The organism is Blastococcus sp. TML/C7B (assembly GCF_016612845.1).
Taxonomy (GTDB): Bacteria; Actinomycetota; Actinomycetes; order Mycobacteriales; family Geodermatophilaceae; genus Blastococcus.
Genome location: NZ_JAEOAA010000002.1, coordinates 57,672 through 113,750, shown reverse-complemented (window position 1 = coordinate 113,750; position 56,079 = coordinate 57,672). Strand labels below are relative to the sequence as shown.

The 56,079-nt window shown below is 74.8% G+C and carries 51 protein-coding genes, 6 pseudogenes and 3 riboswitches (1 of these 60 cut by a window edge); of the genes and pseudogenes, 27 read left to right on the top strand and 30 right to left on the bottom strand.

Annotated features, from left to right (window positions below; all coding sequences use genetic code 11):
- Window positions 1-613, bottom strand: partial view of a sigma-70 family RNA polymerase sigma factor gene (locus JKP76_RS13545; protein WP_309229737.1) — the 5' portion only. It extends 23 nt beyond the left edge of the window; 613 of the gene's 636 nt are visible here — the first part of the coding sequence; its start codon is at window positions 611-613; its stop codon lies off the left edge, out of view.
- A gap of 102 nt (window positions 614-715) precedes the next feature.
- Between JKP76_RS13545 and JKP76_RS22570 the strand changes: the two are divergent.
- Together JKP76_RS22570 and JKP76_RS23515 are read left to right on the top strand one after the other, a co-directional pair.
- Window positions 716-1,195: pseudogene (locus tag JKP76_RS22570) on the top strand (cation:proton antiporter); the annotation flags it as partial.
- Between the two features lie 91 nt (window positions 1,196-1,286).
- A pseudogene (locus JKP76_RS23515) lies at window positions 1,287-2,042 on the top strand (cation:proton antiporter); the annotation flags it as partial.
- 472 nt (window positions 2,043-2,514) lie between these two features.
- On the opposite strand, the gene JKP76_RS22565 reads toward JKP76_RS23515, so the two are convergent.
- The 3 genes and pseudogenes from JKP76_RS22565 to JKP76_RS13530 form a co-directional block, all read right to left on the bottom strand.
- Complete coding sequence (locus tag JKP76_RS22565) at window positions 2,515-2,709, bottom strand: flavin reductase family protein (RefSeq protein ID WP_309232986.1); 195 nt, start codon at window positions 2,707-2,709, stop codon at window positions 2,515-2,517.
- 118 nt (window positions 2,710-2,827) lie between these two features.
- Window positions 2,828-2,959 (bottom strand): annotated as a pseudogene (locus JKP76_RS22560) (flavin reductase); the annotation flags it as partial.
- Window positions 2,960-3,000: 41 nt separating this feature from the next.
- Window positions 3,001-4,935, bottom strand: a complete 1,935-nt coding sequence (locus JKP76_RS13530; protein ID WP_200491517.1) for an FAD/NAD(P)-binding domain-containing protein — start codon at window positions 4,933-4,935, stop codon at window positions 3,001-3,003.
- Window positions 4,936-5,176: 241 nt separating this feature from the next.
- A riboswitch (SAM riboswitch) is annotated at window positions 5,177-5,285 on the top strand.
- Window positions 5,286-5,321: 36 nt separating this feature from the next.
- Between JKP76_RS13530 and JKP76_RS24100 the strand changes: the two genes are divergently transcribed.
- From JKP76_RS24100 to JKP76_RS13500, 7 genes are all read left to right on the top strand, one after another.
- Window positions 5,322-5,423 (top strand): putative leader peptide, encoded by a 102-nt coding sequence (locus tag JKP76_RS24100; RefSeq protein WP_375335655.1) that lies wholly within the window; start codon window positions 5,322-5,324, stop codon window positions 5,421-5,423.
- Between the two features lie 164 nt (window positions 5,424-5,587).
- Window positions 5,588-6,121, top strand: coding sequence for a GNAT family N-acetyltransferase (locus JKP76_RS13525; protein WP_200491516.1), 534 nt, complete (start codon window positions 5,588-5,590; stop codon window positions 6,119-6,121).
- On the top strand, window positions 6,118-7,095 hold the full coding sequence (locus JKP76_RS13520) for an amino acid ABC transporter permease (RefSeq protein WP_200491515.1): 978 nt from the start codon (window positions 6,118-6,120) through the stop codon (window positions 7,093-7,095). Before JKP76_RS13525 ends, JKP76_RS13520 begins: the two co-directional genes overlap by 4 nt.
- Window positions 7,092-7,889 carry an amino acid ABC transporter ATP-binding protein gene (locus tag JKP76_RS13515; RefSeq protein WP_309229738.1) on the top strand — a complete coding sequence of 266 codons (798 nt, stop codon included), beginning with the start codon at window positions 7,092-7,094 and terminating at the stop codon, window positions 7,887-7,889. Before JKP76_RS13520 ends, JKP76_RS13515 begins: the two co-directional genes overlap by 4 nt.
- A gap of 90 nt (window positions 7,890-7,979) precedes the next feature.
- Window positions 7,980-8,954, top strand: coding sequence for an ABC transporter substrate-binding protein (locus JKP76_RS13510; RefSeq protein WP_200491514.1), 975 nt, complete (start codon window positions 7,980-7,982; stop codon window positions 8,952-8,954).
- Between the two features lie 52 nt (window positions 8,955-9,006).
- On the top strand, window positions 9,007-10,035 hold the full coding sequence (locus JKP76_RS13505) for an ABC transporter substrate-binding protein (protein ID WP_200491513.1): 1,029 nt from the start codon (window positions 9,007-9,009) through the stop codon (window positions 10,033-10,035).
- Window positions 10,032-11,171, top strand: coding sequence for an FAD-dependent oxidoreductase (locus JKP76_RS13500; RefSeq protein WP_200491512.1), 1,140 nt, complete (start codon window positions 10,032-10,034; stop codon window positions 11,169-11,171). The genes JKP76_RS13505 and JKP76_RS13500 overlap by 4 nt, the downstream gene beginning before the upstream one ends.
- A gap of 55 nt (window positions 11,172-11,226) precedes the next feature.
- On the opposite strand, the gene JKP76_RS13495 is transcribed toward JKP76_RS13500, so the two are convergent.
- Genes JKP76_RS13495 through JKP76_RS13475 form a run of 5 tightly spaced genes read right to left on the bottom strand, consistent with a single transcriptional unit; the run spans window position 11,227 to window position 16,723 of the window.
- Entirely contained in the window at window positions 11,227-11,874 is a 648-nt protein-coding gene (locus JKP76_RS13495) for a LysE family translocator (protein WP_200491511.1), read from the bottom strand.
- Between the two features lie 35 nt (window positions 11,875-11,909).
- Window positions 11,910-13,259 (bottom strand): NtaA/DmoA family FMN-dependent monooxygenase, encoded by a 1,350-nt coding sequence (locus tag JKP76_RS13490; protein WP_200491510.1) that lies wholly within the window; start codon window positions 13,257-13,259, stop codon window positions 11,910-11,912.
- Between the two features lie 32 nt (window positions 13,260-13,291).
- On the bottom strand, window positions 13,292-14,482 hold the full coding sequence (locus JKP76_RS13485) for an LLM class flavin-dependent oxidoreductase (RefSeq protein WP_200491509.1): 1,191 nt from the start codon (window positions 14,480-14,482) through the stop codon (window positions 13,292-13,294).
- A 4-nt stretch (window positions 14,483-14,486) separates the two neighbouring features.
- On the bottom strand, window positions 14,487-15,311 hold the full coding sequence (locus tag JKP76_RS13480; RefSeq protein ID WP_309229740.1) for a DUF1684 domain-containing protein: 825 nt from the start codon (window positions 15,309-15,311) through the stop codon (window positions 14,487-14,489).
- 29 nt (window positions 15,312-15,340) lie between these two features.
- A complete protein-coding gene (locus JKP76_RS13475; protein WP_200491507.1) occupies window positions 15,341-16,723 on the bottom strand; it encodes an aminotransferase class V-fold PLP-dependent enzyme in 1,383 nt (460 codons plus the stop codon).
- 35 nt (window positions 16,724-16,758) lie between these two features.
- Window positions 16,759-16,871, bottom strand: a riboswitch (SAM riboswitch).
- A gap of 89 nt (window positions 16,872-16,960) precedes the next feature.
- Between JKP76_RS13475 and JKP76_RS13470 the strand changes: the two genes are divergently transcribed.
- Window positions 16,961-17,473, top strand: coding sequence for an NADPH-dependent FMN reductase (locus JKP76_RS13470; RefSeq protein ID WP_200491506.1), 513 nt, complete (start codon window positions 16,961-16,963; stop codon window positions 17,471-17,473).
- Between the two features lie 159 nt (window positions 17,474-17,632).
- On the opposite strand, the gene JKP76_RS24095 is transcribed toward JKP76_RS13470, so the two are convergent.
- Entirely contained in the window at window positions 17,633-17,716 is an 84-nt protein-coding gene (locus tag JKP76_RS24095) for a hypothetical protein (protein ID WP_375335665.1), read from the bottom strand.
- Between the two features lie 187 nt (window positions 17,717-17,903).
- Here JKP76_RS24095 and JKP76_RS24090 point away from each other — a divergent pair, with 187 nt between their 5' ends.
- Both JKP76_RS24090 and JKP76_RS13455 read left to right on the top strand, forming a co-directional pair.
- On the top strand, window positions 17,904-18,233 hold the full coding sequence (locus JKP76_RS24090; RefSeq protein ID WP_200491504.1) for a cysteine dioxygenase family protein: 330 nt from the start codon (window positions 17,904-17,906) through the stop codon (window positions 18,231-18,233).
- A complete protein-coding gene (locus JKP76_RS13455; protein WP_200491503.1) occupies window positions 18,230-18,637 on the top strand; it encodes a rhodanese-like domain-containing protein in 408 nt (135 codons plus the stop codon). Before JKP76_RS24090 ends, JKP76_RS13455 begins: the two co-directional genes overlap by 4 nt.
- Here the strand turns inward: JKP76_RS13455 and JKP76_RS13450 are convergent.
- The 5 genes from JKP76_RS13450 to JKP76_RS13430 form a co-directional block, all read right to left on the bottom strand.
- Window positions 18,526-19,461 (bottom strand): formate/nitrite transporter family protein, encoded by a 936-nt coding sequence (locus JKP76_RS13450; protein ID WP_309232985.1) that lies wholly within the window; start codon window positions 19,459-19,461, stop codon window positions 18,526-18,528. The genes JKP76_RS13455 and JKP76_RS13450 overlap by 112 nt on opposite strands.
- A gap of 101 nt (window positions 19,462-19,562) precedes the next feature.
- On the bottom strand, window positions 19,563-20,426 hold the full coding sequence (locus tag JKP76_RS13445) for a dioxygenase (RefSeq protein WP_200491502.1): 864 nt from the start codon (window positions 20,424-20,426) through the stop codon (window positions 19,563-19,565).
- Between the two features lie 80 nt (window positions 20,427-20,506).
- Window positions 20,507-21,478 carry a zinc-binding dehydrogenase gene (locus JKP76_RS23510; RefSeq protein WP_200491501.1) on the bottom strand — a complete coding sequence of 324 codons (972 nt, stop codon included), beginning with the start codon at window positions 21,476-21,478 and terminating at the stop codon, window positions 20,507-20,509.
- A gap of 10 nt (window positions 21,479-21,488) precedes the next feature.
- On the bottom strand, window positions 21,489-22,232 hold the full coding sequence (locus JKP76_RS13435; protein ID WP_242472043.1) for a citryl-CoA lyase: 744 nt from the start codon (window positions 22,230-22,232) through the stop codon (window positions 21,489-21,491).
- Between the two features lie 99 nt (window positions 22,233-22,331).
- On the bottom strand, window positions 22,332-23,528 hold the full coding sequence (locus tag JKP76_RS13430; RefSeq protein WP_200491500.1) for a CaiB/BaiF CoA-transferase family protein: 1,197 nt from the start codon (window positions 23,526-23,528) through the stop codon (window positions 22,332-22,334).
- 231 nt (window positions 23,529-23,759) lie between these two features.
- On the opposite strand from JKP76_RS13430, the gene JKP76_RS13425 reads away from it, so the two are divergent.
- Genes JKP76_RS13425 through pdxY form a run of 3 tightly spaced genes read left to right on the top strand, consistent with a single transcriptional unit; the run spans window position 23,760 to window position 26,991 of the window.
- Window positions 23,760-25,250 (top strand): amidohydrolase family protein, encoded by a 1,491-nt coding sequence (locus JKP76_RS13425; RefSeq protein WP_200491499.1) that lies wholly within the window; start codon window positions 23,760-23,762, stop codon window positions 25,248-25,250.
- Window positions 25,251-25,272: 22 nt separating this feature from the next.
- Complete coding sequence (locus JKP76_RS13420; RefSeq protein WP_200491498.1) at window positions 25,273-26,118, top strand: IclR family transcriptional regulator C-terminal domain-containing protein; 846 nt, start codon at window positions 25,273-25,275, stop codon at window positions 26,116-26,118.
- 21 nt (window positions 26,119-26,139) lie between these two features.
- On the top strand, window positions 26,140-26,991 hold the full coding sequence (gene pdxY / locus JKP76_RS13415) for a pyridoxal kinase PdxY (RefSeq protein WP_200491497.1): 852 nt from the start codon (window positions 26,140-26,142) through the stop codon (window positions 26,989-26,991).
- 10 nt (window positions 26,992-27,001) lie between these two features.
- On the opposite strand, the gene JKP76_RS13410 is transcribed toward pdxY, so the two are convergent.
- On the bottom strand, window positions 27,002-27,655 hold the full coding sequence (locus JKP76_RS13410) for a class I SAM-dependent methyltransferase (RefSeq protein ID WP_242471940.1): 654 nt from the start codon (window positions 27,653-27,655) through the stop codon (window positions 27,002-27,004).
- Between the two features lie 285 nt (window positions 27,656-27,940).
- Between JKP76_RS13410 and JKP76_RS13405 the strand changes: the two genes are divergently transcribed.
- Complete coding sequence (locus tag JKP76_RS13405; RefSeq protein ID WP_200491496.1) at window positions 27,941-28,627, top strand: ATP-binding cassette domain-containing protein; 687 nt, start codon at window positions 27,941-27,943, stop codon at window positions 28,625-28,627.
- A gap of 220 nt (window positions 28,628-28,847) precedes the next feature.
- Complete coding sequence (locus JKP76_RS13400; protein WP_200491495.1) at window positions 28,848-30,467, top strand: peptide chain release factor 3; 1,620 nt, start codon at window positions 28,848-28,850, stop codon at window positions 30,465-30,467.
- A gap of 36 nt (window positions 30,468-30,503) precedes the next feature.
- On the opposite strand, the gene JKP76_RS13395 is transcribed toward JKP76_RS13400, so the two are convergent.
- The 4 genes from JKP76_RS13395 to JKP76_RS13380 form a co-directional block, all read right to left on the bottom strand.
- Window positions 30,504-31,355, bottom strand: coding sequence for a class I SAM-dependent methyltransferase (locus tag JKP76_RS13395; protein ID WP_200491494.1), 852 nt, complete (start codon window positions 31,353-31,355; stop codon window positions 30,504-30,506).
- 114 nt (window positions 31,356-31,469) lie between these two features.
- Window positions 31,470-32,303: a hypothetical protein gene (locus JKP76_RS13390; protein WP_200491493.1), complete on the bottom strand. Its 834-nt coding sequence runs from the start codon at window positions 32,301-32,303 to the stop codon at window positions 31,470-31,472.
- A gap of 27 nt (window positions 32,304-32,330) precedes the next feature.
- Window positions 32,331-33,761, bottom strand: a complete 1,431-nt coding sequence (locus tag JKP76_RS13385) for an ATP-binding protein (RefSeq protein WP_200491492.1) — start codon at window positions 33,759-33,761, stop codon at window positions 32,331-32,333.
- Entirely contained in the window at window positions 33,758-35,416 is a 1,659-nt protein-coding gene (locus JKP76_RS13380; protein ID WP_200491491.1) for an FAD-dependent oxidoreductase, read from the bottom strand. Before JKP76_RS13380 ends, JKP76_RS13385 begins: the two co-directional genes overlap by 4 nt.
- Before the next feature lie 181 nt (window positions 35,417-35,597).
- Here JKP76_RS13380 and JKP76_RS13375 point away from each other — a divergent pair, with 181 nt between their 5' ends.
- Window positions 35,598-35,942: a UBP-type zinc finger domain-containing protein gene (locus JKP76_RS13375; RefSeq protein ID WP_200491490.1), complete on the top strand. Its 345-nt coding sequence runs from the start codon at window positions 35,598-35,600 to the stop codon at window positions 35,940-35,942.
- A gap of 23 nt (window positions 35,943-35,965) precedes the next feature.
- Here the strand turns inward: JKP76_RS13375 and JKP76_RS22555 are convergent, their stop codons facing one another.
- Both JKP76_RS22555 and JKP76_RS22550 read right to left on the bottom strand, forming a co-directional pair.
- Entirely contained in the window at window positions 35,966-36,706 is a 741-nt protein-coding gene (locus JKP76_RS22555; protein WP_309232984.1) for an aldehyde dehydrogenase family protein, read from the bottom strand.
- Between the two features lie 109 nt (window positions 36,707-36,815).
- Window positions 36,816-37,391, bottom strand: a pseudogene (locus JKP76_RS22550) (aldehyde dehydrogenase family protein); the annotation flags it as partial.
- Between the two features lie 103 nt (window positions 37,392-37,494).
- On the opposite strand from JKP76_RS22550, the gene JKP76_RS13365 reads away from it, so the two are divergent.
- Window positions 37,495-38,985: an amino acid permease gene (locus tag JKP76_RS13365; RefSeq protein WP_200491489.1), complete on the top strand. Its 1,491-nt coding sequence runs from the start codon at window positions 37,495-37,497 to the stop codon at window positions 38,983-38,985.
- A 92-nt stretch (window positions 38,986-39,077) separates the two neighbouring features.
- Here JKP76_RS13365 and JKP76_RS22545 read toward each other — a convergent pair whose 3' ends face one another.
- Together JKP76_RS22545 and JKP76_RS22540 are read right to left on the bottom strand one after the other, a co-directional pair.
- On the bottom strand, window positions 39,078-39,710 hold the full coding sequence (locus JKP76_RS22545) for a hypothetical protein (RefSeq protein ID WP_309232983.1): 633 nt from the start codon (window positions 39,708-39,710) through the stop codon (window positions 39,078-39,080).
- A complete protein-coding gene (locus JKP76_RS22540) occupies window positions 39,674-40,558 on the bottom strand; it encodes a mannitol dehydrogenase family protein (protein ID WP_309232982.1) in 885 nt (294 codons plus the stop codon). Before JKP76_RS22540 ends, JKP76_RS22545 begins: the two co-directional genes overlap by 37 nt.
- A 125-nt stretch (window positions 40,559-40,683) precedes the next feature.
- On the opposite strand from JKP76_RS22540, the gene JKP76_RS13355 reads away from it, so the two are divergent.
- The gene (locus JKP76_RS13355; RefSeq protein WP_200491488.1) at window positions 40,684-41,859 is read left to right on the top strand and encodes an acyl-CoA dehydrogenase family protein; all 1,176 of its coding nucleotides are present in this window, start codon (window positions 40,684-40,686) and stop codon (window positions 41,857-41,859) included.
- Window positions 41,860-41,866: 7 nt separating this feature from the next.
- Window positions 41,867-43,030, top strand: coding sequence for an acyl-CoA dehydrogenase family protein (locus JKP76_RS13350; RefSeq protein WP_242471939.1), 1,164 nt, complete (start codon window positions 41,867-41,869; stop codon window positions 43,028-43,030).
- 209 nt (window positions 43,031-43,239) lie between these two features.
- Here JKP76_RS13350 and JKP76_RS13345 read toward each other — a convergent pair whose 3' ends face one another.
- The 4 genes from JKP76_RS13345 to JKP76_RS23505 form a co-directional block, all read right to left on the bottom strand.
- Window positions 43,240-44,562: a DUF222 domain-containing protein gene (locus tag JKP76_RS13345; protein WP_309232981.1), complete on the bottom strand. Its 1,323-nt coding sequence runs from the start codon at window positions 44,560-44,562 to the stop codon at window positions 43,240-43,242.
- Between the two features lie 124 nt (window positions 44,563-44,686).
- Window positions 44,687-44,962 carry a hypothetical protein gene (locus JKP76_RS21130; protein ID WP_242471938.1) on the bottom strand — a complete coding sequence of 92 codons (276 nt, stop codon included), beginning with the start codon at window positions 44,960-44,962 and terminating at the stop codon, window positions 44,687-44,689.
- A gap of 33 nt (window positions 44,963-44,995) precedes the next feature.
- Window positions 44,996-45,841 (bottom strand): HDOD domain-containing protein, encoded by an 846-nt coding sequence (locus JKP76_RS13340; RefSeq protein WP_309229744.1) that lies wholly within the window; start codon window positions 45,839-45,841, stop codon window positions 44,996-44,998.
- Window positions 45,838-47,910 (bottom strand): bifunctional diguanylate cyclase/phosphodiesterase, encoded by a 2,073-nt coding sequence (locus tag JKP76_RS23505; RefSeq protein WP_200491487.1) that lies wholly within the window; start codon window positions 47,908-47,910, stop codon window positions 45,838-45,840. The genes JKP76_RS13340 and JKP76_RS23505 overlap by 4 nt, the downstream gene beginning before the upstream one ends.
- Window positions 47,911-48,150: 240 nt before the next feature.
- Here JKP76_RS23505 and JKP76_RS13330 point away from each other — a divergent pair, with 240 nt between their 5' ends.
- From JKP76_RS13330 to JKP76_RS13310, 5 genes and pseudogenes are all read left to right on the top strand, one after another.
- The gene (locus JKP76_RS13330) at window positions 48,151-48,990 is read left to right on the top strand and encodes a leucine-rich repeat domain-containing protein (protein ID WP_200491486.1); all 840 of its coding nucleotides are present in this window, start codon (window positions 48,151-48,153) and stop codon (window positions 48,988-48,990) included.
- A 163-nt stretch (window positions 48,991-49,153) separates the two neighbouring features.
- Window positions 49,154-50,704 carry a Re/Si-specific NAD(P)(+) transhydrogenase subunit alpha gene (locus tag JKP76_RS13325; protein WP_309229745.1) on the top strand — a complete coding sequence of 517 codons (1,551 nt, stop codon included), beginning with the start codon at window positions 49,154-49,156 and terminating at the stop codon, window positions 50,702-50,704.
- Window positions 50,701-52,113 (top strand): Re/Si-specific NAD(P)(+) transhydrogenase subunit beta, encoded by a 1,413-nt coding sequence (pntB, locus tag JKP76_RS13320; RefSeq protein ID WP_200491484.1) that lies wholly within the window; start codon window positions 50,701-50,703, stop codon window positions 52,111-52,113. Before JKP76_RS13325 ends, pntB begins: the two co-directional genes overlap by 4 nt.
- Window positions 52,114-52,240: 127 nt before the next feature.
- A pseudogene (locus JKP76_RS24085) lies at window positions 52,241-52,384 on the top strand (MEDS domain-containing protein); the annotation flags it as partial.
- Between the two features lie 16 nt (window positions 52,385-52,400).
- Window positions 52,401-53,192 (top strand): annotated as a pseudogene (locus tag JKP76_RS13310) (anti-sigma factor RsbA family regulatory protein); the annotation flags it as partial.
- An 18-nt stretch (window positions 53,193-53,210) separates the two neighbouring features.
- On the opposite strand, the gene JKP76_RS13305 reads toward JKP76_RS13310, so the two are convergent.
- Complete coding sequence (locus JKP76_RS13305; protein WP_200491482.1) at window positions 53,211-53,627, bottom strand: hypothetical protein; 417 nt, start codon at window positions 53,625-53,627, stop codon at window positions 53,211-53,213.
- 118 nt (window positions 53,628-53,745) lie between these two features.
- On the opposite strand from JKP76_RS13305, the gene JKP76_RS13300 reads away from it, so the two are divergent.
- A complete protein-coding gene (locus JKP76_RS13300) occupies window positions 53,746-54,948 on the top strand; it encodes a glycoside hydrolase family 3 protein (RefSeq protein ID WP_200491481.1) in 1,203 nt (400 codons plus the stop codon).
- Between the two features lie 87 nt (window positions 54,949-55,035).
- On the opposite strand, the gene JKP76_RS13295 is transcribed toward JKP76_RS13300, so the two are convergent.
- Window positions 55,036-55,833, bottom strand: coding sequence for a lytic transglycosylase domain-containing protein (locus tag JKP76_RS13295; RefSeq protein ID WP_242471937.1), 798 nt, complete (start codon window positions 55,831-55,833; stop codon window positions 55,036-55,038).
- A 79-nt stretch (window positions 55,834-55,912) separates the two neighbouring features.
- A riboswitch (cyclic di-AMP (ydaO/yuaA leader) is annotated at window positions 55,913-56,065 on the bottom strand.
- Window positions 56,066-56,079 lie beyond the last annotated feature (14 nt).

The following is a 56,079-nucleotide window of genomic DNA, read 5'->3' as shown; positions in this document are numbered from 1 at the left end:
GCGTGGCGGCCGCGCGGCCCTCGGTCGCCGGGCCGGCGCTGCGGCCGAGGTCGGTGCGCAGCTTGCGCATCCCGGCCAGCATGCGGGTCTTCACGGTGCCCAGCGGGACGCCGGTCAGGGCCGCGACCTCCCGCTGGGTGTAGCCGCCGTAGTAGGCCAGCCCCAGCGCCTCGCGCTGCGCGGCGGGCAGCTCGCCCAGCGCCGCGCGAACCTGCTGGGAGACCACCCGGTCGACGGCCTGCTCCTCGGCGTCGCGGGTGGCCGTCGGCGCGTCCAGTGCCATGTCGTCCTCCGCCCGGCGGCCGCGCCGCCGGTGCCCCTCCTCGCGGCGCACCGCGTCGACCGCCTTGTGGTGGACCATCGCCAGCAGCCAGGACGAGACGGCGGCCCGCTGCTCGTCGAAGGCGCCGGGGCTCCGCCACACCGACAGGAACACCTCCTGGACGACGTCCTCGGCGAGCCCGTCGTCGACCAGGATCCGGCGGGCCAGCGCGAACGCCTGCCGGCCGAACATCGCGTACAGCTCGTCGACGGCGTTCCGGTCGCCGGCCCGGATCCGGGCGAGCAGGGCGACGGCGGCGGCGTTCTCCGGCCTGCATGCCGGTTCGTCCACGCCCGCAACGGTAACCGGCCGCGGGGCGCGCACGGCGGCAGCACCGCGGTCGGCGGCCGGCCGCGTTCCGGTCAGCGGTCGCACGCGCTCCTCCTCCGGTCGGTGGCACGTCGTCGGGCAGCGTTCGTGCCCTGCGCCGGATCGGTTCACCCCCGGCCGTCTCTTCCCGCGCGGCGGCGCCGACGCACCGCGCAGGAGCCGGACCGGGCCCGGGGACCGGACGTCCGGAAGACTGGGCGGGTGCATGCCGAGAACCTGTTGCTGCTGGTCCTCGGCGCGGTCGCCGTCATCGTCGCGGTCCACTGGGTGGCCGCGCGCACCGGGCTCCCCGAGGCGGCGCTGCTCACCCTGTGCGGGATCGGCTACGCGGTGCTGCCCGGGCCGAACATCGTGCTCGACCCCGACCTCGTGCTGCTGCTGGTGCTGCCGCCGCTGCTCTACAGCGCCGCGCTGGACGCCTCGCTCACCGCGATCCGGCGCAACCTGCGCACGGTCGTCAGCCTCTCGGTGCTGCTCGTGCTGGCCACGGCGCTGCTGATCGGCGTCGGGTTCGCCCTGTTCGTCGCCGGCGCCACGCTCGCGGCGGGCATCGCGCTGGGCGCCGCGGTCGCCCCGCCCGACCCGGTGGCCGCGCTGGCCGTCGGCGCGCAAGGTCGGCCTGCCGCCCCGCCTGGTGACCCTCATCCAGGGCGAGGGTCTGCTCAACGACGCGACCGCGCTGACCATCCTGGGCGTCGCGATCGCCGCCGCCCAGGGCGACGGCTTCTCCGCGCCGGGCGCCGTCGGGCAGTTCCTCGTCGCGGCGGTCGGCGGTGTCGCGATGGGCCTGGCGGTCGCCGTCGCCATCCGGCCGCTGCGCCGGCTGCGCACCGATCCGCTGTCGTCGAACGCGATCTCGCTGGCCACCCCGTTCGTCGCCTACCTGCTCGGCGAGGCGGTAGACGTCTCCGGCGTGCTGGCGGTCGTCATCGCCGGGCTGGTCATCGGGCACAACAACCCGAGCTGGGCCTCGGGCGCCAGCCGGCTGCAGACCAACGCGGTCTGGCGGCTGGTCGACTTCCTGCTCGAGGGCATCGTCTTCCTGCTCATCGGCCAGCAGCTGCCCAGCATCATCGACGGGCTGGGCGCCTACGAGGCCTCCACCATCTGGACCGCCTCGCTGATCACCGTCGGGGTGGTGCTGCTGCTGCGCCCGCTGTGGCTGTGGCTCACCGAGCACATGCCCCAGTCGCTGCACATGCGGCTCAGCGAGGACGTCGACGACGACCCCGGTGCGCACGCGCACGGCCGGCTCACCGGGCGGGAGATCGTCGCGCTGAGCTGGGCCGGCACCCGCGGCGTCATCAGCCTGGCCGCGATCTTCTCGCTGCCCCGGTTCACCGAGTCCGGCGCGCCGTTCCCCGACCGAGACCTGCTGCTGTTCTGCGCGCTGCTGGCGGTCCTCGTGACCCTGGTGGGCCAGGGGCTCACCTTCGCGCCGATGGTGCGGCTGCTGGGGATCCGGGCCGACCAGGCCGACGAGGCGCGGCTGCGCAACGAGGCGCGCGCAGCGTCGGTGGAGGCGGGCCTGGCCCGGCTCACCGAGCTGGAGGTGGCCCGCCACGACCACGTCGACGACGAGGCGATCGCCGCCATCCGCGTGCAAGCTGTCCACCCGTCTGGCGCGCTACCGGCAGCGGCTGGACCTGCTGCAGACGGCCGAGGCCGGCGCGATCCCGATGTCGCCGCAGTACGAGGCGGCGCTGCGGGTGCGCCGCTCGGTGCTCGACGCGCAGCGCGCCGCGCTGCTGGACTGGCGGGACACCGGCCGGCTGCCCGACGAGAGCCTGCGCATCCTCGAGCGCGAGCTGGACCACGAGGAGCGGCTGCTCCCGGCCCGCCCGGAGCGCTGAGTCCGGTCCTCAGCCCGCGGCGACGTGGGTGCCGAAGGTCCGCGCGTGGTAGGTCAGCGGCGCGCCGGTCCCGGGATCGGCGCGCCGCACCTGCCCCAGCACGATGACGTGGTCGCCGCCGGGCACCAGGCTGGTCACGGTGCACCCCAGCCAGCCGCCGGCGCTGCGCAGCCGCGGAGCGCCGGCGTCGAGCTCCCACGGCACGCCGGCGAACTTGTCCTCGCCCTTGCGCGCGAACGCGTGCGCCAGGGCCCGACTCCCCGACCGCCAGCACCGACAGGCCCAAGGGGCTGCCGACGGCGAGCCGCCGCAGCAGGTCCGAGCGCTCGTCGAGCGCCACCATGACCATGGGCGGGGCCAGCGAGAGCGAGGCGAAGGCGCTCACGGTCGTGCCGTGCGGCACTCCCCCGGTCAGCGTGGAGACGACGGCGACCGGGGTGGCCACGCCGGCCATGACCGCGCGGAAGTCGTCGGCCAGGGCGACCGCAGGGGCGCTCACGCCGCACCCGCGACCGGGAGGGCGGCGGCCGGCTCGGTGACCGCGGACCACAGGGTGCGGGCGAGCGCGTCGTTCTGCCGGAAGAAGGGCGCGTTGGTGCGCGGCCGGGCGAAGGCGGCGACCTGCGCCCCCGCCGTCCAGAAGCCGACGGCGAACAGCCGAGGCCGCACCCCGCCGGTCGCCGTCCGGACGCGCAGCGACGGGTCGACGTCCAGCCGGCCGGTGCGCCGGTGCCCCGCCGGCGCGGCCGGGTCGGCCAGCACGCGCTCGGCGGCCGCACCGCGGGCCAGCAGGGCGGTGACCAGCGCGTCGGGGGTGGCGCTCACGTCGGGTTCGGGGATGCGGGCCTCCACCAGGGCGCGGGCCTCGACCGCACCGGGCGCGCTGGGCGAGACGGCCCGGAAGACGCCGGCCCGCTCGTCGAGCACCACCTCGACGTCGGCGCCGAGGAACCGGAGCACGCCGGCCTCGGACAGCGCCAGCAGCTCCTCGAGCCGGGGACCCGGCGGGCCGCTGGCCAGGTAGCTGAACAGGTTCATCCACCACCCGGAGAGGTCCTCGCACTCCGAGCGGGGGGTGAGCCGGCGCCCGGTGACCAGCGCGGCGAGGGTGCCGTGGCACTGCAGCAGCGCGAGGAAGACCGCCGAGTCGGCGCTGTGCCGGGGGTCGGCGGCGCGGTCCAGGCTCTGCCGCACGTGCCCGCGGACCCACTCCTGGAGCTCGTGGGAGTCGTCGAAGCGCACCCCCGCCAGCGGCCGGTCCAGCGCGGCGAGGTCGAACCGGTCGGCCGGATCGGGCACCGCCTCGGCGGCCAGCCGGGCCAGCTCCGCAGGGCCGGCCGCGACGTACCGTTCGGCGAACTCCGCCCAGGGCAGCGCGGTGCGTTCGGGGAAGGCGCGGAACAGCTCGGTGTAGTGCGCCCAGCCCAGCTCGCGGGTGATCAGCGGGGCGAGGTCGGCCCGCAGGTCCAGCTGCCGCGCCGGCCCGAAGGCGGCGTCCACGGCGGCCGGGGTGAAGAAGCGCAGCGGCACCGGCGGGCCGGCCCACGGGTAGCCGAGCTTCGGCCGGTAGGGCACCCCGCGGCGCGAGCCGACGTGCAGCACCGGCTCGCGACCGCTGGGCAGGTAGCGCAGCCGCCCCTCGCCGGTGCGCTCGAAGGCGCCCCCGCGGCCGCTGGTGAGCAGCACCACGAGGTCGACGAACGCCAGCCCCGCGCCGCGCACGAGCACGTCCTCCCCCGGCGCCAGCACCGACAGGTCGACGTCGGCGGTGTAGGCGGTGGGCAGGTAGGTGAGGCCGGCGGCCGCCGCCCGCGCGGCGGTGCGCCGCTCGGCGGGGGTCGGTGCGGCGTCCAGGTGGCCCTGCGCGAGCAGGACGGCGTCCACGTCGAGCACGACCCCGTCGGCGAGGTGCACCGTCGCGCCGTCGGGGCGGTCGTCGACGTCCACCGCGCGGGTGCGGTGCACCAGGACGTCGGCCCACGGCGCGGCGTCGGCGACCACCCGGTCCAGCGCCCAGGCGAGGTAGGCGCTGACCAGCGGCCGGGACGGGAAGGACGCCGGCCCCAGCCGCCGCGCCTCGCGACCGACGGCGGAGTCGGCGGGCAGCCCTCGGCCGACGTCCTGCACCCACTGCCAGAGGGTGCTGCCGTCGGTCACCGGTCCCTCGACGACGACGGACCGGTCGGGCAGCACGGTGACGTCGCCGACCAGCGAGTTCGCCCACAGCAGGTCGGGCTGCGCGGCGCGCCAGACCCGGCCACCACCGGCGGGGTGCGGATCGACGAGGTGCACGGTCAGCCGGGCGCCGCCGGAGAGGGCGGGGGCGTTGGCGACCAGGCGCTCGAGCACGCCGATCGCCGTCGGGCCGGCGCCGACGACGCACAAGGACGGGCCGGGCAGGAAGCGGGAGTGCGGGGCGGGTGCGGACATGCGGGGTCGTCTCCAGTACCGGTGCGGACGCGCGAGGACGGGGTGGTCAGCGCGTCGGACAGAGGGCACTGCAGGTGCGCAGGAGGTCGACGTGCCGGCGGGAGCGCAGCGGGGTCGCGACCACGGGCCGGCCTCCTCCCTGGCGCACGGACGTCTGCTCCCGGGCGGGGCGACTGGACTATGTCTACCAAACCGATCGGGTTTGACGGTCATCCGTTCCGTGCCCTACAGTCCCGGCTCAGGTCCTGAGCGCCAGCACCAAGCCCCGGCTCGCTGGCCGGCAACCCTCCGCTGTGACGGGGTGCCCCGGGTGACGACCAGGCGGGCACGTCCGTGCCCGCAAGCCAGCCGGCCCCTGCACGGGGTCGAGAGCGAGGAGCCACGACGTGGGACAGGTGAGCGCGCGCACCCGGCGCATCCCGTCGCTCGACCTCGTCGGCCGCCCTGCGGTCGACCTGCTGCGCACCAGCAGCGCGCTCTGTCGCTGACCCGTTCCTGACCGGTCCACCGGTCCCCGCGGCCCGGCCGCTCCCCCTCCCCTGCGCTGCTCCACCGCGCCGTCGTCCCGGCGGCACCGGTGGCCTGCCCGCGCGTCCCCGCCCAGGAGTTCCCGCATGCCCAGCTCCCCTCCCCCGCGTCCCCGGACCGCCCGGTGACCGCCGCTCCGCGGCTCGAGGCAGTTCGCGTCCACCCGGACGACGCGCTGGCCCGCCCGCTGTTCGCCGAGCTCGCCGTCGAGTACGACACCCGCTACCGCGGGCTGTTCGGCGACACCAGCGCCGAGTTCGCCCGCCACCCCGCCGAGGAGTTCCTGCCGCCGCACGGCGAGCTGGTGCTGCTCCTCGAGGACGGCGTCCCCGTCGCCGGCGGTGCGTTCCGCCGCCACCGCGACCCCGGGACGGCGGAGGTCAAGCGGATGTGGACGGCGTCGGCCCACCGCCGGCGCGGCCTGGCCCGCCGGATCCTCGCCGAGCTCGAGCAGCGGGCCGCCGCGCGCGGCTACACCCGCCTATACCTCACCACCGGCCCGCTGCAGCCCGAGGCGAGGGCGCTCTACCTCGCCGCCGGCTGGACCCCGCTGTTCGACCCGGCCGCCCCGCGCCCGACCGAGCTCGAGGCGATGCGCGGGCTGCCGCCGGCCGACCTCCTCTACGCCTTCGAGACCTCCCTGGGAGGGACCCCGTGACCACACTCGACGAGCGCCCGCCCGCGGCGACCGCCGTCCCGCCGCCGACCGGCACGCCCTACGACGAGCTGCGCGTCGTCCCCGCCCGCCACCCCGGCCGCTGGGTCGCCACCGCCGGCGTCGCCGTCCTGCTCGCCATGGCGGTCAACAGCCTGGTGACCAACCCGCGGTGGGAGTGGGACGTCGTCGGCGCCTACCTCACCGAGGAGTCGATCGTCCGCGGCGTCTGGACCACCGTCCAGCTCACCCTGATCACCGCGGTGCTGGGCTTCGCGCTCGGCACGGTGCTGGCGCTCATGCGGCTGAGCAGGTCGCCGCTGCTGCAGGCGGTGAGCTGGGGCTACACGTGGGTGTTCCGCTCCGTGCCGCTGATCCTGCAGTTGCTGCTCTGGTACAACCTCGCCTACCTGTACCAGCGGCTGGAGTTCGGCATCCCGTTCGGGCCGGCGTTCGCCGGGGTCGAGACGCTCTCGCTGATCGACAAGTTCGGCGCCGCGGTGCTGGGCCTCGGCCTGCACCAGGCCGCCTACTCGGCGGAGATCGTCCGGGCCGGGATCCTCTCGGTCGACCAGGGCCAGCTCGAGGCCGCCGCGTCGCTGGGCATCCCGCGGCGGCGGCAGAGCACCCGCATCGTGCTGCCCCAGGCGATGCGCTCGATCGTGCCGACGGCGGTGAACGAGATCATCGGCCTGTTCAAGGGCACCTCGATCGTCTACGTGCTGGCGCTGGGCGAGCTCTTCTACACCGTCAGCGTCATCTACGGCCGGACCCAGCGGGTGCTGCCGATGCTCCTGGTCGCGGCGGTCTGGTACGTCGTGCTGACCACGGTCATCACGGTGGTCCAGTACTACGTCGAGCGGTACTACGCCCGCGGCGCCGTGCGCACGCTGCCACCGACACCCCTGCAACGGCTGCGCGGCAACCTCACCGCCGGCCTGGCCCGCGTGCGCACCGCCCGCGAGGTGGCCCGGTGACCGCCGTGGCGGACCCCCGTCCGGGGCGGGTGGAGGTGCACGGCGTGCACAAGTCCTTCGGTGCCCTCGAGGTGCTGCACGGCGTCGACCTCGTCGTGGAGCCCGGCAGCGTCACCGTCGTCCTCGGCCCGTCGGGCTCGGGCAAGTCGACGCTGCTGCGCAGCATCAACCACCTGGAGAAGGTCGACCGCGGCTTCGTCGCGCTCGACGGCGAGCTGGTCGGGTACCGGCGCAAGGCGCACCGCGGCGGCACCGACCGGCTGCACGAGCTGCCCGAGCGGGACCTGCTCCGGCAGCGCACCCGGTTCGGCTTCGTCTTCCAGTCGTTCAACCTCTTCCCGCACCTGACCGCGCTGGAGAACGTCGTCGAGGCACCGGTGTCGGCCCAGGGCCGGCCCCGGGCCGAGGTGGAGGGCGAGGCGCGCGAGCTGCTGGACCGCGTCGGGTTGGCCGACAAGGCCGACGCCTACCCCCGGCAGCTCTCCGGCGGGCAGCAGCAACGCGTCGCGATCGCCCGCGCCCTGGCCATGCGGCCCGCGGTGCTGCTCTTCGACGAGCCGACGTCCGCGCTCGACCCGGAGCTGGTCGGCGAGGTGCTCGGCGTCATCGAGGACCTCGCCCGCACCGGCACCACGATGATCGTCGTCACCCACGAGATCGGCTTCGCCCGCAAGGCCGCCGACCGGGTCGTCTTCATGGACGCCGGCCGGATCGTCGAGCAGGGCCCGCCCGAGCAGGTGCTCGACGACCCGCAGCACGAACGGACCCGCGCCTTCCTCGCCCGCGTCCTCTGACCAGCCCCTCCCGTCCCACCCCACGGACGGCGCACCCCGCGCCGCCCGCCGACGGCACGCGCCCGCGTGCCCCGCCCGAGGAGAGACCCCGTGACCGCCCGTACCCGACGAGCCCGCCTCGTCCCCCTCCTGGCCGCCGTGACCGCCCTGGCCCTCGGGGCGTGCACCAGCGCGGACGACATCGAGGAGCAGGCCGCCACCGGCGAGGACCGCACCGCGCTGACCGTGGACACCAGCCCCGACCAGGAGCCGGTCCGCAGCACCCCCAGCGACGAGGCCATCGCCCTGCTCCCCCCGGGGCTCCTGGACGACGGCACGCTCACCGTCGCCGTGGGGGCGTTCACCCCGCCGCTGAGCTTCCTGGCCGACGACAACACGACGGTGATCGGCAACGAGCCGGGCATCGCGCAGCTGGTCGCCGACGGGCTGGGCCTGGACCTGGAACTGGTGACCACCGACTGGTCGAACTGGCCGCTGGCCACGCAGTCCGGCGCGGTGGACGTGACGATCGCCAACGTCACGGTCACCGAGGAGCGCAAGGACCTCTTCGACTTCTCCTCCTACCGCGTGGACACCCTCGGCTTCCTCGCCCGGGCCGGCTCCGGGCTGTCGGTCGACGCGGCCGAGGACGTCGCGGGACGCACCGTCGCGGTGGGCTCGGGCACCAACCAGGAGAAGATCCTGCTGGCCTGGGACGCGGAGAACCGCGCGGCCGGTCTCGACCCGGTGGACGTCCAGTACTACGAGAACGACGGCGACTCGATCCTCGCGCTCCAGTCCGGCCGGCTCGACCTGTACTTCGGCCCCAACCCCACCGGCGCGTACAAAGCCGGGGTGGCCCCGCAGGACTTCGAGGTCGTCGGCACGGTGAGCGGCGGGTGGCCGGAGACCGCGCAGATCGCCGTCGCCACCGCGAAGGGCAACGGCCTGGCCGCCGCGATCACCGCCGCGCTGGACCACGCCATCGCCAACGGCAGCTACGCCGAGCTGCTCGAGCGCTGGGGCCTGACCAGCGAGGCGATCGATTCCTCCGAGACCAACCCGCCCGGGTTGCCCCGGCCGTGACCGCCGACCCGTTCCCGCCCGCACGCGTCCCCGGACCCCCAGGAGCCCCCGCATGACCCGCCCCTTGCTGTCGCGCCGACCCCTGCTGCCCCGCCGCCGGCGACCGATCCCGGCGGCCGCCGCGGTCGGCCTCCGCACCGGCCTGGTGCTCGGCACCGTCGTCCTCCTCGGCGCCTGCACCAGCTCCGCCGACATCGAGGCCGAGCAGCGCGCCGAGACCGCCGGCACCGCCACCGAGGCGTTCGCCGTCGACACCAGCCCCGAGCAGGCCGACCGCGTCCCGACCGACGAGGACCCGGCGGCCGCGCGCCTCGTGCCGGCGTCCGTCGCCGCGGACGGGAAGCTCACCGTCGGCGTGGCCGGCGCCGGGGAGCCCCCGCTGGCCTTCCTCGCCGACGACAACGCCACCGTCGTCGGCAGCGAGGTCGACATCGCCGCGCTCGTCGCCGACTCCCTCGGCCTCGAGCTCGAAGTGGTCAACGTCGCCTGGGAGCAGTGGCCGCTGGGGCTGCAGAGCGGCGACCTCGAGGCGGTGTTCAGCAACGTCGGCGTCAACGCCGCACGGCTGGAGCTGTTCGACTTCGCCACCTACCGCGAGGGCGTCATGGCGTTCACCACCGCGCCGGACAGCGGGCTGTCGATCGACGGCGCCGAGGACATCTCCGGGCTCACCGTCGCCGTCGCGTCCGGCACCAACCAGGAGCGCATCCTGCTGGACTGGAACGCGCAGAACGAGGCGGCGGGGCGCGCCCCGGCCGGCCTCGAGTACTTCGCCAACACCGGCGACGTCCTGCTGGCGATCCAGTCCGGCCGGATCGACACCTACCTGGGCCCCAACCCGAACGCGGTCTACCAGGAGTCGGTCGGTCAGGTGGAGATCGTCGGCACCGTGAACGCGGGCTGGCCCAACACCACCTACGTCGCGGCCACCACGCTGAAGGGCACCGGGCTGGTCGACGCCGTCCGGGCGGCGCTGCAGCACGCCTTCGACGACGGCAGCTACGCCCGGACCCTGGAGCGCTGGGGGCTGACCGACGAGGCCGTCGAGGCGCCCGAGATCAACCCCGCGGTGGCCTCGTGAGCGCCCCCGGCACGCCGCGGCGGACCGACGTCGTCGTCGTCGGTGGCGGGGTGATGGGCTCGTCGGCCGCCTGGGCGCTGGCCCGCCGCGGCGTCGACGTCGTGCTGCTCGAGCGGTTCGCACCGGGGCACGACCTCGGCGCCTCGCACGGCAGCTCGCGCATCTACCGCAGCACCTACGCCCAGCCGCACCACCAGGCGCTGGTCGCCGAGGCGCGCCGGCTGTGGACCGAACTCGAGGCGGAGACCGGGACCACCCTGCTGCACCCGGCCCCCGGCGTCAGCACCGCGGGACCCTCCGGGGAGCCGCGGCTGCGCGAGGTCGCCGCCGCCATGGCGAGCGCCGGGGTGCCGCACGAGTGGCTGACCGCGGCGCAGGCGGAGGAGCGCTGGCCGGGGATGCGCTTCCCCGGCCCGGTCCTGCACGAACCGCACACCGCCGGCCGGCTGGACGCCGACGCCGCGGTCACCGCCCTGCAGACCGCCGCCGAGCGGCACGGCGCCGTCGTCCGGCACCACCGGCGGGTCACCGCCGTCGAGGCCGCGGGCGACGGGGTGGTCGTGCGCTCGGCCGCGGGTGGGGCGGTGCGCGCGCGCACGGCGATCGTCGCCGCGGGCGCCTGGACGGCCGACGTGCTCGGGGACCTCGTGCCGCTGCCCGCGCTGCGGGTCACCCAGGAGCAGCCGGCCCACTTCGCGCCGGTGACCGACGGCCTGGAGTGGCCGGCGTTCACCGCGGACCCGGAGCCGGCCGGGGGCCGGCCGAGCGGCGTCTACGGGCTGCTCAGCCCGGACGGCGTCAAGGTCGGCTTCCACGGCACCGGGCCGGAAGTGCACCCGGACCGGCGCAGCCGCACCGCCGAGCCGGGGCAGCTGGCCCAGCTGCAGGAGTACGTGCGCCGGTGGCTGCCCGGCCTGGACGCCGGCAGCCCCGAGCCGATCTCGTGCACCTACACGAGCACCGCCACCGGGGAGTTCGTGCTCGACCGCGTCGGGCCGGTCGTGGTGGCCGCGGGCTTCAGCGGGCACGGGTTCAAGGGGGCGACGGCGATCGGCCGGGTGCTGGCCGACCTCGCCACCGGCACCGAACCGGGCGCCGACCGCTTCCGCCTGGCGGCGCACGCCGTCGCCGGCTGACACCTCCGGCACGCACTCCGGCCGGGCCACCGCACGGGGCCCGGCCGGATCCGGTTCAGCGGCCGGCGGCCGCGACGCGCAGCCCGAGGGCGACCAGCACCGAACCGCTGACCGCCTCCAGGCCGACCCTGACGCGCGGCCGGCGGAACCAGGCGCCCGCCCGTGCCACGCCCGCCGCCAGGGCCAGGTACAGCCCGGTCTCCACCGTGACCTGCAGCAGGCCGAGCACCGCCGTCGTCGCGAAGACCGGCCCGTCGGCAGGCACGAACTGCGGGTAGAACGCCAGCATGAAGACGGCGGCCTTCGGGTTCGCCAGCTGCACGAGCGCGCCCTCGCCGAACGCCGTCCACCAGTGCCGGGAGCCGGCCGGGAGCACCGCCTCGGGCTGGGGTGCCGCCCGGCCGCCCCTGCCCCGCCACGCGGCGCGGAGCGCCCGGACCCCGAGCCCGATCAGCACGGCCGCGCCGACGACCCGGAGCACCAGGTAGGCGACCTCGGAGGCGGCCACCAGCGCGGCGAACCCGACACCCGCGGCCAGCGCCCAGACGAAGAGCCCGAGCTCGAGGCCGAGCACCGTGGGCACCGCGCCGCGGAAGCCGCGGAGCGCGGCCCGCCGGAGGATCAGCGCCATCGCCGGGCCGGGCGTGGCGGAGATCAGGAGCACCGCGAGCACGAAGGCGGGCAGCGAGGCCAGGACGTCCACGAGCAGATCGTGGCACGCGGCCCGCTCCCCCCTGTTCAGCTGCGGCGCGCCGGCTCGGCCAGCCCGAGGTGGTCGCGCAGCGTCGTCCCCGCGTAGTCGGCGCGGAAGACGCCGCGCTCCTGGAGCAGCGGCACGACCCGGTCGACGAACGGGTCCAGCCCGCCGGGGGTGATGTGCGGGACGAGCACGAACCCGTCGGCGGCATCGGACTGCACGTGGTCGTCGATCGTGGCGGCCACCGTCTCCGGGCTGCCCACGAACGCCTGCCGCGCGGTCACCTCCACCATCAGCTCGCGGATGGACAGGTTCTTGGCCTCGGCGATGGAGCGCCACTTCGCGGCCACGGCCAGCGGGTCCTTGTTCATGCGGACGCTGGCCCGGCCCTGGGCGACGGTGTTCTCCCCGGCCACCGGGTCGAACTCCGGCAGCGGGCCGTCCGGGTCGAGGTCGGAGAGGTCGCGGTTCCAGACCTGCTCCAGCGAGCGGATCGCCGTCTGCCCCGACACCTGCTGCCGCCGGACCTCGTGGGCCAGCTCGGCGGCCTCGGCGTCGGTGTCACCGATGACGAAGGTGGCCGCCGGCATGATCAGCAGTTGCTCGGGCGTGCGGCCGTACTTCGGCAGCCGGCCCTTGACGTCGGCGAAGAACGCCTGGCCGGCCTCGCGGGTGCTGTGCCGGCTGAAGATGACGTCGGCGGCGGAGGCGGCGAACTCGCGACCCTCGTCGGAGTCGCCGGCCTGGAAGATCACCGGCCGCCCCTGCGGGCTGCGGGGCACGGCGAACCGGCCCTCGACGTCGAAGTGCTCGTCGACGTGCCGGAAGGAGCCCGCCGCCGGATCGGTGAGGAACCGGCCGCCGTCCTTGTCGGCCACGATCTCGTCGCCCCGCCAGGAGTCGAACAGCTCGAACGTCGTCTGCAGGAAGGTGCGGGCGCGCTCGTACCGCTGCTCCTGGGCCAGGAAGCCGCCGCGGCGGAAGTTCTCGCCGGTGAACGCGTCCCACGAGGTGACGACGTTCCACGCCGCCCGCCCCGCGGTGAGGTGGTCCAGGCTGGCGAACTGCCGGGCCACCTCGTAGGGCTCGTTGAACGTGGAGTTGATCGTGCCGGTGAGGCCGAGCCGCTCGGTGACCGCCGCCAGGGCCGACAGCACGGTGAACGTGTCCGGCCGGCCGACGACGTCGAGGTCGTAGATCCTCCCGTTCTGCTCGCGCAGCCGGAGCCCCTCGGCGAGGAACAGGAAGTCGAACTTCCCGCGCTCGGCGGCCTGGGCGAACCGGGCGAACGAGCGGAACTCGATGTGGCTGCCGGCGGCCGGGTCGCTCCACACGGTGGTGTTGTTGACGCCGGGGAAGTGCGCCGCGAGGTGGATCTGCTTCGGGGACATGGGGGTGTCGATCTCCAGCTGGTCGGGCGGCGTCAGGCGACGGCGTAGCGGTTGGCGGGGCGCGGCAGGCCGAGCAGCCCGCGCAGCGTGTCCGCCTCGTAGGCGGTGCGGAACAGGCCCCGGGCCTGCAGCTCGGGCACCAGCCCCCGGGTGATGGCGGTCAGGTCGTGCGGCAGCGCGGCGGGGCGCAGCCGCGCCCCGCTCAGGCCCGCCTGCTGCCACTCGGCGATCAGGTCGGCGAGCCCGGCGGGGGTGCCGGTGAACACCGTCGCGTCGCTGCGCAGCTCCTCACCGGCCAGGTCGTCCAGCCGGGCCTTCCGGTCGCGGGCGGTCGCGTCGTCCTCGTCGAGGAAGACGACGACGTCGCCGAGGACGTGCAGGGTCTCCTCCTCGCGCCCGGCCGCCGTCTGCGCGCAGCGGATCTCGGCGAGGATCTCCGCGGCGTGCGCGGCGTCCCGCGGGGTGACGAAGCCGAGGTCGGCCGAGGAGCCGACCACCTCGAACGGCACCGCCTGGTGGGCCAGCGCGGCCACGACCGGCTGCCCCTGCGGCGGGCGCGGGGTGATCGAGGGGCCGCGGACGGAGAAGTGCCGGCCCTCGAAGTCGATGTAGTGCAGCTTCTCCCGGTCGACGAACCGGCCGGTCGCGACGTCGCGGATCTCGGCGTCGTCCTCCCAGCTGTCCCAGAGCCGGCGCAGCACCTCGACGTAGTCGGCCGCCTCGGCGAAGCCCTCCTCGATCAGTGCCGCCGCGGACGGGTCCGACGGCGTCAGCGGCGGAAAGCTGCGCCGGCCGAACAGCCGCGCCTCGTGCTCCTTGAGCGACACCCGGACCTGGACCCCGGCGCGGCCGGTGCTCACGTAGTCCAGCGTCGCGATCGCCTTGGACAGGTGGAACGGCTCGGTGTGGGTGACGACGGCGGTCGGCACCAGGCCGATGCGCTCGGTCAGCGGCGCCACCCGGGAGGCGATGAGGACCGCGTCGAGCCGGCCGCGCACCTGGTCGGTGCGCTCGTCGGGCCGGTAGGCGTCGGCGGACTGGATCGCCAGCCCGTCCTCGATGGTGACCAGGTCGAGCAGTCCGCGCTCGGCCTCCTGCACCAGGTCCAGCCAGTACTGCGCGGTGAGCAGGTCGAGCGGTCGGGCGTCGGGCTCGCGCCAGGCGGCGGGGTGCCAGCCGGCGCCGTCGAGAGCCACGGCCAGGTGGAGCGGGGATGCGGACACGGGTTCAGCGCCTCTCGGTCGGGATCTGCTCGCCGGCCTCGACCGCGACCGGCAGCCGGTTCTCGGCGGGCGGCAGGGGGCAGGTGGCGAAGTCGGTGTAGGCGCACGGCAGGTTCGTGGCCCGGTTGAAGTCCAGCGTCACGGTGCCGTCGGCCGCCGGGGCGTCGACGGCGAGCGACCGGTTGGCCGCGTAGGTGGTGACGCCGGACGTCACGTCGGTGAAGAGGAGGAACAGGCTGCCCGGGGCGGCGCCGGCGAAGGCGGTGAGGGCGAGCTCCTGCCCGTCGACGGCGAAGACCACCCGGCCCGGCGCGTCGTAGACGTGCTCCAGCCCCTCGACCGCCGCGCCGACCGTCGTCGGCCGCGGCGCGGGGAACGGCTGGTAGCGGGCGGGGACGACCCAGCGCGGGTCCGGCGCGAACGTGGGCGTTCCGCGGTGCTGCGTGCGCAGCGGGTGCGCGGGGTCGCGCGGCCGGACGATGTCGTGCCCGCCGCGGCGGGCCACCTCGATCTCGACCTCGCCCGCGCGGGCCGTGCGGCCGTCCCGCTCGGCGATCGGGCCGAAGGCGTGCCGGTCGCGGACGACGTGCCCGTCGACGACGAGCTCCTCGCCCGGGCCGAGGGTGACCAGCGGGCCGTCGGCGCCGGTCGACCACTCCCCGGGGACGCCGGGCAGGCGCTGCGGCTGCCCGGTCAGCCAGTGCAGGCCGGTGACGGCCAGGAAGCCGTGCGGATCGGCGCGGCGGAGCTCGTGCTCCCGGTGCCAGCGCGCCCAGTCCTCGGCGAAGGACGCGTCCGGACCGGCGGTCGGGGCGAGGGGAACGGTCACGGTCTCTGCTCCTCGGGGATCGCGAGTGGTCATCGGGTGGCCGGGCCGCAGCCGGCGCCCCGGGCCACGACGGCGGGGTCGGCCCCGCCGAGGCCGGCCAGCGGGCGCGGGTCGTCGACGGGCTGCCAGCGGCCGGCGACCAGCTCGTAGCGGTTGCGCGGGCCGTCGGCGAGGTACCGCGCGAGGGCGTCGACCAGCCGGTCGACGTCGTCGAGCGTGCTGCCCACGCCGACGCTGGCCCGCAGCGCGCCCTCGGGCACGCCCAGCCGGGCGAGCAGCGGGTGGGCGCAGAACCGCCCGTCGCGCACGCCGATGCCGTGCTCGGCGGAGAGGTAGGCCGCGACAAGGCCGGGGTCGGCGCCCTCGACGGTGAACCCCACGACGCCGGTGGGCTCGGCGGAGTCCGCCCAGATGCGCAGCAGCCGGACGCCGGGCAGCGCGCCCAGGCCCGCCGTCAGCCGCTCGCGCAGCGCCCGCTCGTGCCCCTCCAGCGCACCGGCGGGCAGCGCGGCCAGCGCCTCGCAGGCCGCGGCCAGGGCCACCGCGCCGAGCACGTTGGGCGAGCCACCCTCGTGCCGGTGCGGCGCGGGTGCCCACGCGGTCTCGGCGACCGACACCTCGTGCACCGCACCCCCGCCGGCCAGGTAGGCGGGGCCGGCGTCGAGCCAGTCGCGGCGGCCGACCAGCGCCCCGGCGCCGAAGGGGGCGTAGGTCTTGTGCCCGGAGAGGACGACGTAGTCCGCGCCCGTGGCGGCCAGGGAGAAGGCGCGGTGCGGCACGAGCTGGGCGCCGTCGACCAGCACCCGCGCGCCGGCCGCCCGGGCCAGGGCCACGACCTCCTCCAGGGGCAGCGACTCGCCGGTCACGTTGGACGCGCCGGTGACGGCGAGCAGCGCGTACGGGGTGCGGGCCAGCTCGGCGGCCAGCGCGCGGAGCGTGCCGACGACGGTCGGCGCGGTCGGCAGCACGGTCACCGGGCCGCGGCGCTGCCAGGGCAGCAGGTCGGCGTGGTGCTCGCAGTCGAGCACCAGCACCGCCGCGCCCTCGGCCACGCAGCCGGCGAGCAGGTTGAGGGCGTCGGTGGTGTGCCGGGTGAGGACGCAGACGTCGTCGTCGCGCGCGCCGACGAACCGCGCGACGGTCTCCCGCGCCGACTCGTACAGGGCGGTGGAGACCTGCGAGAGGTAGCCCGCACCCCGGTGCACGCTGGCGTACAGCTGGAGCGCGGCGGCCACCTGGTCGGCGACGCTCACCAGCGCCCGGGAGCTCGCCGCGGAGTCCAGGTCGGTGTACCGGGTGCGGCCGCCCGGGACGAGCGGGACCTCGGTGTCGGCGCCGACGACGGGCAGCAGCGGCCGGAGGCCGGGCCGGGACACGGCCGGGGCGGGCGGGCAGTCGAGCAGTGCGGGCATGGGAGTGCTCCTGGCGGGTCGGGGACCCGGGCACGGGTCCGCGCTTGCGGCTGCGGGACCGCAGCCGCCCGGTCGTCACCCGGGGCACCCCATCGCGGAGGAGGGTTGCCGGCCAGCAAGCCGGGGCTTCGCGCTGGCACTCGTGACCTGCTGCCACCTTGGCACGGGAGCACTCAATACGTCAAACCCGATCGGTATAGTGCGCTTTGCCGGTCCCGACCCCCGAGGAGCTCCCGCGTGACCACCGTCGCCGTCGTCGGCAACCCCAAGCCGCTCTCCCGCACGCGGGCGGCCGCCGAGCTGGTCGTCGAGCGCCTCACCGGCGCTCCGGCCGACGTCGTCATCGACGTGGTCGACCTCGGCGCCGGGCTGCTCGGCTGGGGCGACCCCGCGGTCGAGCAGGCGGTGGCGACCGTGCGCGGCGCCGAGCTGGCCGTCGTCGCCAGCCCGACCTTCAAGGCCACCTACACCGGCCTGCTCAAGCTCTTCCTCGACCAGATCGGCACCGGCGACCTCGCCGGCGTCACCGCGGTGCCGCTCATGCTCGGCGGCGGCCCGACGCACGCGCTCGCCCCCGAGCTGCTGCTCAAGCCGGTGCTGGTCGAGCTCGGTGCCATCACGCCCACCCGCGGGCTGTACCTGGTGGACAAGGCGTGGGACGCCCCCGGCGCGCTGGACGGCTGGCTGGAGCTCGCCACCGTGCAGGTCGCCGCCGCACGAGCCGGGCACCGCGGCGGTGCGCCGCGATGACCACCCGCCGGCGGCTCCTCGCCAACCGCTTCACCCGCCGCTGCGCGGTCGACCTGCTGCGGACGGCCAGCGCGCTCTGTCCGGGCTGCTGACGCACGCCCCGACCCCCCGACTCCTGCGCTCCCCCGGCACCGCCGGGGTCATCGAGCGCGCCCTCGATCAAGGAAACCCCATGCCGCACAGCACCCTCCTGCGCTCTGCCCCTGACAGCACCGCCCCTGACAGCACCGCCCCTGACAGCACCGCCCCCGACAGCACCGCCCGCCGCACCGGGGCCGCCGGCCTGGCCGCCGCGCTCGCCGCGGCCTCGGCGCACTGGATCGACCTGGTCGAGTACCGGTCCGGCAGCCGCTGGACCCACCTGCTCGACCCGGCGGCCGCCGCCGACGTCCTCGATCCCTCGCTGCACCCCGAGCTGCGCGCGGCCCAGGTGTGGCTGCTCTCCTGGCTGCCCGAGCAGGGCACGCCACTGCACGACCACGGCACCTCCTCCGGCGCGTTCGCCGTCGTCCGCGGCACGCTCACCGAGCGGGTCGTGGCCGCCGGGCGGACCGGCGTCACCGACTCCGCGCACGACCTGGACGCCGGCCGGGTGCGGCACTTCGGCCCGCACTACGTGCACCAGGTGACCAACACCGGCCTGCAGGCCGCGGTGAGCGTGCACGTCTACACCCCGGGCCTGGCGTGGATGAACCGCTACGAGATCGCCGACGGCGCGCTGCGGCGCACCGGCACCGAGCGCGCGGGGGTGGACTGGTGAGCGCCCCGACCACCACCCGACCCGCGGGTGCCCGCTCGATCGACGAGCTGCTGGCCGAGGCCCGCTCCCGGCTGGACCGGGTGACGCCGGAGCAGGCCGCCGAGCGCGTCGCCCGCGGCGCGCTGCTGGTCGACATCCGGCCCGCCGCGCAGCGCGCGCAGGAGGGCGAGGTGCCCGGCGCGCTCGTCGTCGAGCGCAACGTCCTGGAGTGGCGGTTCGACCCGGCCGGAGACGCCCGGCTGCCCGAGGCGACCGGGTACGACGTCGACGTCGTCGTCCTGTGCTCGGAGGGCTACACCTCGAGCCTGGCCGCCGACGCGCTGCGGTCGCTCGGCCTGTCCCGCGCGACCGACGTCGTCGGCGGGTTCCGGGCGTGGCAGGCCGCGGGGCTGCCCACCCGCTGAGCGTTCAGGCCCGCCCGGCGCTCTCCGCGCCGGCCGGGTCGGGCTCCTCGTCGGGCTGGTCCTTGAGGAAGAGGTACCAGTAGGAGGTGGCCACGAAGACCACCGCGCCGACGAGGCTTGCCCGCCCCGGCCAGCAGCCAGTTGAGCAGCGTCTCGCCCCAGCCGACGTCCGGGACGCCGGCGAAGATGGCCGCCGGCAGGAAGAACATGTTGGCGACGACGTGGTCGAAGCCCATCGCCACGAACGCCATGATCGGGAAGAAGATCGCGAGGATCTTGCCCGAGACGGTGGTCGCCGCCAGGGACATCCACACGGCCAGGCAGACCAGCCAGTTGCAGCCGACCGCGCGCAGGAACGTCTGCCACGCCGACTCCCCCAGCGCCTTGCCCTCGGCGATGGACGCGAGCCGCTCGTAGGTGAGGGCGGCGTTCCCGCTCGCGTCGGCGTCGTCGATCACCCCGGTCTGCACGGCGAGGAAGTACGCCACGACCAGGGCGCCGACGAGGTTGCCCAGAAGCACGAGCGAGAGGTTCTTGGCGACGTCGCCGAGGCCCAGCTTCCCGCGCATGGCGGAGAGCGGCACCAGCGCCATGTTGCCGGTGGCGAGGTCGGAGCCGGCGATGAGCACCAGCACGAGCCCGAGCGTGAAGGTCGCGCCGGTGAACAGGGTGGGCAGCGTCCCCCACGTCTCCGGGTCCAGGCCCGAGGAGACGCTGATGGCGACCAGCCCACCGAAGGCGATGTAGGCGCCGGCGAGGAAGGCGCTCACCAGCACCTTGTCCCACGTCCGGTGCGCCTTCTTCGCGCCGGCCGCGGCCGCCACCCGCGCGATCTCCTGCGGTTCTCGTGCCGTCCATCGCTGCCTCCGCCGAGCCGGTGTCCGCCGGCTCCCGGAGCTACCCCGCCGCCGGCGACCGATGCCCGTCAGCCCTCGCGCTGCAGCACGAAGTCGTACCGCGCCTCGATCCACGGCACCTCGCTGCGGCCGCCGTCCGGGGTCGGGCCGGGCTCGCGCTCCTCGAAGCGGACGACGAGCTCCTGCTTGGTCCCGAACACCACGTCGGTGTCGAGGTATTCGGCGCCCTCCTGGAACAGGTGGGTGATCAGCGGCGCGTACCCGGGAACGGCGAGCAGGAAGTGGATGTGCGCCGGGCGGAAGTGGCTGATGGCGGTGCGGGAGATCAGCTCGCCGACCGGGCCGTCCATCGGGATCGTGTAGCCCTTGGGCGCGATGGAGCGCACGCAGTAGCCGCCGTCCTCACGGGTCGTGTACTTGCCGCGCAGCCGCGCCTCGTCGACCTCGCCCAGCTGCGCCTCGTAGACGCCCTCGTCGTCGGCCTGCCACACGTCGAAGGTCGCGCCGGCCACCGGCGCGCCGTCGAGGTCGCGGACGGTGCCGTGCACGTACAGCGGGACGCCGTCCAGCCCGTCGGACATGTCGCCGCCGTAGGGCAGCTGCGGGGAGCCCTCGATGAAGAACGGGCCCAGCACGGTCGCCGGCGTCGCCCGCGGGTCGAGCCGGTGGTTCATCTGCACGACGAGCATGGACAGCCCGACGACGTCGGAGGCGAGGATGAACTCCTCCCGCTTCTCGTCGCTGATCTGCCCGGTGCGGGTCAGCCACTGCATCGCGGTCATCCACTCGGCCTCGGTGAGCCGCACCTCGCGGGCGAAGGCGTGCAGGTGCCGCACCAGCGCGGTCATGAGCTCGGCCAGGCGGGGGTCGCCCGCGGTCGCCCAGCGCTCGACGGCCAGGTCGGTGATGTTGTCCTCGGTGACCAGCTGCACGGTGTCCTCCTGCTGTCCTCGCGGCCGCGTGCCGGTCGCGCTCCGTCGCACCCCGCGGCTCCCGCGGGGGTCCTGCCGTCCTAGGGGGTGAGCACCAGCCGCACGCCCGGGTCACCGGTGGCCTGGCGGCGCCAGGCGTCGGCGACGTCGGTCAGCGGCACCGCCTCGTGCGCCACGCCGAGCCGCCCGGCGGCCGCGTGCCCGGCGACGGCGGTGAGCGCGTCGCGCCGCTGCCCGGGGGTGAGCGCGTTGTTCGTGTAGCCGAGCACCGACGCCGACCGCGAGCGCAGCGCCGCCGAGGAGAACTCGGCGGTGTCCCCGGAGGCGCCGCCGAGGTTGACCAGCCGCCCGCCGTCGGAGAGCACCCGGGAGGCCGCCGTCGCCGCGGCGCCGAACACCGGGTCGACGACGACGTCGAGCCGGCCGCCCAGCGCGTCGCGGAACCGCCCGGTCAGCGCGTCGGCGTCACCGTCGAGCGCGACCACGTCGTCGGCACCCGCCGCCAGCGCCCGGTCCCGGGCCCGCTGCGAGCGGGCCACCGCGACGACCCGCCGGGCGCCGAGCACCCGGGCCGCCCCGACGGCGACCTGCCCCACGGCGCCGCCGGCGCCGAGCACCAGCACGTGCTCGCCGGGCTGCAGGCCGCCGCGCCAGGTGAGCGCCATCCACGCGGCCACGCCGGACAGGCCGAGGGCGGCCAGCGCGGCGTCCGGGAGATCGGCGTCCACCGGCACCACGTCGACCGGCGGCACCAGGCAGCGCTCGGCCAGGCTGCCGTCGCCGGGCGCCATGCCGGCGCTGGTGGCGAACCAGACCCGGGTGCCGGGCGCGAGCTCGGCGGAGCTCTCCACGACCCCGACGCCCTGCACGCCGGGCACGTACGGCACCGCCGGCCGGCCGAAGTACGAGGTGCCCGAGGCGCAGAGCAGGTCCAGCGGCACCAGCGGTGCCGCCGTCACGCGGACGACGGTGTCCCCGTCGGCCGGTGCCGGGTCCGGGTGCTCCGCGAGCGCCGGCACCTCGCCCGGCGTCCGCACGACGGCGGCCCGCACGGCCCGGCCCTCAGCCGTCCCGGCCGGCCGCGGGCAGCGGCGGCGCGACGTAGGGGTCGGGGTCGACGGGCCGGTTGTTGAGGTCCACCGAGAGGAAGATGTCGTTGGCGACCGGGTGCCGCAGCTCCTCGGCGAGCTGGCCGATGAGCCCGGCGGTGCGGGCGAGCAGCGCGAAGCCGCGCAGCAGCTCCAGCGGCAGGCCGAGGTCGGCCAGCGCGGCGCCGCAGACGCCGGCGCCGTTGAGCGGCAGCCGCTTGCCGAGCACCTGCTCGTGCACCCGCCCGATCGCGGCGAACAGCGCCAGGTGCGGGCCGGAGACGCCCTCCTCGGCGGCGATCTCCATGAGCCGGGGGGTGCGCGGGTCGCCCTGCTTGTGCACGTGGTGGCCCAGGCCCGGCACGAAGCGGCCGAGCGCCCGCTGCGCGGTGACGGTCTCCAGCGCGAGGGCGTCCCACCCGGCGTCGTCGGTGGGCAGCTCGCCCTCGACCCCGGCGAGCACGTCGTGCAGGAAGCGGCCGCAGTCCTCGGTGACGCCGAGGAAGCGCGAGCCGCCGCCGAGCAGGCCGGCGGCGAGCGCGCCCTGGATGGAGTCCGGAGCGCTCAGGTAGGTCAGCCGGGTGACGATCGCCGTCGGCGTGTAGCCGTGGTCGGCCAGCGCCGCGAGCACCGCCTCGAACACCCTGGTCTCGCCCGGGGTGGGCCGGCGCTGCGTGGCCAGCCAGAACGACAGCTCACCGAAGCCGACCGTGCCCATCACGTCGCGCGCGAGGTCGGTGGCCCAGCAGCGTGATCGACTCCAGGCTCGAGGCGCCCAGGGCCGTGCGGTACTCGGGTCGATCGTCCATGTGTGCGCTCACTGGGTCTTCTCCTCGGCGCTCAGCCAGCGCCGGATCTCGGCGCCGTGCTCGTCCAGCGCCGGCGGGGGCAGCCGGTAGGTGGCCTCGGTGGCCGAGAAGGTGATCGGGTTGCGCACCGACGGGATGGCGGCCGCGCCCTCGCCGACGCTGACCACGGGGTCCAGGCCGATCTCCTCGGCGAACGCGACGCCCTGGTCGATGGTGTTGATCGGCCCGCAGGGCACGCCGGCGCCGATGATGTCGCGGAACCACTCCATCTTCGTGCGGGTGCGCAGCCGGGCGACCAGCAGCGGGCGGAGCGCGTCGCGGTTGGCGGTGCGGTCCTCGTTGCGGCCGAACCGGGGGTCGTCGGCCAGCTCGGGGACGCCGAGCACCTGGCACAACTTGCGGAACTGCCCGTCGTTGCCGGCGGTGACGATCAGGTCGCCGTCGGCGCAGGGCAGCGGCTCGTAGGGGAACAGGCTCGGGTGGCTGTTGCCCATCCGGTAGGGCACCACGCCGCCGGCGACGTAGGCGCTGGTCTGGTTCACCAGGCCGGAGAGCGCCGAGGAGAGCAGGTTGACCTCGACGTGCTGGCCGGCGCCGGTCTCGTGCCGGTGGTTGACCGCCGACAGGATGCCGATGGTGGCGTGCAGGCCGGCCATGACGTCGAACAGCGCGACCCCGCCCCGGAACGGTTGGCCGTCCGGGTCGCCGGTGAGGCTCATGAAGCCCGAGATCGCCTGCACGATGAGGTCGTAGCCGGGTAGCGCCGCCCCGCCGGGGCCGCTGCCGAAGCCGCTGATCGAGGCGTAGACGACCCGCGGGTTGACCGCGGCGACGGCCTCGTAGTCCAGGCCGAAGCGGGCCAGGCCGCCGGGTTTGAAGTTCTCGACGAACACGTCGGCGCGGCGGGCCAGCTCGCGGGCGACCTCGACGTCGGCCGGGTCCTTGAGGTCCAGCGCGATCGACCGCTTGTTCCGGTTCGCGCCCAGGTAGTAGGTCGCGACGCCCTCACGCACCGGCGGCTGCCAGGTGCGGGTGTCGTCCCCGCCGGGGCCCTCCACCTTGACCACCTCGGCGCCGAGGTCGGCCAGCAGCATCGTGCTGTACGGCCCGGCCAGGATCCGGGAGAAGTCGGCCACGAGGAGCCCGGAGAGCGGCCCCCGTGCGGCCGGGGCGGGCGTGCCCGGTCCTGTCGTGTCGGCGCTCATGAGCGGTCGGTGCCTCCTCGGGACGGCGATCTGCGGACGGTTGTCCGCCGGAACCGCGAGGAGTGTCGACCGGGCTCGGTCACGCTGTCAACCGGAGCGCGCGACCGCCTGCGCCCAGCACGCGAACCGGTTGACACGGCGGCCGCAGCGGGCCAGGGTGACCCGCATCGCACCGCATGTCCGCACACCGGACGCCCGTCCGTGTCGTGCGTCCAAGGTTAGGAGGGAACGATGAGCAACCCCGAGCCCACTCCGGGAGCCGGTCGCCCGGTGGTCCTGCGCGGCGGCACCGTCCTGACGATGGACGACGCCGGCACCGTGCTCGAGGGCGCCGACGTGCTGGTCGTCGGCGACCGCATCGCCGCCGTCGGGCAGGCGCTGGAGGTGCCCGAGGGCACCGAGGAGATCGACGCCCGCGGCGGCATCGTCATGCCCGGCATGATCGACACCCACCGGCACATGTGGCAGACCGCGATGCGCGGCTACGGCGCCGACTGGACGCTCACCCAGTACTTCGTCTGGTACTACCTCGAGCACGGCCGCACCTTCCGCCCCGAGGACGTCGCCGCCGGCAACCGGCTGGCCGCTCTGGAGGCCCTCGAGGCCGGCGTCACCACCACCGTCGACTGGTCGCACGGGCTGCAGAGCGTCGACCACGCCGAGGCCGCCGTCGAGGCGCTGCGCTCGGTGCCCGGCCGGTTCGTCCTGGCCTACGGCAACATCCAGGCCGGCCCGTGGGAGTGGACCGCCGACCCGGCCGTCCGCGCCTTCCTCGAGCGCACCCGGGACGCCGCGGACGACCTGCTCGGCCTGCAACTCGCCTTCGACGTCACCGGCGACCCCGCCTTCCCGGAGAAGGCGGCGTTCGAGGTGGCCCGCGACCTGGGCCTGCCGGTGACCACCCACGCCGGCGTCTGGGGCGCGACCAACGACGACGGCATCCGGCTCATGCACGACAACGGCTTCATGACCCCCGAGACCGTGTACGTGCACGCCGCCACGCTGACGCCGGACTCCTACCACCGGATCGCGGCCACCGGCGGCTCGATCTCGGTCTCCACCGAGTCCGAGCAGAGCGCCGGGCAGGGCTACCCGCCCACCTGGCAGGTCCGCAAGCACGGCATCCCGGTCTCGCTGTCGATGGACACCAGCGTCTGGTGGAGCGCCGACCTGTTCTCGGCGATGCGCACCACCCTGGGCGCCGACCGCTCCCGCGAGCACTTCGAGGCGCACCTGACCGGCGAGACGGTGACCCACGTGGCGCTCCGGGCGCGCGACGTCGTCCGCTGGGCGACCCGGGGCGGGGCGACGGCGCTGGGTCGCGACGACCTCGGCTCCCTGCAGCCGGGCCAGAAGGCCGACGTCGTCCTGCTGCGCAACGACGACTCCCCGGTCTCCTTCCCGGTGCTCAACCCCTACGGCCACGTCGCCTTCCAGGCCCAGCGCGGCGACGTGCACACCGTGCTGGTCGACGGCAAGGTCGTGAAGCACGCGCACAAGCTGGTCGGCGTGGACCTGGCCGCCGTGCGCCGCGAGGTGGAGGCCAGCGTCGAGCACCTGCGCTCCACCCTGGGCGAGGAGGTCTGGGCGCAGGGCATGAACCCCGACCTGCCCGACAACCAGCTGCTCGACAACCCGTACCAGTACACCGACTACAAGTCCGACAGCACGCGCACCGCCCGCGAGGAGGTCTTCGAGGACCACCTGGCGAACGAGCGCTGACAGCCGGACCGGAGGACAGCTCATGGCAGGACGCGGCACCGGCCCCGACTTCGTCGAGGCGCTCGCCCGGGGGCTCGACGTCCTGGCCTGCTTCGACCGGGACTCCCCCACGATGACGCTGTCGGAGGTGGCGGCGGCGGCCGGGCTCGCCCGGCCGACCGCCCGCCGCCTCCTGCTCACCCTGGAGGAGCTCGGCTTCGTGCGGGTCACCGGCGGGGCGTTCGCGCTCACGCCCAAGGTGCTCACGCTGGGCATGGCCTACGTGGGTGCCCTCGGCCTGTGGGACATCGCCCGCCCGCACCTGGAGGCGCTGGTCGCGCGCACCGGCGAGTCGTCGTCGATGGCGCAGCTGGACGGCTCGGACATCGTCTACGTCGCCCGGGTGTCGGTCCCGAAGATCATCACGCTGCGGGTGGAGGTCGGGACGCGCTTCCCCGCCGTCCAGACCTCGCAGGGCAAGGTGCTGCTCGCGGCGCTGACCGCCGACGAGCTGGCCGCGGCGCTGGCCGAGGACAGCCGCGCCGGGCTGCCGCCGTTCATCGGGCCGTCCTCCCCCGCACGCAGCCCCGAGCGGCTGCGCGACGAGCTCACCGAGGTGCGCGCCCGCGGGTGGGCGCTCGCCGACGAGGAGCTCGCCCCCGGCGTCCGCTCGGTCGCCGTCCCGGTTCGGGACGGCACCGGGACGGTGCGCGCGGCCATGAACGTGACCGTGCACGCCGCCGAGACCAGCACCGAGCGGCTGCTGGAGGAGCACCTGCCGCTGCTCCAGCGCACCGCCGGCGAGGTCAGCGCCGAGTGGGCGCTGTGGCAGACCCGCCCGCACGTCGAGCTGCACCGGCCCGCCGACGGCGGATCGGCCACCGCCTGAGCCCCCGCTAGGTTCTCCCCCGTGCTGAACGTCCTCTCGATCCAGTCCCACGTCGCCTACGGGCACGTCGGCAACGCCGCCGCCGTCTTCCCGCTCCAGCGGCTGGGGGTCGAGGTGTGGCCGGTGCACACCGTGCAGTTCTCCAACCACACCGGCTACGGCGCCTGGACCGGGCGCGTCTTCGACGGGCAGGCCGTGGAGGAGGTCGTCGACGGCATCGCCGACCGCCAGGTGCTCGCGCACTGCGACGCCGTCCTCTCCGGCTACCTGGGCTCGGCCGACATCGGGCACGCGGTGCTGCAGACGGTCTCCCGGGTGCGGGCCGCCAACCCCGATGCGCTGTACCTGTGCGACCCGGTGATCGGCGACGTCGGCCGCGGCGTCTTCGTCCGTCCCGGCATCGAGGAGCTGATGCGCGAGGTGACCGTCCCGGCCGCCGACGTCGTCACCCCCAACCACTTCGAGCTCGACCTGCTCTCCGGGATGACCACCCGCTCGCTGGAGTCGGTGAAGGACGCCGTCGCCGCCGTGCAGGCGCTCGGCCCGCGGGTCGTGCTCACCACGTCGCTGGACACCGAGGACACCCCGGCCGACGCGGTGGACCTGCTGGCCTCGGCCGAGGGGCGGCACTTCCGCGTCCGGACGCCGAAGCTGGGCGTCTCGGTCAACGGTGCCGGTGACGCGATCGCCGCGCTGTTCCTGGCCCACCTGCTCAAGACCGGCTCGCCGGCCGACGCCCTGGCCGCGGCCGCCGCGTCGGTGTTCGGCCTGCTGGCGCGCACCGAGGCCGAGGGTTCGCGGGAGATCCTGCTGGTCGCCGCCCAGGACGAGTTCGTGCAGCCCAGCCGCACGTTCCCCGTCGAGGAGGTCTGACCGCCGCGGCTCAGCCGCGCACCGCGACCCCGAGGACCTGCGGGGCGGTCGGCGCCGGGAGCCGCACGTCGGGGAAGCGGAAGCGCTCCACCCGCTCGACGGCGAACCCGGCGTCGGTGATCGCGTCGAGCGTCTGCCGGGAGCAGTGGCAGCCGCCGCCGACGGCGGGCCAGACGGTGCGGTCGAGCAGGCGCTGCACCCGCGCGGCGCCGGGACGCCCGGACCGCACGTGCTCCCAGAACAGCAGCCGGCCGCCGGGCCGCAGCACCCGCCGCAGCTCCGCGAGGGCGGTGGCCTGGTCGGGGACGCTGCACAGCACGAGCGAGGCGACGGCGGTGTCGACGGACGCGTCCGCGGCGGGCAGGGCGTCGGCGGTGCCGTCGACGACGGTGACGGGGACGCCGGCCCGCTCCCCGGCCTGCTCGGCGAGCGTGCGCAGGTGCGGCTCGGGCTCCACCGCGAGCACTTCGTCGACGCCGGGCGGGTAGTGCGCGAAGTTCGCGCCGGTGCCCGCACCGAGCTCGAGCACCCGCCCCCGCGCTTCCGCGAGCAGCCGCGCGCGGTGCTCCGCCGCGCCGTGCTCCTCCGCCGCCGCGGCGATCCGCACCCACATCCGCGCGAACCAGGGGTGGTGCACCGTCGTCCCGCCCGCGCTCCGGGTCATGGCCTCACCCTGGCCCGCGCCCGCCCGGCGCGGCAAGGGGCGCCTGTCCCTCCCGGTCGCGCGTGCCGGCCGACTCCCGCGTGATCAACGCGCACTGGTGGTCGCCTCAGCCGTCGTCAAGACGACCCTCAGCGCGCGTTGATCATGGTTCGGCGGCCCGCGGCGGAGCGGCACGAGGGACGTTCCTGCCACTGGGTCCCACCCCGCCCGACTGAACGCGCCGGCCCGCGCGAGGATGCCACCGTGGACGATCGTCCGATCCGACGCTTCCGGCCGGACCCCGGCATGGCCGCACCGACCGACGAGCAGCGTGCCCGCTGGCCGCTGACGGTCCCCGCTGTGGCCCAGCTCCTCGCCGAGGGGCTCGAGATGCCGTCAGGCGCTCTGGTGCTGGTCGGCGAGAACGGCTCGGGCAAGTCAACGGTGATGGAGCTGCTCGCCGTGACGCTCGGCCTCAACCCCGAGGGCGGGTCGGTGAACACCCGGCATCGCACCCGGGCCAGCGAGCCGGGATCGATGGGGCTGGTGGTAGAGCGCAGTCCCGGAGCTTCTCGGTGGGGGTACTTCCTGCGTGACGAGACGCTGCACGGGCTCTACTCCTACCTGGAGGCCAACCCGAGCTCGCGCTCCTCGGAACCCCGATTCCACGAGCTGTCACACGGCGAGGCGTTCCTGCAGGTGCTCGGCGATCGCGCCCGAGGGGCCGGCACCTACCTGCTCGACGAGCCCGACGCGGCGCTCTCCTTCGGCGGCAGCCTGGCGCTGGTCGCCGCACTGCTGGACCTGGTGGCGGCTGGTGCGCAGGTCGTCGTCGCCAGTCACTCTCCGGTCATCGCGGCGCTGCCTGGCGCGCAGTTGCTGGAGGTCGGCAGTTGGGGCATGCGGCCGGCCCGGTGGGAGGAGTTGGAGCTGACCCGCAGCTGGCGGCAGTTCCTGGCCGCACCGGCGTCCTACCTACGCCACCTCTCCTGAGCCGGCGCCCTGCGCTTCTGCTCGGTCCCCCCGTTCCCACGCCGATCCGCCTGCGCGTCGCCTCGCGCCGTCCCGAGGCGACGCTCGTCCGCATCCGGGCGGCATCGGGACGTGCGCGGGTGACCGACGACGCAGCGGGGAGGGCACCGGAGCGCGGATACTGTCCAGTCGTGCCCCTCGTGAACCCGACCGTGTCCCGCGCTGCCCGGACGGAGCTCCGATGAGCGTCGTCGAGGAGCGCGCCGGCGGATCGCGCCCGGCACAGGAGGCCGTCGGCGAGGCCCGGCGCCGCCGCACGTTCGCCGTCATCAGCCACCCGGACGCCGGCAAGTCCACGCTCACCGAGGCGCTCGCCCTGCACGCCCGCGTCATCGGCTCGGCCGGCGCGGTGCACGGCAAGGCCGGCCGGCGCGGCACCGTGTCGGACTGGATGGACATCGAGAAGGCCCGCGGCATCTCGATCACGTCGGCCGCGCTGCAGTTCGAGTACCGCGACGCGGTCATCAACCTGCTCGACACCCCCGGCCACGCCGACTTCTCCGAGGACACCTACCGCGTGCTGACCGCGGTCGACGCCGCGGTCATGCTGGTCGACGCCGCGAAGGGCCTCGAGGCGCAGACGATGAAGCTGTTCGCCGTCTGCCGGCACCGCGGCATCCCGGTGCTCACCGTGATCAACAAGTGGGACCGCCCGGGCAAGGACGCGCTCGAGCTCATGGACGAGATCAGCGAGCGCACCGGCCTCACGCCGACGCCGCTGACCTGGCCGGTCGGCATCGCCGGCGACTTCCGGGGCGTCCTCGACCGCGCCGACGGGACCTACCGCCGGTTCACCCGCACCGCCGGCGGCGCCACCATCGCGCCGGAGGAGACGCTGCCCGCGGCCGCCGCGCTGGCCCGCGAGGGCGACGCCTGGCAGCAGGCCGTCGAGGAGGTCGAGCTGCTGGAGGCCAGCGGCCAGGACCACGACCAGTCGTTGTTCCTCGACGGCGTGACGACGCCGGTGCTCTTCGCCTCGGCGGTGTCGAACTTCGGCGTCGGCGCGCTGCTGGACACCCTCGTCGACCTCGCGCCCGCCCCCACCGGCATGCCCACCGCCGACGGCGCGGTGCGCGAGCTCACCGATCCGTTCAGCGCCTTCGTGTTCAAGGTGCAGGCCGGCATGGACACCGCGCACCGCGACCGGCTCGCGTTCATCCGGATCTGCTCGGGCGTCTTCGAGCGCGGCATGGTCGTGACCCACGCCCGCACCGGCCGCCCGTTCGCCACCAAGTACGCCCAGCACGTCTTCGGTCGCGACCGCGAGAGCATCGACACCGCCTACCCCGGCGACGTCGTCGGCCTGGTCAACGCCAACGCCCTCGGCGTCGGCGACACGCTGTACGCCGACCGCCCGGTGCAGTTCCCGCCGCTGACCACCTTCGCGCCCGAGCACTTCGCCGTCTGCCACAGCAAGGACGCCGCCAAGCACAAGCAGTTCCGCAAGGGCATCCAGCAGCTGGACAGCGAGGGCGTCGTCCAGGTGCTCACGTCCGACCGCCGCGGCGACGGCACCCCGGTGCTCGCCGTCGTCGGGCCGATGCAGTTCGAGGTCGCGCAGCACCGCATGGCGCACGAGTTCGGCGCCCCGGTCGAGCTGGACCGGCTGCCGTACAGCCTGGCGCTGCGCACCGACGAGGCGTCGGCGCCGGGCATCCTGGCCGCGGCCCGCAACGCGGAGATCCTGCGCCGTGCCGACGGCGAACTGCTCGCCGTCTTCCCGGACAAGTGGGGCCTGCGCGTGCTCCAGCAGAACAAGCCCGAGCTGACCCTGGAGCCGCTGGTCGCCGCCCAGCTCTGAGCCGGCCCAGCGCGGACCGGCTCAGCGCAGGCAGGCTCAGCGCGGGCCCGGCACCTCCGCCCGGCGGGTCGCGGTGAGCAGCAGGTACTCCCACTCCAGGCCACCGTCCCGTTCGAACCGCCGAAGGAGGTCGGCCAGGGCGGCGTCCAGCTCCGCGGCCCGCTCGGGCTCGTCGGCCAGGGCCCTGTAGACGGCGATGGTCGGGCCGTACCGCGCCTTGAAGTAGTCGCGGAACTCCTCGCCGGTGCCGAAGATCCCGACCGGCAGGGCCCGTCGCTCGACGCGGACGTCGGTGACCCGGTCGCCCAGCAGTTCGCGCACGTGCTGCTCGTCGCCCCACAGCGGCGGCGGCTGCGCCCCGGGCGGGGGCGGCGGCGCGTAGGGCTTCATGGTGGCGAACATCTGGCCGATGAAGCCCTCCGGCGTCCAGTTGATCAGCCCGATGCGACCACCCGGCCGGCACACGCGGAGCAGCTCGTCGGCCGCGGCAGCGTGGTGCGGCGCGAACATCACGCCGACGCACGAGACGACGACGTCGAACTCCCCGTCGGCGAACGGCAGTGCCTCCGCGTCGGCCTCGCGCCACTCCAGCTGCAGCCCGCGCTCCGCGGCGCGCGCCCGGCCCGCCTCGAGCAGCTCCGGGGTGAGGTCGGAGGCCACCACCCGCGCGCCGGCCTCGGCGGCGGCGAGCGCGATGTTGCCGGAGCCGGCGGCGACGTCGAGGACGCGGTCCCCGGGACCGATGCCGCACGCCGCGACCATCGCCGGGCCGAGGTCGAGCAGCAGGTCGTCGGCGAGCGCGGGGTAGTCCCCCGTCGCCCACATCGCGCGGTGCCGAGCCTTGAGGGCGCGGTCGGCGTCGGCGGGTGTGCCGGTCGTGGAGGTCATTCGTCCGGGGCCTTCGGTGCGCAGGGCCGGCGCCCCCGTGCGCCGGTGTGCTGGGTCAGCGCCGCCCAGGCTGGCCCGGCGCGCGCCGTGCCCGACAGGGTCCGAGGGCCCGGCTCAGCCGATCCCGCCGGCCCGCAGCACGGCCAGCACCCGGTCCACGGTCGCTTGCTCCACCGGCAGGTGCGGCAGGACGGCGGGCAGCTCCTCGGCCTCGAGCCCGCCGTCGGCGAGCGCGGCCATCAGCAGGTCGGCCTCGCCCGGGGGCACGGGCACCGCGCAACCGGACTCCTCCAGCGCGGCACGGGCGAGGAACAGCGCGCCGGCCAGGCTGTCGTCCGGCACGGCGGCCGCCGCGGCATCCGGTGCGGCCGCCCGGGTCACCGCCTCCGCGGCGCGCACCAGGGACAGGGGCAGCCCCTCGGTCTCCACCTCGAGCAGCGGCGTCGCACCCAGCGCGGCGAGGACGAGCTGCTCGGCGACGATGCGCACCGGCGCCTCCCACTCCCCCGCCCGCACGACGGCGGCCAGGTCGTCGGCGTCCTCCCCGACGTCCTCGGCGAGCTCGGCCCAGGCGACGGGCCGGCGGCTGCGCGCGCGCTCGGCCGCCGCGACGCAGGTCGCCTGCACGAAGGGGGCCAGCAGCTCCTCGTCGAACCGCTCGGCGTGCACGCCGCCCTCGGGCGCCAGCGCGTTCAGCGCGTCCTGGAAGCTCCCCGGCACGGCGTCGGCGAGCTCCAGCCGGCCGTCGTCGTCCCCGCTGAGCGGCAGCCCGCCGGCGGCGCGTTCCCCCAGCGTGGGCCCCGTGGGCTGCGGCAGCCCGCCGCGGCGGCGCAGGTGCGGGCGGTCGGAGAGCCCGACGGCCCAGGCGCAGGTCTCGGCGATCAGCGCGGGCGCCCGCTCGCGCAGCACCTCCCGGGCCAGCAGCCCCATCCAGTCCACCTCGAACACGCGCTCCAGTGTCCCCGCGCGCGGCGGTCAGGCGGCGGGCTCGCTCAGCGGCAGCAGCACCTGGAAACGGGTGTCGCCGGGCTCGGAGACCACGCGCAGGTCCCCGCCGTGCCGCTTGACCACCACCCGCCAGGACACGTCCAGGCCCAGGCCGGTCCCCTGCCCGACGGGCTTGGTGGTGAAGAACGGCTCGAAGACCCGGGCGCGCAACTCCGGCGGGATGCCGGGGCCGGTGTCACCGACCTCGACCAGCGCGCAGTCCCCGTCGCGGGCGGTGCGCAGCGTCAGGGTGCCGGCGCCCTCCATCGCCTCGAGCGCGTTGGCGATCAGGTTGGTCCACACCTGGTTGAGCTCGCCGGCGTAGGCGGGCACCTCCGGCAGGCCGCGGTCGTACTCCTTGACCACGGTGACGCCGGGCCCGATCTTGCCGCCGAGCATGACCAGCGTGGCGTCCAGCCCGTCGTGCAGGTCGGTGGGCTGGTGCGGCGTGCGGTCCATCTGCGAGTACTGCTTGGCGGCGTCCACCAGATTCGAGATCCGGCGGGTGCTGTCGGTGATCTCCAGCAGCAGGCTCTCGGTCTCCACCGTGTAGCCCAGCCAGCGCAGCGCCGGCTCCACCGACGACGCCGCGACCGCCTCCGGCACGCGGTCCAGGTCGGCCGGGCCGAGGCCCGCCGCGACGAAGACGGTCGCCAGCTCCCAGGGCCGGGCGACGTCGTGGTCGGCCAGCCAGTCCTCGAGCGCGCCCTCCAGGTCCGAACGCTCCAGCGCCGGGAGGTCGCGCGCGCCGGGGATGCGGGCGACGAACTCCTCCTGCAGCCCGGTGAGCGCGCGCAGCATCGCGCCGTCGAACGCGCCCCCGGCGAGCATCGCCAGCTTGTGCCGCATGCCGGCGAACCGCTCACGGAGCGCGTCGGTCGCCCGTGCCGCCGCGGCCGCTGGGTTGTTGAGCTCGTGGGTGAGACCGGCGGTCAGCTTGCCCATCGCGAGCAGCCGCTCGCGCTGGCCGACGAGCTCGGCCGAGTTCCGCTGCCCGATGAACAGCCCCTCCAGCAGGTGCACCGCCATCGGGTACCACCGGCGGAAGACCTCGGCGAACGGGCCGGCGGGAAGGGCGAGGAAGCGGCAGCCGGTCACCGCCCGCACCGTGGCGGGGTAGCGCTGCTCGAGCCGGTCGCCGAAGTAGAACTGCACGGCGCCCGAGTAGACGCCGCGGTGCGCGGTCCGCACCGTCTCGACCTCGCTGCCGCCGACGACGCGGACCATCGTCATCGTCCCCTCGAGCAGGACGAAGAAGCACTCGGCCGGCTCGCCCTCGACCGAGACGTCGGTGCCGGCGGGGACCGCGACGACGTCGCCGTTCTCCGCCACCCAGGCCAGCTGCGCGTCGTCGAGGTCGGCGAACAGGAACAGCTCGCGCAGCTCCGCCGGGGTCAGGCCCTCGTGCGTGCTGGTCATCGCTCCCCCAGGTACCGGTGCACGAGGGTGACCGCCATGGCACCCTCGCCGACGGCCGAGGCGACCCGTTTGACCGACTCCGCCCGCACGTCCCCGGCCACGAACACCCCCGGCACGCTGGACTCCAGCAGGTAGGGGTCGCGGTCCGGCCCCCAGCCGCGCGGCCGGCCGCCGTCGGCGAGCAGCCCGGGCCCGGTGGGGATGAAGCCGCGCTCGTCGCGGACCACGACGCCGTCCAGCCAGTGCGTGCGCGGCTCGCCGCCGATGAAGACGAACAGGTGGCCCACCGGCACCCGGGTCTGCTCGCCGGTCCGCGCGTCGTGCAGCGTGACCGCGTCGAGGTGGTCGGTGCCGTGCGCCTCGGCGACCGACGTGCAGGTGTGCACGTGCACGTTGTCGATCTCGGCGAGCTGCTCGACCAGGTAGTGCGACATCGTCGCGGCCAGCGAGGGCCCGCGGCAGAGCAGGTGCACCGAGCTGGCGTAGCGGGCGAAGAACACCGCCGCCTGCCCGGCCGAGTTGGCGCCGCCGACGATGACGACCTTCTCCCCCGCGCACGCGGCGGCCTCGGTCATCGCCGAGCCGTAGTAGACGCCGCGGCCGGTGAGCTCCTCGGCGCCCGGGACGCCCAGGCTGCGGTAGGAGACGCCGGTGGCCAGGACGACGGCGTGCGCGGCGAGCGCGCTGCCGTCGTCGAAGCGCACCACCCGCTTGGGGCCGTGCACCTCGAGGGCCACGCAGTCGCGGGTCAGCAGCATCTCCACGCCGAACCGGCGCGCCTGCCGGCGGGCGCGGTCGGCGAGCTGCCCGCCGGAGATGCCGTCGGGGAAACCCAGGTAGTTCTCGATCCGGCTGCTCTGCCCGGCCTGGCCGCCGGTCGCCTCGCGCTCGACGAGCACGGTGCGCAGCCCCTCGGACGCCCCGTAGACCGCCGCGCCCAGCCCGGCCGGCCCGCCGCCGACCACGACGAGGTCGTAGAACTCCTGCTCGGCCGCGACGCTCAGGCCGACCACCGTGGCCAGCTCGCTCTCCGACGGCGCCTTCAGCACCGCGCCCTCGGCGGTCACGATCACCGGGACGTCGTCGGGTGTCGCGCCGGCCAGCTCCAACAGCCGTTGCCCGTCGGGCTCGTCGGCGCTGTACCAGCGGTACGGGACGGCGTTGCGGGCCAGCAGGTCGCGGGCCCGGAACGACGGCGCCGACCACCGGTGCCCGACCAGCTTCACGCCGTCGACCGACGCCTCCGGGCTCTGCCGCCACGCCTCGATCATCTGGTCGACGACCGGGTAGAGCTTCTCCTCCGGCGGGTCCCACGGCTTGAGCAGGTAGGCGTCGACGTCGACGACGTTGATCGCCCGGATCGCCGCGTCGGTGTCCGCGTAGGCGGTGAGCAGCGCGCGGCGGGCCCGGGGGACGACGTCCATCGCGCGCTCGAGGAACTCGACGCCGTTCATGTCCGGCATCCGGTAGTCGGCGAGCACCGCGACGACGACGTCCCCGCGCAGGGTCAGCTCGCGCAGCGCGTCCAGCGCCTCGGGTCCGGACGACGCCCGCAGCACGCGGAACTCCTCGCCGTAGCGACGGCGGAGGTCGCGCGCGACGGCCCGGGACACGCCGGGGTCGTCGTCCACGCTGAGGAGGACGGGTCTGCCCATGTGCGACTCCTGTCCGGCGCGGACCGGTCGGGGCCGGAGGGGCGGGGTCCGCGCGGCGGCGCCCACGCTAGCCCCGGGATCGCCCCGGGTGCACCCTCCCGACGCACGTGAACGGGGACCTTCCCCGGCCCCGCCGGCGTCCGTACGGTGGCGCGCAGCGAGCCCCGGCGAGAGGGAGCGGATGAGCGACCCGGCGATCGATCCCGCGGTTCCGCCGTCGGGCACGGGCTGCGTCGAGTGCGACGAGCTCGGCGGCTGGTGGTTCCATCTGCGCCGGTGCGCCGCCTGCGGCCACGTCGGCTGCTGCGACTCCTCCCCCGGGCAGCACGCCCGCGCGCACGCCGCGGCCGCCGGCCACCCGGTGGTGCGCAGCTTCGAACCGGGCGAGGACTGGTTCTGGAGCTTCGCCACCGGCGCGGGGGTGCCCGGCGCCGAGCTCGCCCCGCCGCAGTCCCGGCCGGCCGACCAGCCGGCACCGGGGCCGCGCGGCCGGGTGCCCGCCGACTGGCGGTCCCGGCTGCACTGACCACGGCGGCCGGCCGGGGCGGCTCACTCCGCGGCGGCCCCGGCGGTGCTGCCCTCGGCCTGCTCGCTGCTCGGCGCACCGACCCACACGGTCTTGGCGTTCATGAACTCCCGCATGCCGAGCTCGGTCAGCTCACGGCCGTAGCCGCTCTGCTTGACCCCGCCGAAGGGCAGCTCGGGGAAGCTGGTGGTCATCCCGTTGATGAACGCCATGCCCGAGGCGATGTCGCGGACGAACTGCGCCCGCTCGTCCTCGTCCTCGCTCCACAGGTTGCTACCCAGGCCATACGGGTGGCTGTTGGCGATCTCGATCGCCTCGTCGAGGGAGTCGACGGTGAACAGCGCGGCCACCGGCCCGAACACCTCCTCGGCGTAGAGGTCCATCTCCGGGGTGATGCCGCTGAGCAGGGTGGGCTCGTAGAACCAGCCGGGGCGGTCGACCCGCTTCCCGCCGGTGAGCACGGTCGCGCCCTTGGCGACGGCGTCCTGCACGTACTTCTCGACGTCCTCCAGGCCGGACTCGGTCGCCAGCGGCCCTATCTGGGTGGCCTCGTCCATCGGGTCGCCGACGGTGAGGTCGGCGATCTTGGCGGTGAACAGCCGGGTGAACTCCTCGGCGACGTCGCGGTGCACGAAGAACCGCTTGGCGGCGATGCAGCTCTGCCCGTTGTTCTGGTTGCGGGAGGTCACCGCCACCTCGGCGGCCCGGTCCAGGTGCGCCGAGGGCATGACGATGAACGGGTCGCTGCCGCCGAGCTCGAGCACCGTGGGCTTCAGCGCGTCGCCGGCGATCGACGCGACCGACTGCCCGGGCCGGGGCGCTACCGGTGAGGGTCGCCGCGGCGACCCGGTCGTCCCGCAGCACCCGCTCGATGGTCGAGGAACCGATGAGCAGGGTCTGGAAGACGTCGTCGGGGAAGCCGGCCTTGCGGAACAGCTCCTCCATGTACAGCGCCGTCTGCGGCACGTTGCTCGCGTGCTTCAGCAGGCCGACGTTGCCGGCCATGAGGGCCGGGGCGGCGAAGCGCATCGCCTGCCACAGCGGGAAGTTCCACGGCATGACGGCCAGGACGACGCCGATCGGCTGGTGGACGACGTAGGCCTGCGTCGCGCCCACGGCGTCGGCGTCGCAGGGCTGCGGCTCCAGGAGCGCGGGGCCGTGCTCTGCGTACCAGCGCAGCGCCGCGGCGCACTTGCCCACCTCGGCCTTGGCGGAGGCGAGCGTCTTGCCCATCTCGGTCGTCATGAGCTCGGCGACCGCGTCGGTGTCGGCGTCCAGCACGTCGGCGGCGTCGCGCAGCCATTCCGTGCGCTGCGCGGGGGTGGTCCGCCGGTAGGTCGCGGCGGCGGCGGCGGCGCGGGCGAGCTTGTCCTCGAGGGCGTCGTCCGACAGCGGCTCGAAGGTCCGGAGCGTCTCTCCGGTGGTCGGGTTGGTGGTGGCGATGGCCATGGTGGGTCCCTCCGTCGATCGCGCAGCTCACCTGCCCGGGGCGGCGCGGGTGAAACCGCCGCTCCGGCGAGCGGACCGGGGCAACTGCTCCTACCTTCCGCTCGTGGACCTGTTCCGGACCAAGTCCGTGGAGCGCATCGGCGCCGACGCCGAGGGCGACGGCGAGGGCTCCGTCGGCTCGCTGCGCAAGAACCTCAGCGCCCGGCACCTCGTCGGCTTCGGCATCGGCATCGTGATCGGCACCGGGATCTTCACGCTCACCGGCGTGGAGGCGCGCGACACCGCGGGCCCCGCCGTCGTGCTCTCGTTCGCGATCGCCGGCGTCGTCGCCCTGCTGGCCGCCCTCTGCTACGCCGAGCTCGCCGCCAGCGTGCCGACGGCGGGCAGCGCGTACTCCTACGCCTACGCGACCACCGGCGAGCTGATCGCCTGGATCATCGGCTGGGACCTGTTCCTCGAGTTCGCCCTCGGGGCCGCCGTCGTCGCCCGGGGGTGGTCGGGGTACGTGGGCAACCTGCTCGACCTGCCGACGGCGTGGTTCGGCGAGGAGTCCACGATCAACGTGGGCGCCGCGCTCATCGTGCTGGTCCTCACCGTGGTCGCCGCGCTCGGCATCCGCGAGTCCGCCCGGGTGACCAGCCTGCTGGTCGTGGTCAAGGTGTCCATCTGCGTCTTCGTGATCGTCGCCGGCGCCTGGTTCGTCCGCGGCGCCAACCTCACCCCGTTCATCCCGCCGAGCCGGGGCGGCGAGGACGCCGACGGGCTGCAGCAGCCGCTGATCTCCGCCGTGGCGGGCATCGAGCCCGCGGTGTTCGGGATCGGCGGCGTGCTCACCGCGGCGGCCGTCGTCTTCTTCGCCTACACCGGCTTCGAGGCGGTGGCGAACCTGTCGGAGGAGACGAAGAAGCCCTCCCGCGACCTGCCGCTCGGCCTGCTGGGCACGCTCGGCCTGGCCACGGCGCTCTACATCGGCGTCTCGTTCGTGCTCGTCGGCATGGTGGACACCCCCGACATCGACCCGAGCGCGCCGATCGCCGACGCCTTCGACCAGGTCGGGCTCGGCTGGGCCTCGACGCTGGTGTCGATCGCCGCGGTCGCCGGCCTGACCTCGGTGATCCTGGTCGACCTGATCACCATGACCCGGATCGGCTTCGCCATGGGCCGCGACGGCCTGCTGCCCCGGTCGGTGGCCCGGGTGAGCCCGCGCACCGGCACCCCGCTGCGCATGACCCTGCTGTTCGCCCTCGCGGTGCTGGTCATGGCCACGTTCATCCCGCTGGGCGTGCTCGCCGACCTGGTCAGCATCGGCACGCTGTTCGCCTTCCTGCTGGTCTCCGCCGCGGTGCCGGTCCTGCGCCGCACGCGCCCGGACCTGGAGCGCCCCTTCCGCGTCCCGCTGTCGCCCCTGGTGCCGGTGCTCGCCGTGCTGGCGTCGCTGTACCTGATGAGCAACCTCAGCGTGGAGACGTGGCTGCGGTTCCTGGCCTGGCTGCTGCTCGGGCTGCTGGTCTACGCGGTCTACGGCTACCGGCACTCCCGGCTGCGCCGGGCGGACGCCGACGCCCCCGCTCCCGCCGCGGCCGGCGGGAACTGAGCGGCGCACCGGACGACGGTTCGTGCACATCCGGTCGCGTCCCCGACCCGGGGACGACGGTTCGTGCACATTCCGGGCGGGGGTCGGCGCGGTCAGGGCCGGCGGAGCAGCTCCTCGAGCGCGGCGCGGGTGCCCTGCTCGCGAATGAGCTCCAGCGTCGTCCGGTAGGCCGCGGTGAACCGCTCGTCGTCCACCAGGTCGCCGAACAGCTCGCGGTCGGCGACGAAGGCCAGCGGGTCCTCGCCCTGCCGGCGGGCGGCGGCCATCAGCCGCTCCCGCAGCGGGTCGACCACCTCGATGGGGCGGCCGTCCTCCCCCACGCCCTCGGCGTACCGGGCCCAGCCGGCCAGGACGGCGACCGAGCAGCGGATGCTGCCGCCCGAGGCCAGGTTCGCCCGCAGCACCGGCAGCAGGAACTTCGGCATCCGGTCGGAGCTCTCCGCGCAGAGCCGGGCCAGGGTGTCGCGCACGGTCGGGTTGGCGAACCGGCCGACGAGGTCGGCCTTGTAGGAGTCCAGGTCGATGCCGGGCACCGGGGGCAGCGTCGGCGTCGCCTCCTCGTCCAGGTAGCCGTGCAGGAAGCGCCGGAACAGCGGGTCCTGGCAGACGTCGTGCACGTGGGTGTGGCCGGCCAGCGCGCCCAGGTAGGCCATCGCCTGGTGGCTGCCGTTGAGCAGCCGCAGCTTCATCAGCTCGTAGGGCTCGACGTCGTCCACCAGCTGCACGCCGACGTCCTCCAGCGGGGGCCGGCCGGTCGGGAACCGGTCCCGTCCAGCACCCACTGGGTCCAGGGCTCGCACACCACCGGCCAGGCGTCCTCGACGCCGAACCGCTGGGCCAGCCGCTCGCGGTGCTCGTCGGTGGTGGCGGGGGTGATCCGGTCGACCATGGAGTTCGGGAACGCGACCTCGCGATCCACCCAGGCGCCCAGCTCGGCGTCCTTCAGGCCGGCGAAGGCGGCGAAGCTGCGCCGGGCGACGTCGCCGTTGCCGGGGATGTTGTCGCAGGACATGACGGTGAACGGCGGGACGCCGCGCGCGCGGCGGCGGACCAGCGCCTCGGTGACCAGCCCGAAGCTGGTGCGCGGCAGGGCCCCGGATTCCAGGTCGGCCCGGACGCCGGCCGACGAGGCGTCGAACTCCCCCGTGACCGGGTCGACGTTGTAGCCACCCTCGGTCACGGTGAGCGAGACGATGCGGATCGCGGGGTCGGTCATCCGCTCCACAACGGCCTCCGGGTCCTCGGGCGCCAGCAGGTACTCGACGACCGAGCCGATCACCCGCGCCCCGAGGTAGCCGTCGGGGTGGCTGACGACCAGCGTGTACAGGTGGTCCTGCGCCACCATGACCTCGGCCATCGAGCGGTCGCCCGGCAGGACGCCGACGCCGACGACGCCCCAGTCCAGCGCCTGCCCGCGCTCCATGAGCCGGTCGAGGTACATCGCCTGGTGGGACCGGTGGAATCCGCCCACGCCGAGGTGCACGATGCCAGCACGCACCCGGTCGCGGTCGTAGCCCGGCGTCGACACCGAGGCGCTGAGCAGGGGAAGGGTGCGGGAGGACAGGGCGGGCACCCGGCGACCTTGCCCCGCGCAGCCCCCACCTAACGGGAGGGGGGAACCGAATCCCGTTCGGGATGTGGGATCGTCGCACCTACACGTCGAGACCGCAGAGCGACTGCGGTCAGGAAAGAGGACCGATGCAGTTGCAGCTGTCCCCGGAGATGCAGGCCTTCCGGGAGGAGATGCGGACCTTCTTCACCACCCAGGTGCCGAAGGAGATCCGTGACAAGGGCGCGAACCGCCACCACCCGACGAAGGACGACTTCGTCACCACGCAGCGCATCCTGAACGCCGCCGGCCTGGCCGTGCCGCACTGGCCGGTCGAGTACGGCGGCCGCGACTGGACGCCGCTGCAGCGCCACATCTACCGCGAGGAGATGCAGCTCGCCCACGTGCCCGAGCCGCTGGCGTTCAACACCAGCATGATCGGCCCGGTGCTGGCGCAGTTCGGCAGCCAGGAGCAGAAGGACCGCTTCCTCGCCAAGACGGCCAACCTCGACATCTGGTGGTGCCAGGGCTTCTCCGAGCCCGACGCCGGTTCCGACCTGGCCGGCCTGCGCACCGTCGCCGTCCAGGACGGCGACGAGTGGGTCGTCAACGGTCAGAAGACCTGGACGACGATGGGGCAGCACGCCGACTGGATCTTCTGCCTGGCGCGCACCGACCCGACGGCGGAGAAGAAGCAGCGCGGCATCTCGATGCTGGTCTTCCCGATGGACACCCCCGGTGTCACGCTGCGCCCGATCGAGCTGCTCGACGGTGGCTTCGAGGTCAACGAGGTCTTCTTCGAGGACGTCCGCGTCCCGTCGGAGAACCTGATCGGCGAGGTCAACAAGGGCTGGGACCAGGCCAAGTTCCTGCTCGGCAACGAGCGCGTGGGCATCGCCCGCGTCGGTGGCACCAAGGGCATGCTGGCCCTGGCCAAGGAGCTCGCCCGCGAGACCACCTACAACGGCCGCCCGCTGCTCGAGGACCCGCGCTACGCCTCGCGCATCGCCGAGATCGAGAACGAGCTCGTCGCCCTGGAGCTGACCGCGCTGCGCGTGGTCGCCAACTCCGCCGACGGCAAGCCGCACCCCGCGTCCTCGGTGCTCAAGCTCAAGGGCTCGGTCCTGCAGCAGGAGGTGACCGAGCTGATCGTCGACATCGCCGGCCCGCTGTCGGTCGCCTCGTTCGCCGAGGAGGGCTCCGACGTGCCCGACTGGGCCCGGGTCTCGGCCCCCGAGTACCTCAACTACCGGAAGGTCTCCATCTACGGAGGCTCCAACGAGGTGCAGCGCGTCATCATCAGCGGCACGATCCTGGGGTTGTGAGATAGCCATGGACTTCACCTACGACAGCGAGCAGAACGACCTGCGCGAGGCCGTGGCGGCGCTGCTGGCGCGCGCCTACGGCGACAGCGAGGTGCGCCGCAAGGTCACCAAGACCGACCCGGGCTTCGACGAGAAGGTCTGGACGCAGCTGGCCGAGATGGGCCTGCTGGGTCTGCCCTTCGCCGAGGAGCACGGCGGAGCGGGCGCCGGCCCGGTCGAGGTTGCGATCGTCGCCGAGGAGATCGGGCGGGTGCTCGCACCCGAGCCGTTCGTCGAGGCGGTCGTGCTGGCCGGTGGCCTGATCAACCGCGTCGGTTCCGACGCGCAGAAGAGCGAGCTGCTGACGGCCCTGTCCGAGGGCAGCTCGATCCCGACCTTCGCGCACACCGAGATCGGCTCCCGCTGGACGCCGACCGCCTCCGCGGTCACGGCCACCGAGGCCGGCGACAGCTGGACCCTCAGCGGCGTCAAGGAGCCGGTGCCGCACGGTGCCCGCGCCGACGTCCTGGTCGTCTCGGCGGCCCTGCCCGGTGGGGGTACCGGCCTGTTCGTCGTGAACGGTGACGCCTCCGGGCTGACCCGCAGCGGCTACCGCAACATCGACGGCACCCGCTCGGCCAACGTCCGGTTCGACAGCACGCCGGCCGCGCCCCTGGGCGAGGGCGGCGACCAGACCGACGCCATCGAGCGGGCGCTCGCCGTGGGCCGGATCGCCTACAGCAACGAGGCCGTCGGCGCGATGGACACGGCGCTGCGCACCACCGTCGAGTACCTCAAGACCCGCAAGCAGTTCGGGGTGACGCTGAACAAGTTCCAGGCGCTGAACTTCCGCGCCGCGGACATGTACATGTCCCTCGAGCTGGCCCGCAGCATCGCGCTGTGGGCGACGGTCGTCCGAGATGACCGGCGGGGACGTCGTCTCCGCCGGCGACCGCGCCCGGCTGCTCACCAGCCGCGCCGGCCGCCACATCGGCAAGGACGCCATCCAGCTGCACGGTGGCATCGGTGTGACCGCCGAGTACAAGGTCGGGCACTACACCGCCCGGCTCACCGCCATCGACCACCTGCTGGGCGACGGCGACTTCGCCGCCGACCGGCTGGCGGCGAAGGTCGGCGACTACCCGACGGTCGACCCGCTGGGCGCCCCGTACGCCTGATCGGCTCCCCGTGAGCCCGCCCTCCGCCTGATCGGCGGGCGGGCCCGCAGGACCGACCGCAGCAGAGCCCCGCTCCCCTTCGTGGGGGCGGGGCTCTGCCGTCCCCGGGGCTCTGCCGTCCCCGAGGCTCTGCCGTTCCAGGAGGCGCTGGCGTTCGCGCAGGTCATGCCTCGACGGGCGCAGCCGTCCGGCCCGCCCCGGGCATGCCAGGGCGGGCTGGGCGTCACTTCTGGTTGATTGCAGTCGCTGTATCGGTGCTGATCAGGTGGGTGTACCGGGGCAGACGCCGATGAGGAACGGTTCGACGATGAGGATCTCGGTGCCGTCGGGGCGGTAGGTGCGCCATCGGCCGTCGGGTGTTCGTTCGATGCGGAAGCCGTGGTGGACCTTGGTGTGGTGCCGTTCGCACAGCAGGCCGGCGTTGTCCTCGCAGGTCTCGCCGCCGTCGATCCAGTGCACCAGGTGGTGCACGTCGCACCAGTAGCTGGGGGCGTCGCAGCCGGCGCTCTGCACATTCAACGACGCCGCAGTGGTGGTCGCGGACCTCGATCGCCCGCCGCAGGTGGGGTGGGAAGCTCCGCTTGTCCCGCCCGACATCGAGGGGGCGGGAGTCCGGGCCCATGACGATGCGGGAGACGTTCCCGTCGCAGGCCAGCCAGCGGGCCTTGGCCGCGGAGATGATCCCGCCGAAGGTCGTCCGCCCGGCGCCGGCGCCCACGCCGGCCTCGGCGGTGGTGTCCACCAGGTCCTCCAGGTCGATCAGCACCCCGATGTGCGGCTTGCGGCCGCGCAGCACCGGCAGCGATCCCGACGCGAGCGCGTTGTCGGCGAGCTGGACCAGCGCGTCGCCGGCCTGCTGGGCGCGGGTGCGGGTGTCCCCGGCCGGGCGGGAGGCCTGCAGGATCGACTCGATCGCGGCCTGGACCTTCTCCCCGCCGACCGCGTCGAGCACGAACCGGCCCACCACCAGGCCCGTGGCGTCCCGGCTCACGGTGAGGCTGCGCTGCTCGGTGGGATCGGGTTCGGGGCCGTCGGGGTCAAGCCGGGCCAGGTAGTGCGCCACCACCTGCCGCAGCTCCTCGTGGGGCCGGTTCATCGCCACCGCGGTCAGCGCCTCGTCGACCTGGGCGATGTCCACGCCCTGGGCCTGCGCGCCGGCCAGGTGCTCCGGGGACGCCACCTGCCCCACCACCCGCACCGCCTCCGGCGGCACGAGGCCCGACCGCGCCGCCGCGGCCAGCGCGGGCAGCGCCTCCAGCGCGCGCCCGTTGCGCACCAACTGGCTCGCCGCGCCCTGGGGCAGCCGGTGGTGCCCGCGCAGCCAGGAGGCCATCGTCGCCTTCCCGTCGTGCTCTGAGGCCTTCGTCAGCTCACCCTCGCGCACCGTCCGCGCCAGCTCGGCATCGATCACGTTCCGGGCACCCACCAGCACGGTCGCGCGCTCCAGCACCGCCGGCCCGAACGACGAGGACAGATCCTCCCCGACCAGCGCCCGCAGCGCACCGGTGAAGCACTCCACCGGCGTCCCGCATCCTGTCGAACACACGTACGAATAGTACCGCGATCGGTGGCATCGGACCAGATGAATCCCCAGGTCAGAGCCCTGTCCACAGATTCGTCGACGTGCTTGACGACCGGCGCCCGGCACCAACGTGCGAGGGGTGCCACCCCTACCCGTGCGGCCCCGCGGCCTCCTCCTCGAGCCAGCGCAGCACCGTGCGATCAGCCTCGACGAGGCCGAGGCCGGTGCGCTCGCGGAGCAGCCGGACGGCCCGCACCCGGTCGCGATCACCGCCGCCGCTCGCAACCGCGAGCACCTCTGCAAGCGCATCGGCGACGGGGATGTGGGAACGCCCGGCCTCCCGGGTCCGAGCGCGGCGCGCCGCCACGGACGCGGCCCCGCCGAACGCGAGAAGGACCAGCGCTACGACCACGGCGACCGTCACGACGTCAGGGTGCCGGACGCGCCCCGCGGGCGCTCAGTCGGAGAGCAATGCCCGGCGCAGCTCGACCGCGTCGGTGCGGACGGTGTCCAGGACGGGGACGACGTCGTCCTCGCGCAGCCGACCGCCGCTGACCCGCACGATCGGCACCGTCTCGTGGTCCTCGCTGGTCAGGCGGGCCGCCACCTCGAAGGAGCTGCGCAGCAGCGCACCTTCCGGGGCCCGGTAGTCGTCGACGTGCTTGAGCGGGGAGATCATCGGGTTCGGGAAGCCCCACTGCTCCAGCGCGACCGCGGTGAGCATCAGGCTGTTGATCCCGTAGCGCCGGGTCTCGGCGGCCCGCCGGCCGGGGAAGGTCGGCTCGGCGGCCACGAGCTCGGCGTAGCCCTCGCTGTCGTTGTGGAACAGCAGCGCCGCCCCCATCTGCGCCAGCAGGCCCACGCAGAGCGCGTCCTGCGGCCGCTCGCCGAAGCGCGGCGCGAGCGTGGACGCGGCCAGGGCCAGGTGCGTGCTGAAGGCCCAGAAGTCCTCGGGCAGCCGCGACTCGTCGTCCAGGTCGGTGAGGGCGACGGTGGCCATCGTGCGCACGGTGGTGAAGCCGACGACGGTGACGGCGAACTGCAGCGAGGTCACCCGCCCGCGCATGCCGAAGTAGGCGGAGTTGGCCAGCTTCATCACGCGGGCGGCCAGCGCGACGTCGGAGGCCAGGATGGTGGCCAGCTCCTTGGAGCTGGTGTCCTCCGAGTTCGCCACCGACACCAGCTGGGCGGCCACCGGTTTCTGGGCGGCCATCGAGTCGATGCTGGCCAGGACCTTCTCGACGTCGAACGTCGGGGCCGGGACGGCCGCGAGCTCCGCGCGCGGGAACGGTGTGACGGTCACGCTTCTCCGGTCTCCCCGTGGGTGGCGAACCAGGCGGCGGTGTGCCCCCCGGTCATGGGCTCGGCCAGGCTGAACCCCTGCAGGTAGGTGGCACCCAGCCGCTGCAGCTCGTCGGCCTGCTCGGCGGTCTCGACGCCCTCGGCAACCGTGCACAGGTTGAGGTTGCGGGCCAGGGCGATGACCGCCGAGGCGATCTCCCCGTGGCCGGCGCTGAGCTCGGCGACGAACGAGCGGTCCACCTTGAGGCAGTCCACCGGCAGGTGCCGCAGGTAGGCCAGCGACGAGTAGCCGGTGCCGAAGTCGTCGATGGTCAGCTCGACGCCGACGTCGCGCAGGTCCTGCAACACCCTCTGCGCCGACGCCGGGTCCTTCATCAGCGCCGACTCGGTGATCTCGATGGAGATCCGCGACGGGTGCAGCCCGTGCCGCTGCAGCGCGGCCGCGACCTGCTCCGGCAGGTTGCCGTCCAGCTGGAGGGCGGACACGTTGACGTTGGCCCGGGGCGGCGCCGCGGCCCCCACCAGGCGGTCCCACTCCGCGAGCTGGCGGCAGGTCTCGTCGAGGACGAACAGGCCCAGCCCCGCGATGAGCCCGCTCTCCTCGGCCAGCGGCACGAACACGGTCGGGCTGATCGTCCCGCGCTCGGGGTGCTGCCACCGCGCGAGCGACTCGACCGCGACCGGCCTGCGGTCCGCGGTGCCGAAGATCGGCTGGTAGTACAGGGTGAGCTCGCGGTGGTCGACGGCGTCGCGCAGCTCGGCGACCATCCGCAGCTTGTCCCGCGCCTCGGCCCGGCCGGCCTGGTCGAGGACGCTGATCCTCCCCTTGCCGCCGGCCTTCGCCTGGTACATGGCGATGTCGCAGTCGCGGATCAGCTCCTCGGCGGCGACGTGCTCGGCGGTCTGCACGGTGACGCCGACGCTGGCGTGGGGACGCACGTCCACCCCGCCCAGCCGCATCGGGCGGCCGAGGGCCTCGGTGATCCGCTCCGCGAGCGCGACGACGGCCTCCTCGTCGACCTGCTCGCAGACGACGACGAACTCGTCGCCGCCGAAGCGCGCCACCAGGTCGCCGGGGCGCACGGTCGCGCGCAGCCGGTTCGCCACCTCGATGAGCAGCTCGTCGCCGGCGGTGTGCCCCAGCGAGTCGTTGACGACCTTGAAGTTGTCCAGGTCGAGGAACAGGCAGGCCAGGCCGCCGGCGCCCGGCCGGAAGCGCTCCGACACGTACTGCGCCAGCAGCGTCCGGTTGGGCAGCCCGGTCAGCGGGTCGTGGTTGGCCTGGTGGGCCAGCCGCGCCTCGAACGCCAGCCGGTCGGTGATGTCCTCGATGGTGGCGACGAAGCCCGCGCCCACGCCGGGGGTGAACAGGTGGGCGAAGCGGATGATCGTCGTCCGCACGGCACCGTCGTCGCGGACCAGGCGGGCCTGGACCTCGACCTCGCCGCCGTCCAGCGCCGCGGAGACCTGCTCGATGACGGCGTCGAGGTCGTCGGTGTGCACCGTGTCGATCCAGCCGGTGCCCAGCATCTGCTCGGCCCCCCGGCCGACCAGGCCGCAGAACGCGTCGTTCACGTGCGCCAGGCGCATGCCCTGCTCGGAGAGCAGGGTCGGCACCGGGGAGCGCTCGGTGAGGGCGGAGAAGCGCCGCTCGTGGGCGTCCGCGGTGGCCCGCAGGGCGCGCTCCTGCTCGTTGGCGGTCGCGCGCAGGAACACCGTCCACCGCCGCCCGCCGGGCGACGGCGTGGTGAGGACGCCGACCTCCACCAGGGCGCCGCTGGCGGTGCGCACGTGCAGGGTGCGGCGGGCGGAGCGCTCGCGGCGCAGCAGCAGCTTGAGCTCACCCCCGCCGAGGGTCGGGAAGAGCTGCTCGACCGGCATCGCGCACAGGTCGGCCGGGCCGTAGCCCAGCAGCTGCACGGCGCCCTCGTTCGCCCAGGTGAACCGCTGGGTGCGTCCGGAGGTCTCGGCCACCAGCAGGGCCAGCGCGTCGCTGACGGCGGCGCTGTAGAAGACCGAGGAGACGATCTCCGACGGGACGTGCTCGTCCGGCGCGGTCGCGGCGGTCACGGTCCCCCTTCCTCATGCGGCGGCGCGCCCGGACGGACGCGACACCAGGTTCTTCGGCCGCATCCGCCCAGCTCTTCGCCCGTTCCCGTGCGATTCGCCCGTTGGGGGTACGCGGGCCGCGGCGGCCCGGCCGGCCTGCCGGGCCGCGGCGTCCCCACTGGCTAGCCTGCGGCCGGAGGAGGTGCCGTCATCCCCCGCACACCCCGCACCCACCGCCGGGCCGCACTCGCCGCCGCCCTGGTGCTGGCGGCCGTCCCCGCCTGCGCCGCCGGGGACGACGAGCCGGGCGCAGTGCTGGCCGATCCCGCGCTCGCCGCGTGCGTCGCGGAGACCGCGGGCCTGCCCGCCGGCACGACCGCCTTCCCCGAGCGCGACCTCGGGGCCATCGAGGAGCTGCACTGCCCCGGCGGTGGCCCCGAGCCCCCCATCCGGTCCCTCGACGGCCTCGAGCGGCTCACCGGGCTGATCAACCTGGACCTGCCGCACCACGAGATCAGCGACCTGGACCCGCTGGCGGCGCTGGAGCGGCTGAGCACGCTGACCCTCACCGGCAACCGGATCAGCGACCTGTCCCCGCTGGCCGGGCTGGAGCTGTTCGACGTCGGCCTCTCGCAGAACCCGGTCAGCGACCTGTCCCCGCTGCGGACCGGCACCCTGCGGGCGCTCGGGGTGGCCTCCGCGCAGATCACCGACCTCACCCCGCTGGCGCGCGCCGAGGGCCTGAGCCGCCTGGACCTCAGCAGCAACGCGATCACCGACGTCTCGCCCCTGGCCGGGCTGCCCGCCCTCGACACGCTGCGGCTGGGCCGGAACCAGGTCGTCGACCCCTCGCCCCTGGGCAGCGTGCCGACGCTGCTGGTGCTCGACCTGTTCGGCAACCGCGTCTCCGCCGTCGGCGGGCTGGCCGACGCCCCGCTGCTGCAGGAGCTCCAGCTGGGCGCCAACCCGCTGACCGACCTCACCCCGCTGCTGCGGGTGCCCACCTTGATCAACCTCGGGCTGGACGAGACCGACGGCACGCGGCTGACCGGCGTGGACGCCCTCCGAACCGCCGGTGTCTCGGTGAACGGACTCGCCTGACCACGCAGTGGGACGACGTGGCAGTGGTCACATCGGCGGGCCCCGGGCGGAGAGCCGGCTCCGACCCAGGCATGATCTGCCGGGATCGCGGTGACCGCGGTCGCTTTCCACAGGGGACCGGCGCGGCCGGTCGACGACGAACGGAGCCACGTTGCACATCGGAGTGCCACGCGAGACCCGAGCCCGCGAGACGCGGGTGGCCGCGACGCCGACCACGGTCTCGCAGCTCGTCGGTCTCGGATACGACGTCGTCGTCGAGGCCGGGGCCGGTGAGGCCAGCAGCTTCCCGGACGACGCCTACGCCGGCGCCGGTGCCCGCATCGGCAGCACCGACGAGGCGTGGCAGGCCGACGTCGTGCTGCGGGTCACCGCGCCGACGGTCGACGAGATCGCCCGGCTCCGGGACGGCGCGACGCTGATCGGCATGATCAGCCCGGCGTTCAACCCCGACCTGGTCGCCGCGCTCGCCGCCCGCCCGATCACCGTGCTCTCGATGGACGCCGTCCCGCGCATCTCCCGCGCGCAGTCCCTGGACGTGCTCAGCTCCATGGCGAACATCGCCGGCTACCGCGCCGTCGTCGAGGCCGCCCACGTCTTCGGCCGCTTCTTCACCGGCCAGGTCACCGCCGCCGGCAAGGTGCCCCCGGCCAAGGTGCTCGTCGCCGGCGCCGGTGTGGCGGGCCTCGCCGCCATCGGCGCGGCCAGCAGCCTGGGCGCGATCGTGCGCGCCACCGACGTGCGCCCCGAGGTCGCCGAGCAGGTGCGCTCGCTCGGCGGCGAGTACGTCGCGGTCAAGGCCGGCGAGCAGGAGGTCAGCTCCGACGGCTACGCCCGCGAGATGGGCGAGGACTTCAACCGCCGCGCCGCCGAGATGTACGCCGAGCAGGCGCGCGACGTCGACATCATCATCACCACCGCGCTCATCCCCGGCCGGCCCGCGCCGCGGCTGATCACCGAGGAGATGGTCGCCTCGATGCGCTCCGGCTCGGTCATCGTCGACATGGCCGCGGCCCAGGGCGGCAACGTCGCCGGCTCGGTGCCCGACGAGGTCGTGGTCACGCCCAACGGCGTCTCGATCATCGGCTACACCGACCTGCCCGGCCGGCTGCCGGCGCAGGCCTCGCAGCTGTACGGCACCAACCTGGTCAACCTGCTCAAGCTGCTCACCCCGGGCAAGGACGGCGAGCTCGTCCTCGACCTGGACGACGTCGTGCAGCGCGCGATCACCGTCGTGCGCGCGGGCGAGACGATGTGGCCCCCGCCGCCGGTGCAGGTCTCCGCCGCCCCGGCGCCGGCCGCCGCGGCCCCCGCCCCGGTGCAGGCCGCTCCCCCACCGGAGCCCCCGAGCCCAGGCCGGCGCTTCGCGCTGGTCGGGGTGGCCGCCGCGCTGCTCTTCGTGCTCGCCGGGTTCTCGCCCAGCGAGTTGGTCCAGCACCTCACGGTGTTCGCGCTCGCCGTCGTCGTGGGCTTCTACGTCATCAGCGGGGTGCACCACGCCCTGCACACGCCGCTGATGAGCGTCACCAACGCGATCTCCGGGATCATCGTCGTCGGCGCCCTGCTCCAGATCGGGCACGACGACGCCCTGGTGACCGCGCTCGCGTTCGTCGCGATCCTCGTCGCCAGCATCAACGTCTTCGGCGGCTTCGCCGTCACCCGCCGGATGCTCGGCATGTTCACCCGCGGACCGAGCACGGGGAGTGCAGCCCGATGACCGCCACCACCGCCGCCTCCGCGGCCTACATCGTCGCCGCGCTGCTGTTCATCCTCAGCCTCGCCGGCCTCGCCAAGCACGAGACGGCGAAGGCGGGCAACGCCTACGGCATGGCCGGCATGGTCATCGCCCTGGTCGCCACCATCGGCCTCGCCGTCGACCACGGCCTGTCCGGCACCGGCGCCGTCCTGATGGTCCTCGCCGTCGTCATCGGTGGCGCGATCGGCCTGTGGCGCGCGGCGAAGGTCGAGATGACCGGGATGCCCGAGCTCATCGCGATCCTGCACAGCTTCGTCGGCCTGGCCGCGGTGCTGGTCGGCTGGAACGGCTACCTGTCGGTCGAGGCCGACCTGGACAACCAGACCGAGGTCTCCTCGGACCTGCTGGGCATCCACTCCGGCGAGGTCGCCATCGGCGTCTTCATCGGTGCGGTCACCTTCACCGGCTCGATCGTGGCCTTCCTCAAGCTGTCGGCCCGCATCAAGAGCAACCCGCTGGTGCTGCCCGGCAAGAACTGGCTGAACCTCGGCGCGCTGGCGGCGTTCGCGGCGCTGACCGTCGTGTTCGTCGTCGAGCCGAACCTGCCGGTGCTCGCCGTCCTCACCGTGCTGGCGCTGGCCCTGGGGTGGCACCTGGTGGCCTCGATCGGCGGCGGCGACATGCCGGTCGTCGTCTCGATGCTCAACAGCTACTCGGGCTGGGCGGCCGCCGCCTCGGGCTTCCTGCTCGGCAACGACCTGCTGATCATCACCGGTGCACTGGTCGGCTCCTCGGGTGCCTACCTCTCCTACATCATGTGCAAGGCGATGAACCGGTCCTTCATCTCCGTCATCGCCGGCGGCTTCGGCAACGAGGGCAGCGCCGCCGCCTCCGACGTCGACTACGGCGAGCACACCGAGATCAACGCCGAGGACACCGCCCAGCTGCTGCTGGACGCGAAGTCCGTCGTCATCACCCCGGGCTACGGCATGGCCGTGGCCCAGGCGCAGGGCGCGGTGGCCGACCTGACCCGCAAGCTCACCGAGCGCGGTGTCGAGGTGCGCTTCGGCATCCACCCCGTCGCGGGCCGGCTCCCCGGGCACATGAACGTGCTGCTCGCCGAGGCCAAGGTGCCCTACGACGTCGTGCTCGAGATGGACGAGATCAACGACGACCTCGCCGACACCTCCGTCGTCCTCGTCATCGGCGCCAACGACACGGTGAACCCCGCCGCGTCCGAGGACCCGGCCAGCCCGATCGCCGGCATGCCGGTGCTGCGGGTGTGGGAGGCCGAGCGGGTCGTGGTGTTCAAGCGGTCGATGAACACCGGCTACGCCGGCGTCCAGAACCCGCTGTTCTTCCGGGACAACAGCCGGATGCTCTTCGGCGACGCCCGCGAGCGCGTGGAGGACATCCTCCGGGCGCTCTGACACCCGGCGGGCCTCCCCGCCGGACCCTGTCGCCCCGCCCCCCGGCGGTCTACGGTCGACCCGTGCGCACGCACGGGTCGATCGTGGGTTCGTGGCGGGTGCCGGCCCCCGACGGGGTCGCGCCCGGATGAGCTCCGCTGCCCCGGCGCCGCACGCGGCGGCCGGCTTCGAGCACGAGGCGCTCTTCTACCGGGACGACGACACCTTCCTGGCCGGGGTGGTCCCGTTCGTCCGCGAGGGGCTGGACCGCGGCGAGCGCGTCGTGGTCGCCGGAGCCACCCGGCCGGCTCCGGCTGCTGCAGGCGGCGCTGGGCGGGGACGCCGCCGCCGTGCGGTGGCTGGACATGAGCACCCTCGGAGCCAACCCCGCCCGGATCATCGGGGCGTGGGACGAGGTGGTCGCCGCCGCCGGGGTGGCCGGCTGCGGGCTGCGCGGCGTCGGCGAGCCCGCCTGGCCCGGCCGTCGCGACGCCGAGTACGTGGATTGCCGGCTGCACGAGCTGCTGCTGAACACCGCCTTCGGCGGCGGGCCGGCGTGGCGGCTGCTGTGCCCGTACGACCAGGCCCACCTGCCCCGTGCGGTCCGCACGGGCGCGCTGCAGTCCCACCCCCTGGTCTCCAGCGCGGGGCGCCGCCGCCCCAGCACCGCCTACTCCCGCGCGGCCGCCGCCGAGACGTTCGGCGCTCCGCTCCCGCAGCGCACCGACGTGGCGCTGCGGGGCAGCTACGGCGCCGACGACCTCCGGGCCATCCGCGGGACGGTCGCCTCGTTCGCCCGCTCCTGCGGGCTGGCCGGCGCCCAGGTCGAGGCGCTGGAGCTGGCCGCCTCGGAGGTGGTCACCAACTCCCTGCGCCACGGCGGAGGGCGCGGCACGCTGGCGCTCTGGGACACCGAGGACGCCGCCGTCGTGGAGTTCGGCGACGGCGGGCACATCGCCGACCCGCTGGTCGGCCGCCGCCGTCCCCCGCCGGACCGGCCCGGTGGGCGGGGGCTGCACCTGGTCAACCAGCTCTGCGACCTGGTGCAGGTCCGGTCCTCGTCCCTCGGGACGACGGTCCGCATCACCACCTGGCGCTGACCCGGCCGCGTCCCGCCGTCAGGGCGACGGGTCGGGGCCCCGGTCCGGCACCGGTTCGTCCGGGCCGCCGTCCCGGCGCACCAGGTCGCCGACCGCCTCCTCGAGGCGCGCCCACGTGCCGCTCCACTCGACCAGGGGCTCGAGGATCCGCTCGAAGACGGCGAGCTGCTGGTCGAAGGCGTCCAGCTGGGCGCGCATGCCGCCGATCGCGGCCCGCTGCGCGGTCACCATCTCGGCGATGGCGCGCAGCTGGGCGGCCGACAGCGCGCCCGGCGGGCTGGGCAGGGCGGGCAGGGACAGCCGGGTGGGCACGGAGCCCGCGACGGTGCGCGCCCGGTCGGTGAAGCTCCGCAGCTGGGTGACGAACTCCTCGATCGACCGGCCCACGAGGCCGGGCGGGACGCCGCGTTCCGGTCCTGGTCGCTCCTCGGTCACGACCCGACGCTATGCCGGTCCCGGACCGGGGGCACCCCGGGCGGCAGACTCGCTCCGGGTGCCCGCCGGTCAGCGGGCGCCGAGCCGCCTCCCCCGGGAGGAGTTCCGGAGGAGAGCCATGCGCCGCACCGCCGTCCGCGCCACCGCCGTCCTGGCGTCCCTGGCCCTCGGCCTGGCGGCCTGCGGCGGCGAGGAGCCGGCGACGGGCGCGGCCCCCTCCTCCGCGACTGCTCCGCCGTCGGCATCCGCGAGCGCCGAGCCGCCGGCCGGCGGACCCGGCGACGACGCCGAAGCACGGGTGGCCGCGGCGCTGGAGGCCCTCGACCGCCGGGAGGAGATCGCGCAGCTGTTCGTGGTGGGCGTGCCCGCCGACGCGCTGGGCAGCGGCGCCGGCCTGGTCGAGCAGGGCGTCGGCGGGATCTTCCTCGCCGGCCGCCCCGCCGCCCCGGCGGCGGAGCTCGCCGAGCTCACCGCCGGCTGGCAGGCCGACGCCACCGGGCCGGGGCTGTGGATCGCCGTCGACCAGGAGGGCGGCGCCGTGCAGACCCTCAAAGGCCCGGGGTTCGACCGGCTGCCGCCCGCCACCGACCAGGGCGACCTGCCCGCCGGGCAACTGGCCGAGCTGGCCGGCCGGCTCGGCAGCCAGCTGCGCGACGCCGGCATCAACCTCAACCTGGCTCCGGTCGTCGACGTCGTGCCCGCCGGCACCGAGGACACCAACGGACCGATCGGCGTCTTCGACCGGCAGTACGGCAGCACCGGCGCGGAGGTGACCCCCGCGGCGGGCGCCGTCGTCGACGGCCTGGCGGCGGCCGGGGTCACCGCCACGCTCAAGCACTTCCCGGGTCTCGGACGGGTCCGCGGCAACACCGACGACACCGCCGACGTCGTCGACCCGGTGACCACCGCGGGCGACGACCAGGTGACCGCGTTCGCCGGCACGCTGGCCGCGGCCGATGCCCCGCCGATGGTGATGACGTCCTCGGCGACCTACGGCCGGATCGACCCGACGGCCCCGGCGGCGTTCTCCCCCGTCGTCGTGCGGGAGCTGCTGCGCGGCACGCTCGGCTTCACCGGCCCCGTCATCTCCGACGACCTCGGCAACGCCGCCGCCGTGGCGGCCACCCCGGTGGGCGAGCGCGCGATCCGCTTCCTGGCCGCCGGGGGCACGCTGGTGCTCACCGTCGCCCCCACGACCTTCCCGGCCATGCTCGAGGCGGTCGAGGAGCGCAGCGCGGCGGACCCGGCCTTCGCCGCGACCGTCGACGCCGCCGTCCGCACCGCGCTGCTGGCCAAGGCCGAGGCCGGCCTGCTCGACTGACCCCGGACGCAACGGTTCCGCCGGGATCGGTGATCCCGGCGGAACCGGTGGGGCGTGCAGCGCCGGGTCAGTGCCCGGCGCGGGGGCTCAGTACCAGCCCTTGGCCTGCGAGTGCGCCCAGGCGCCGCACGGGGAGCCGAAGCGGTTGTTGATGTAGATCAGGCCCGCGTCGATCTGCCGGTAGCCGTCGGAGGTCTTGGCGATCCCCGTGCCGGCCCAGGTGCTGTTCAGGAACTGCGGGATGCCGTACGCGGTGCTGGTCGGGTTCTGCGCGTTGGGGTTCCAGCCGCTCTCCTTGCCCCAGAGCTTCTCGAGGCAGGAGAACTGCCCGCTGTCGCCACCGAGCTTCTGCAGCGCGTAGCTCTGGTAGGAGCCCGACGGCGCGGCGGCGGCCGAGCCGGCGGCGGCCCGCGGTGCGGCGGGAGCGGGGGCAGGAGCGGCCTTGCGGGCGGCCTCGGCGGCACGGGCCGCCTCCGCCGCACGGGCTGCCTCGGCGGCGCGCGCGGCCTCGGCGCGGGCGGCCTCCTCGGCGGCGATCCGGGCGGCCTCCTCGGCCGCGAGCCGGTCCCGCTCGGCCTGCTCGGCGGCGAGCTGGTTGAGGGCGGCGGTCGCCTGGTCGGCGTCGCGGGCGCTGCGGCTGGCGGCCAGCTCCTGGAGCGGCTCCACGGCCGCGGCGTCCAGCACCGAGCTCTGCTCGATGCCCAGCTGCTGGGCGACGCTCATCGACTCGGTCTGGGCCTCGGCGTGCGCGGCGGGCTCGCCGGCGGCGAGGGTGTTCACCATCAGTGCTCCAGCGGCGGCGACGCCGAGGAACAGGGCGGAGCGGCGCGGGCCCACGGGCGGGCGGCGGCGCAGGCGTGCGTTCAGGGTGGTGCGGAGGTTCATGAGGGGGGTGAGCTCCGGGTGTCAGGGCGCAGCAGAACGGCCGCCCTCGCAGGGGCGGCGTCGTGTTCCGCAGCTGTCCAGTTCTTCCGTGAGCCGCCTACCGAGTTAGCTGACGGGTTCGGGCGGGAAGCAGCCCTACCCGCTCCGGACTGGAGATCCGGAGCCGGGATTCACCCCAGTGGTGCGGTGGGTCCCCGGTTCGCCTCGCTGGGCGATTCGGCGGCGCCCGGCGCAGCGCCCCCGGTG

What these genes read in the sequence shown, in the direction of transcription:
- JKP76_RS13375 (WP_200491490.1), top strand. Translation starts at nt 35,598, where the DNA reads ATGAGCGACCCGGCGATCGATCCCGCGGTTCCGCCGTCGGGCACGGGC.
- pntB (WP_200491484.1), top strand. Translation starts at nt 50,701, where the DNA reads ATGACCGCCACCACCGCCGCCTCCGCGGCCTACATCGTCGCCGCGCTG.
- JKP76_RS13530 (WP_200491517.1), bottom strand. Translation starts at nt 4,935, where the DNA reads ATGTCCGCACCCGCCCCGCACTCCCGCTTCCTGCCCGGCCCGTCCTTG.
- JKP76_RS13400 (WP_200491495.1), top strand. Translation starts at nt 28,848, where the DNA reads ATGAGCGTCGTCGAGGAGCGCGCCGGCGGATCGCGCCCGGCACAGGAG.
- JKP76_RS13475 (WP_200491507.1), bottom strand. Translation starts at nt 16,723, where the DNA reads ATGCCCGCACTGCTCGACTGCCCGCCCGCCCCGGCCGTGTCCCGGCCC.
- JKP76_RS13425 (WP_200491499.1), top strand. Translation starts at nt 23,760, where the DNA reads ATGAGCAACCCCGAGCCCACTCCGGGAGCCGGTCGCCCGGTGGTCCTG.
- JKP76_RS13350 (WP_242471939.1), top strand. Translation starts at nt 41,867, where the DNA reads ATGGACTTCACCTACGACAGCGAGCAGAACGACCTGCGCGAGGCCGTG.
- JKP76_RS13435 (WP_242472043.1), bottom strand. Translation starts at nt 22,232, where the DNA reads ATGGGCACGGTCGGCTTCGGTGAGCTGTCGTTCTGGCTGGCCACGCAG.
- JKP76_RS13420 (WP_200491498.1), top strand. Translation starts at nt 25,273, where the DNA reads ATGGCAGGACGCGGCACCGGCCCCGACTTCGTCGAGGCGCTCGCCCGG.
- JKP76_RS13380 (WP_200491491.1), bottom strand. Translation starts at nt 35,416, where the DNA reads ATGGGCAGACCCGTCCTCCTCAGCGTGGACGACGACCCCGGCGTGTCC.
- JKP76_RS13410 (WP_242471940.1), bottom strand. Translation starts at nt 27,655, where the DNA reads ATGACCCGGAGCGCGGGCGGGACGACGGTGCACCACCCCTGGTTCGCG.
- JKP76_RS13300 (WP_200491481.1), top strand. Translation starts at nt 53,746, where the DNA reads ATGCGCCGCACCGCCGTCCGCGCCACCGCCGTCCTGGCGTCCCTGGCC.
- JKP76_RS13295 (WP_242471937.1), bottom strand. Translation starts at nt 55,833, where the DNA reads ATGAACCTCCGCACCACCCTGAACGCACGCCTGCGCCGCCGCCCGCCC.
- JKP76_RS13355 (WP_200491488.1), top strand. Translation starts at nt 40,684, where the DNA reads ATGCAGTTGCAGCTGTCCCCGGAGATGCAGGCCTTCCGGGAGGAGATG.
- JKP76_RS13405 (WP_200491496.1), top strand. Translation starts at nt 27,941, where the DNA reads ATGGCCGCACCGACCGACGAGCAGCGTGCCCGCTGGCCGCTGACGGTC.
- JKP76_RS13430 (WP_200491500.1), bottom strand. Translation starts at nt 23,528, where the DNA reads ATGAGCGCCGACACGACAGGACCGGGCACGCCCGCCCCGGCCGCACGG.
- JKP76_RS13395 (WP_200491494.1), bottom strand. Translation starts at nt 31,355, where the DNA reads ATGACCTCCACGACCGGCACACCCGCCGACGCCGACCGCGCCCTCAAG.
- JKP76_RS13490 (WP_200491510.1), bottom strand. Translation starts at nt 13,259, where the DNA reads ATGTCCCCGAAGCAGATCCACCTCGCGGCGCACTTCCCCGGCGTCAAC.
- JKP76_RS13385 (WP_200491492.1), bottom strand. Translation starts at nt 33,761, where the DNA reads ATGACCAGCACGCACGAGGGCCTGACCCCGGCGGAGCTGCGCGAGCTG.
- JKP76_RS13505 (WP_200491513.1), top strand. Translation starts at nt 9,007, where the DNA reads ATGACCCGCCCCTTGCTGTCGCGCCGACCCCTGCTGCCCCGCCGCCGG.